Below are 48,056 nucleotides of genomic sequence, written 5' to 3'. Positions count from 1 at the left end.
TTTGGATAGCTGCAAGCGGAGAGAGATATTTTGATACGATGAAATAAAGGAGAATGACGCTAAATACTACCACAATAATGACAACAATAGCTTGAATAAATGCAGCTTTATGAATAGGTCCGTTTATAATATCAGCACTTTCAGTAATACAAGCTGTATAAGCAAGAACTTTAGTACAAGTTCCAAGTCTTTCTTTTCCATCAAGTTTATAAGTAAAAAAATTATTATCTCCATTAGCCTTATATGCATTTAAAACAGGAGAATGATCAATAGACGGATTTAATAATTCTTTATTGGTTGCAGCAAATATTTTATTTTTTTGATCAAATAAAAAAGTATTTCCAGGAGTTTTTGCAACTAAATTTTGTAAATTCTCTGATGGTATATCAACACCTAGCACTCCTATGATTTTACCATCTTTATAAATAGCTTTAGAATATGTTATTACATATTGTTTTAAATTTGTATCTAAATATGCTGGCGTAACAAAAATATCATTTGTTTTTAAAGCTTCTTTATACCAATCTTTTGTCTTTATATCTAAATCATCACGCAACTCAGGCATTTTTATGTCATTGGATCTTTGGCTGAGTAGAACTTTTCCATTTGTTAAACCTAAATAAATATTTAATGCGTTTATGCTATGACGATAGTGTTTTAATATAGGACCGACATTGTTAATAATATTTTCTTCAGTATTTAAAGATTGATAAGGTAAGCTTGTGATATCTTTTTCTAAGTTTTTAGTAAAAAATTGGTTTGTAGAACGGAAATTTTCAACTACAGATTGCGTGGCTTGAAGCAAGTTCATTTGATTTTTAAGAGTGGTTTCATGTAATGAGGTTTTTGTGAAATAAAAACTTACAATACCTAGAACAATTAAGGCAAAAATTGCAATTAAATTTGCAATGAGAGAAAGTTTGATTTTTATACTATTCATTTTTTTCCTTTTTTTGTATTTATTTTTAAATTTAAAATTAAATCTAGTATTATTTTATCAAAAAATATAAAATATTTTTTGACTTTTATCTTGAAAATTTAAAAATTTAATTATATTAATTGAAAATTATATGTATTTTTCTAAAAAGTAGCATTAATATAAAATAATAAAATATTTAGTTAAAAATTGAATTGTATGAAATTTATATTTATAAAGGATTAGAATGGCTTATACGATCATAGAGGTAGAAAGAAAAACAGGAGTTTCTAGTAGAACACTTAGGTTTTGGCTAGATAAAGGTTTATTTCCCTTTGTGGAAAAAGATAAAAATGGAGTGCGTTATTTTAGTGAAAAAGATTTAGAATGGGTGATTTGGGTGGATTGTTATAGACAAATTGGCATGAGTATCGAGGATCTTAAAAGATATATTTTTTATGTGCTAAGGGTAAAGATACGGCAAAAGAGAGATTAGAGATTATTTTCAAATTAAAAGAAAAAACACTAAAGGATATGAAAAAATTGGAGAATATTATAAAAAAACTTGATTTTAAAATAGATTATTATGAAAAAATGGTTATGGAAAATAAAGATGAGCTAAATCCTTTAAGTAAAGATTATATTAAACGAAAAAAACGAGTAAAAATTTAAAAATATTTAATTTTATTCTTGACTTACACTAGATGTTAGGTTTTATACTTTTAATTAACATGATAGAAAAATGTTTTTAATAATTAAGAATTATCAGTTTTTAATAAAAAATAAAAAAGGATAAAAATGCAAAAAAGAAAATTAAGAAATTTGGAAGTAAGTGTCTTAGGACTTGGTTGTATGGGAATGAGCTTTAGTTATGGAGAAGCTAAAGATGAAAAAGAGATGATAACACTCATTCATAGGGCAAAGGATCTTGGTATTGATTTTTTTGATACAGCCGAAGTTTATGGTCCTTTTATTAATGAAGAATTAGTAGGTAAAGCAATAAAACCTTTTAGAAATGAAGTGGTATTAGCAACAAAATTTGGTGTCAGGATTGAGGGTGCTAAGCAAATTGTCGATAGTACACTTAGTAAAATCAGACAAAGTTTAGAAGGTAGTTTGAAGCGTTTGCAAACAGATTGTATAGATCTTTATTATCAACATAGAGTCGATACAAATGTTCCAGTTGAAGAAGTTGCTAACTTAATGAGCGAGTTTTATAAGGAAGGAAAAATTAAAGCTTGGGGTATGAGTGAAGCAGGGGTGCAAAGTATTAAAAAAGCTCACGCAGTATTTCCGCTTAGTGCGGTTCAAAGTGAGTATTCTTTATGGTGGAGAGAGCCTGAAAAAGAACTTTTAAAAGTTTTGGAAGAATTAAATATAGGTTTTGTTCCTTTTTCTCCTTTAGGAAAAGGATTTTTAGCAGGTAAATTTGATGCAAATTCTACTTTTGAAAATAATGATTTTAGATCGCAAGTTCCACGTTTTAAAAGCGAGAATTTAAAAGCTAATTTAGATTTAGTTTATGCATTAGAAGATATAGCAAAAGCTAAAAATGCTACTTTGGCACAAATTGCTCTTGCTTGGGTTTTGGTGCAAAAAACATTTATTGTGCCTATTTTTGGAACAACAAATTTACGAAGGTTAGAAGAAAATATTAATGCTGTTAATATTGATTTTACTCAAGAAGAATTAAATCATTTAAAGAGTATTTTAGAAAAAATAATAATCAAAGGGGATCGGTATGCCGGTGAAGCAGCTCTTAGAGTTGGGAAATAAAAAGTTTGGTTTATTTCTTATTGTAATGGTTTTATGTAGTTTTGTTAAAGGAGTGTAAATGCAAGAACTTGAAAGTAAAGGAATTCATGGAAGTTTTAAAGGCGATAGTAAATTTTTTAGCAAAAATGTAAAAGTTTCTATGATGTTTAAATCAAATGAGTGGAGAAATTTTAGCGGGGCTTTGGTTGAATTTGAAGCCAGTGCTAGAAGTGCATGGCATACTCATCCTCAAGGACAAACCTTAATCGTAACAGAGGGTGAAATCATCACAAAAGTTCCAGGTCAAAAAGCCTTTATAGTCAAAAAAGGCGATGTGATAAGCTGTCCTATAGGAGTAAAGCATTTTCATGGTGCAACTAATACAAGTAGTGGAGCACACATAGCACTTACAGGTGAGAAAGAAGGTAAAAATGTAGAATGGCTTGAGCTTGTAAGCGATGAAGAATATGAAAATGCCTTAAAAGAAGCAAGAGAGTAAAGAAATTTGTAAATAAAACGCAAAAATTTTATAAAAACTTTTATGTTTTTGGAGTATCTTTAAATGCTCTTTTTTCACAAATTTTAAAAACCACAAAGGATAAAACCATGCAATTAAGACAAAAAGCAAGAGAAATTTTTGAAAAACTCTTAGGAGGAGCAAAAAAGGATCAACTTTTTGCAAGTGATAAAGAGTATTTTATCAATCACATAAATTTTACTTTTAGTGAGAGTTTTGTAAAAGCAAATTTGGATACACAAAAATATTTTTTAATCACCCTTGCTTCTACTTTAGCAGTAGGTGGAAAAATAGAGTTTAAAGCTTTACTTCAAGGTGCAATCAAGAACGATATAAGTCCTATTGTCATCAAAGAAGTGATTTATCAAGCCACGCCTTATGTGGGTTTTGCTAGAGTATGTGATTTTTTAAGTCTTTGTAATAAAGCATTTAAAAAACTAAATATTGCCTTATCTTTGACTTCACAAGACACCACTACGCAAGAAAATCGCAAAATAAAAGGCAGGGAAATACAAAATGCTATTTTTGGTGAAGCCAATATCACTAAAATGATAGAATCTACTCCAGAAGATAAAGCTTTTATAAATGATTTTTTGAGTGCGAATTGTTTTGGAGACTACTATACACGCACAGGACTTGATCTAAAAACTAGGGAGCTTTTAACCCTTGTGTATCTTATCTCACTTGGTGGGCTAGATAATCAAGTAAAAGCTCACATACAAGGCAATCTTAACATGGGACAAAGTAGAAAAGATTTGCTAAATATCATTGCAGCTCTTATTCCATATATTGGCTATCCAAGGGCTTTAAATGCAATTGCTGTGTTAGATAGCTTGACTTTATAATTTTTATGTTAAAAATTTATGTTGCATTTTTATTGAATGAAAGGATTAAAAAATGGAATTTAAAACTTTATTAAATATAAAAGAAAAAAGATTACAAGAATGTCAAGAATTGATAAAAAAACTTGAAAAGGAAAGAAGCAATTATAAAATTACAAATTGTAAAAATATAAAAGAAATAAATATAAAATTAGAAAAATTGATAAAAAAATAAATTTTATTTTTTGAAAATTTAGAATATGAAAAATTTAAAAATAATCCCCAAAAATTTGATGATTTAGAAGATGAAATTTATTTTTATTTTGATTTATATATGATAAATATTTCCAAACCAGAGTTAAAAGAGCTTGAGTTTAATTCTAAAGTTGAATTTAAAAAATATGAGGAACGTTATGAAATAAGAAAAGATAAAAAAGATTTTATTAAACTTTCAAAATCAATTTTGCAAACTTCAAAAGATTTATTTCAAGTTGCAATTTTGGCTGGATTTTCCATAATTATTTTTATACTCATTCTACATTCTTTGCAAACAAAAACCATTCCTTTTTTGGATAGCCAAAAGGGAACTGCTTTGGCGATTACAGGAGTTTTATTTGGAGGAATTTTTAGTTTTTTCTACATGGGAATATTTTCTTTTTCAAGAGAACTATATAAACAATATTTTAAAATACCAATAAGAGTCCCTTTTATAATTTATGTTGCTTCATCCATTATCACTTTTATCACATTACAGAAACCTAATATATTATTATTAATATCTATTGTTATTGTATTTATAGTTGCAAATGGTGCATTATATTTTTTTGGGAGAGAATATAGAATTTCATTAAATAAAATAGAAACTTTTATGCTACAAACCATATTAATATTTATTATGTATGTATCTATGATCATTGTTAGTATTTTTATCATCATCAAATCTCAAGAAGTTAATTGTATTTATCTGGGTATTGGTCATTTAATTATTTTTATATTTTTTAGTCTTCAATTGTGTTTTAAAGACTTTAAAAGTTTTAAATTTTTTGTTTTGATTAACACTATTATCTTATTTTTATCTATTATGTTTTTAAATGAAAATATTACTTCTTATTTGAAAATAGGCAATTTTAAGGTAGAAGAAATGACACTAAGTAAAAATAAAATTGTAAAAAATAAATTATTAGATAATAATATCAGCTTTATTGAAAATGAAGAAGGTTTAAAAGTAAAAGATTTATATATTCTTTCAGATGCAAAAGATGTATATTATATACAAAGCAAAAAAGAAGAAAATAAGAAACTAAAAAAGTCATTTCTAATAGATAAAAAATATGTTTTAGATAAAGATTTTTGATAAAAAAGGAAAGTTAAAGTGCAAAGTATAAGTTAAAATATTTTACTTTAGTATAAATTGCACTTATTTTTAAATATATCAGTTTAAAAAAACTTAAAGACTATAAAAATGCGAAATAAAAGTAGTTTTTATTAAAGAAGAATAAAATAACTTTACAATTTTCTTAAAATTTTGCAATATTTTTTTACATTTTTTCGATAAGAAAAAAGCTTAAAGTCATTCTTTTTTGCTACAAATTTGGTGTTTTTGTGAAATAAATTTTCAAGCTTTTTTCTTGTTTTTTCAATTTGTTCAAGTGAAGTAGTATTAAAAGAATTTAAGATAATTTTTATTTCTTTTTGCTTTAAAAAATTTAGAATATCAGTATTTTGTTTACCTAGCCAAATTTCAAAACCAAATTTAAGTCCGACTTTAAAACTAAGCATATCAAAAAGTGTTTCACGCATAGAATTTAACAAATAATTTGACATTATAAATTGTTTTCTTAAAAGAGCTTTTTCTAATTTTGTAAAAGTAAAATAAAACTCATTGCATATTTCATCAAAATCTTTTTCTGTTGGTTTCTTAATGCAAAAAACATTCTCATTTTGAGTTTTCTTAAATCTTTGATCTTTATCTATAAGCGCTTTGCTTAAAGGTTCAAATTTATAATAATGTTTCAATGATTTTAAGGGGATAAATTTAAAGTCTATTCTCACTCCATTTTTAAAAATTACCAAAAAACTCACCCAATTTTTAGGCAAATCAGCTTTATAGAATTCAAAGCTTTCAGGCGCTTGATAAAATAAAATTTTTCCAAAATTTTTAATAAATTTAGGTAATTTTGCTTTTTTGATATCTTTGCTTTTGTTTAGGTTTAATAATTTTCTCAAATTTTTAGATTTTAGAAAAAATGAAATATCATAATCTTGATATTTATCCTTTTTAGCTTTCTTATTTACTCTTGAACCTTCAAGTGTTATAAGACGAATTTGCTTATAAATAAAAGCAATATTTTTAATTTTTTCTAAAATTCTTTTTTCGCTTTGCATCTAAAAATTCCTTTTTAAAAAATCTTAAAAGTTTTATATTTATATAATAATGATTTTTATCCATTTTGATATATTTTAAAAATATTAAATTTTTATAAATTTTTAATATTTTATTAAAAATTCTATCCTTGTTTAAGGATAAAAAAATAAAATCTCTAAGAAATCTTCGCTATAAAAATTTGTTTTATTTTATATATTCCATTCATTTAAAATCGCCCCTTTATCACACAATTTCTTTATATTTAGAAGTAGCTTTGGTTGTATAAATTCTTTTATATTTTAAAATTTCTAAAGATTTTTAACATTATAAAAAAAATACGTTAAAAAATCAAAAAATTTTAACACATCAAGTATTTTTCTAATTTTTAAAAATTATTTTCTCTCTTGACTTATAGCTACTCTAATGTTTTATAATTATAAAAAATCAAAAAAGGAGCAAAAATGCAATACAAAATTTTAGAAAACAATCGCATTGCAAGTAAAGGCTATGCAATGCTTAGTAAAGATGCGAAATTTACACCCTTTGAATTTAGCCGCCACGCTATTGGCGATAATGATATTTTGATTAAAATCCTATATGCAGGCATTTGTCATAGCGATATTCACACCGCAAGAAGCGAGTGGGGAGAAGCTACTTATCCTTGCGTGCCTGGGCATGAGATAGCAGGAGAAGTTATCGCTGTGGGTAAAAATGTGAGTAAATTTAAAGTAGGAGATTACGCAGGGGTTGGTTGCATGGTAAATTCATGCGGTGAATGCGATGCTTGCAAACGCTCACAAGAGCAGTTTTGCGAAAATGGCAAAACCATCTTTACTTACAATAGTTGTGATGCATTTCACGGCAATGAAAACACTTATGGGGGCTACTCAAACAACATAGTTGTAAGTGAAAAATTTGCCATTTGTGTGCCAAAAAATGCACCGATGGATAAGGTTGCACCTTTGCTTTGTGCGGGCATTACCACTTACTCGCCTTTAAGATTTTCTAAGATAAAAGAAGGTTCAAGCGTTGCTATAGCAGGATTTGGCGGACTTGGTATGATGGCTGTAAAATACGCTGTTAAAATGGGTGCAAAGGTTAGCGTTTTTGCTAGAAATGAAAACAAAAAAGCCGATGCTTTGGCTATGGGTGTAAGCTCATTTTACACAAGCTGCGATAAAAACGCCGTAAAAGAACGCTTTGATTTAATCATCTCAACCATTCCAACGCCTTATAATCCTGCTGTTTATTTGGATTTACTTAAATTTGGTGGCGAAATGGCTATAGTTGGCTTACCTCCTGTGGAAGATAAGGTAAATATAGGCATAAATGAGCTTGTACATAAGGCAGGTAAGAAGGTTTATGGTTCGCTAATTGGCGGTATTGCTGAAACTCAAGAAATGCTTGATTTTTCTTTAAAACATGAAATTTATCCAGAAACCGAGCTTATCACACCGCAAGAAATCGATAAGGCTTATGAAAATCTAACCTCAGGTAAGGCTAAATTTCGCTATGTCATTGATATGACAAAAGAATAATTTAATACTTATTAAAAATCACATCGCTAATGTCAAATCCCCTTTGCTTAGCGATGTTTAAAAGCTCTTTTATACTTTTTTCATCTATTATATTTCTTGCTAAAATCCAAAGATATTTTTTATCAGGACTACCCACAATTGCAACTTTATACTCGCTATCAATAAAAATGATTTCATAATTTACCTTATTAAAAAGGTTCATAAAGATATTAAATCTCACTGCTAATTGTCTATTTGAAACGATTTTTGCCTTACCTTTTATGCTTGAAATTTCATTTTCTTTACTGCAAAAATTTTCAATTTCTACATAAGGAACGCCATTTTTATATTTAAGCTCGTATTTTGCCTTTGAATTTAGGCAAGATTTTTGAAAAAAGGCGGGTTTTCTAGCCATTTCAAGCCATTCTCCCATATAATTTTGTAAAGAAAGTTCGCCAATTAATTCAAGCATTTTTTTCCTTTTTGTCTTTCTCGCCCCATTTGCACATAGCTTGTAAAATGGGAATTAAACTTTGTCCGCGTTTGGATAAGCTATATTCTACCTTGGGTGGAATTTGAGCGTATTCTTTTCTGATAATTAAACCATCATTTTCTAGTTCTCTTAAGGTATTGGTTAAAGTTTTAAAAGATATGGAGCTTAAAAAGCGTTTGAGTTCATTATAACGCACGATTTCATAGCGAAATAAGCAGTATAAAATACTCATTTTATATTTTCCATTAATTAATGCTAGAGTATAGTTAAATCCACATTCTTCGAAATTGCACTGAGAATTCTCTTTAGTCATTTAACATTCCTTTAGTATAGTATCTTGCTTTATTTTCTGTATTGAAAATGATATTATGCTAAGTTATAATTGTATCATAAAATTTAAAAAAGGATAAAAATGAAAAATATACTCTTGCTTAATGGTGCTAAAGAATTTGGAAGTTCAAAAGGACAGCTTAATTTAACATTGCATAATCATGCTTTAGAAATTTTAAAAACATTAGGATACGAAGTAGATCAAACTCACATAGATCAAGGATATGATCCTAAAGAAGAGATACAAAAATTTATAAAAGCTGATGCTGTGATCTATCAAATGCCAGCTTGGTGGATGGGCGAGCCTTGGATAGTTAAAAAATATATCGATGAAGTGTTTGGTTTGGGTGCTGGAGTGCTTTTTAAAAATGATGGAAGAACTCATGAAAATCCTAGTAAAAACTACGGAAAAGGTGGTTTAGATCATGGTAAAAAATACATGTTTTCTCTCACTTGGAATGCACCTCTTGAAGCCTTTAATGATAAAAATGAATTTTTTGAAGGAAAGGGTGTAGATATGGTGTATTGGCATTTGCATAAGGCTCATGAATTTATAGGTATGAAAGCTTTACCAACTTTTATGTGTAATGATGTGGTAAAAAATCCTCAAGTGGAAAAATATCTAAATGAGTATGAACTACACTTGAAAAAAATTTTTAAAAAAATTTGACTTAAAAATTTCAAGGAAAGTATTTGTATATCTTGCTTGTTTTAGCTATGTTTTTATGGGGCTCATCTTGGCCTACTTCTAAGATTTTATCAGCTTATGCTGATACTTCTGTGATTACTTTTTGGCGTTTTTTCTTTGTTTTACTAGGCTCTTTGATGGTATTAGGCTTTTTAAGAATTCTTTTAAGGCTTGAAAAATCTATTTTAAAATGGGTGCTGATAGCAGGAATTTTAAATGGGCTTTATACTTTTGTATTTTTTATTGCCATTAAGCATGGTTTAGCTGGAAAAGGCGGTGTTTTGGTTACAACTATGATTCCTATTTTTTCTTATTTTATATTTATGACAGCGATATTATTTCAAAAAGATAAAAAATCAACTCACAAGATCACAAAGAGTGAAATTCTAGGCTTATTTTTAGGTTTATTATCTGGATTTTGTTTGCTAAATTTAGGGAGTTTAGAAGATTTATTTGGTAAATTTAATATTTTATTTTTATTTGGGCTTTAATAGCAGTGTTTAATCATAAAGCCAAAGGAGCTCACCCTTTGGCGATTAACTTTTATATTAATCTCATTTCTGTTTTAATGTTTTCTTGGGTATTGTTTGATGTAAAAAGTTATGAAATTTTTCATTTTGAATTTTATTTTGGATCAGTATGTTTGTCGTTGCTTTTTTATCAACTATTATAGGTACTAGTATTTATTATTATAGGATTCGCATTTTGGGAGTGTTAAGGCAAATTCTTTTGTTTTAATTACCCCTGCTAGTGCTTTAATTTGTAGTTATTTTATACTAGTTGAGGTGCCAAATGCACTTACTTTGTTAGGTTGTGCCTTGGCTATAGGTGCTATATATTTTATCAATATTTATGGTGAAAAAGCTTAGATCAAATTTTCAAAATCAAGATTGATTTTTTGATCCATAGCTTTAAATTCATTTCTCTTTGTTTATAAAGCTCAAAGGCTTCTTGCATGCTAATGCTTTGGAATTTAAACTAGAGTCTAGCTTAGCCTGTGCGAGTAAAGTTAAATCATTTTCTATAACCGTGGCTATTTTTGTATAACCTCCTGTGCTTTGTCTTGCTGCAATTAAAATGATAGGAATACCACTTTTTGGCACTTGTATGCTTCCAAAAACCGCAGGATCTGAGATGATATCTGCTGAGTTTTTATGCTCTATACTTTCACTAGATTCTGCGTAAATTGCCATTCTATCGCTTTTTGAACCTACTTTATAAGTAGTATTTAAAAAAGTATCTATCCTTTTTTGGTAAAAGCATCTTCATTTGTTCCTAAAATAACGCGTATGATAGGCTCTTTAGAACCTTTAAAAAGAGGATTTTCACATTCTCTAGCTTCTAAATTAAAAGGTATAAAAGTATCATGAGTTTTTAAAATACCATCTTTTTGCAAAGCTCTTCCTTCAAAAATTCCAACTCCCATTTTAGCATCATTGGATTTAGAGTTTAAAAAAACTTTTTACTTCAAAACCACCTGCTACGCATAAATATCAACGAAAACCTATTTTTGCTAAACCAAGTTCTAAAATATTGCCTTTGTTTGCTTTATATACCTTGTAAGTTTTGATTTTTTGATTATTAAGCTTTGCCTCAAATTCAGCCCCGCTTAAAACAAAATAATTCTCATCTAAAATTTATATTTCCCATCCTTTAAACAAAGTTCAATTCCTGCTTCATCTTGTTTGTTCCCAAGCAAGATATTTGCTATTCTTAAAGAATCTTCATCCATAGCCCCACTTCTTGCTATGCCAAATTTAGGAAATTTTTTTCTACCAAAATCTTGCAAACTCGAATTTATAAATGCTTCAATAATTTTTATACTCATAAATTTCCTTTTGATAGACTTTTTTAGCAACTTGTTCTTGGATCTCAAAAAAATTCATCTTTTGAAATGGCTTTAAATTTTAAAAATATATCTGCTTTTAAAAGAGTGGAATTTTTCATCTTCTTTATCAAAAAATTCCAAAGGTGTTCTAGCAATGTTTTCCAACCCTCTGGACTTGATATTAGGATAAACTCCTGTTTGTTTATTGGCTATACCTACACTTCCAGCTTCTATTTTTGCTCTAGGGCTTGAAAGGCGTGGGGTAAAAAGTTTTTTGTCCAAACCTCCAAGATAAGGAAAACCTGCCAAACCTAGCATAAAAACAAGATAGTAAGGCTTAGTGTGAAGAGATATAAGTTCTTCTTTTTAAATTTGATTGAAATTCTAAATCCAGCCCAAATTCTTCATCATAACAAAGTGGAACTTCTATGCAAAGACTTGAGTTTTGCTCCGTAAGTTTAATATCCTTTTTAATTTTTTCTAAAAAATCAAGCAAAGAATTTAAAGAAAGTATACAAGGATTAAAGTATATAAGCAAGCTTGCATAAGCACTTACTAACTCATCAATACCATAAATTTCACTTTTTTTGTATCCTTTGCTCTGTACTTAAAACATAAGCATTAATTTGAGATGAAATTTCTTGCTTAAAAAGCAAAAGCAAAACTTTACTTCCACTAAAATGCACACTAAACATTGCTAAAACCTATATAAAATTTTCCAAAGCACAAATTTAAATTTGTTCTTTTTCTAAATTTTCTTTGATTTTTTTAACAAATTCTAAAGCTTTTACATATCCCCATGAACACAAATACTATTAGCTTTTAAATCAATTTCTTTGCCATTTATGCTTGTAACTTTGCTTTCTTTTATCATTTTTATCACGCGTTTGATAGCTATTTTCATCAATAGCTGCCATATTATAAAGTGCACCATGGGCTTTAAAATGCTGTATTTTCATACCTTTTGCCTTGGCAAAGCCAAATAAAGCTCCTAGTTGATACAAGACATAGTTTTTAGCCTCTTCAAAGCTTATTTGCATATTGCGTCTTCCAAAACCCAAAAGATCAGGATAAGATGGGTGTGCTCCTATGCAAACACCATTTTGCTTGGCTAAATTTAAGGTTTTATCCATCACACAAGGATCACCCGCATGAAAGCCACAAGCGACATTTACTGAACTTACAAATTTTAAAATTTCTTCATCCATTCCCATTTTATAGGCGCCAAAACTTTCCCCTAAATCACTATTTAAATCCACTTTGAACATTATTTGACCTTGTATATTTAATTATTGATTTTATTATATCTAAAGAAGAAATTTAAATAAGCTAAAAGTATTGAAAAATAAATAAAAAAGTTACAATAAGTAAAAATAATATTTAAGCAGGCTAAAACCTGCTTAATTTTAATCCTTCCTTGTTTTTGCATCAACTACGAATAAAGGTTTATAGAGCAATTTAAATCCGCTAATAAAACTTAAAGTATCGTCACTTGTAAGCCAATTGATAAATTTTTTAGCTTCAGTATAATTGACATTTTTGCAATGCTTAGGATTTGTTGCTATAACAGAATAAAAATTTTTAAGGCTATCATCACCTTCATTTACAATGACTAAACTTGGATTTCCTTTTTCACTGGCTTCATATTTGATATAAGTGCCACGATCAGTTAAAATCACACCTTTTTTTTCTTCAGCGATTTTAATGCTTGCTAGCATACCTTGTCCACTTTGTTGATACCAGTTTTCTTTTTCAGGCACACCACCAAGATCTTTCCAAAGACTTTTTTCTTTATTATCAGTACCTGATTTATCGCCTCTTGAGATGAAAGTGAGTTTTTCATTTTTGATAAGTTCTAAACTTTCTTTTAAATTTTTGCCTTTAAATTTAGAAGCTATTGATTTATCCGCAATGATGATAAAATCATTATACATCACAGGGGTTCTATCCACGCCAAAACCTTTTTTTATAAATTCTTTTTCTGCTTTTGGAGAGTGTACAAAAAGTACATCAGCATTGCAATCTTCACCCATTTTTAAAGCCGCACCTGTTCCTACTGCAACCCATTTTAAGGTATTGCCGCTTTCTTGTTCATAAAGAGGCTTTAGAGCATCCAAAAGTCCTGTATTGTCAGTGCTTGTTGTGGTTGCCATTTTAAGTTCTGCTGCACTTGCACTTAAAGCTAAAGCAAGGGCTAAAGAAATGATTTTTTTCATTTTTTCTCCTTATAAATTTACATAAAAAAATATTTTAGCATAATTATGCTAAAATTACTTATTTTAAAAAGGATATTTTTGGATTATATTTTTGATGGTTTTAAACAAGCTTTATTTTTACTTTTTAATGCTGATGAAAGTGTAATTTCAGCTATAAAAACTACACTTTTAAGCTCAAGTATTTCTATAGTTTTAGCTTTGCTCATAGGTTTTCCTTTGGGATTTATCTTAGGCTTTTTTGATTTTAAATTTAAACGCTTTATAAAACTTATCATAGATACTAGCCTTTCTTTTCCAACAGTTGCAGTAGGACTTATACTTTATGCACTGATTTCAAGTCGAGGACCTTTGGGAGAATTTGGACTACTTTTTACTATAAAGGCTTTAATTTTAGGGCAGTTTATTTTAGCACTTCCTATAGTGATCGCACTTTTTTCAAATTTGATAGAAAATATGAATAAAAAACATTTTTTACTTATAAAATCTTTTCACCTAAGTCCTTTAAAACTTGTTTTAATGATGATTTATGAATTACGCTTTGCTTTGATTAGCGTCGTTGCACTAGCTTATGGACGCATTGTAGCAGAAGTAGGAGTAGCGATGATAGTGGGTGGAAATATTAAATACGACACTAGAACCATAACCACGGCTATTTCTCTTGAAACCAACAAAGGCGAATTTGCTAGTGGTATAGCTTTGGCTTTGGTTTTAATTCTCATTGCCTTTTGTTTAAATTTCATTACACACAAACTCAAAAGAACATAAAATGATAGAAATTTCTAATCTTTTTTTCAACTATCAAAACAAAGAAGTTTTAAAAATTAAAAATTTAAAACTTGATACTAGTAAAATTAGCATTTTAATGGGATCGAATGGAAGTGGAAAATCTACATTTTTAAGAGTATTAAAATTTTTAGAAGGAGATTTTTCAAAAAATATTTCTTATTTTGGAAATTTTAAACTTAATAATAAACAAAAGCGTGAAATTTATTTGCTTTTTCCAGAGCCTATTTTGTTAAATCGTAGCGTAAGGGCAAATTTTTTATTTACTTTAAAAACTTATGGGATTAAAGAAGATATCGAAGAACGTATAAAAGAAAGTTTGATGTTTTTAAATTTAGATGAAAGTCTTTTAAGTAAATATCCTAATGAACTTTCATCAGGACAAAGTCAAAAAATAGCTTTTGCTATAGCTTTAAGCGTAAGAGCGAAGTATTATTTACTTGATGAACCGAGTGCTTTTTTGGATAAAAATACTACGCTTTTATTTAAAAAAGCTATTCTTAAAATGCACGAAAATTTCAATACAGGTTTTTTAATCGCAAGTCATGATAAACATTTTTTAGATTCTTTGGCTCAAAAAAAACTTTATTTACACAGTGGAGAAATTTTAGAATTTGAAAATACTAATGTTTTTGAGCTAGAAAATCAAGGTGTGAAATTTTGTAATTTTATAGATTTTAGTAATTGTAAAAAATATAAAGATTTTAAAAAACCTCCAAGTAAAATTGCAATTGATCCTTATAAAATTTCTTTTTTTAATTCTAAAAATATCCCAAAAAATAATTATGAGTTTATTTTAGAAAAATGTTATATTATAGCACTTAGAAGTAGGAAAAGTGATGTTTTTATAAGGGTAAGTTGTAAAGATAAAATTTTAGAATTTGCCTTAGAAAAACAAGAATTTTTAAAATTCGATTTAAAATTATACGAAGAACTCAGCATTTATTTTTATGAAGATGCAATATGTTTCTTAAATTAACATACATTATAAAATTTAAATAAAATATTACAAATATTCTCATTTTTTATAAAATTTATCTTAATTATTTTTCAAATTTGTATTTAATACAAATAAACTCTTATATAATGTTTAAAAATAACCATAAAGGAGTTTTTATGCTTAATCAAAATAATCAAGAGCTTTTTAAGCCAAGTAAAGAATTTTCTCGTAATGCTCGTATAAAAAATTTATGTGAATACTATGATTTATGCGATGAAGCCAAGGAAGATTTTGAAGGTTTTTGGAAAAGACAAGCACTTGAGAAGATCGAGTGGTTTTCGCCTTTTTCAAGAGTACTAAATGAGGATAAAGCTCCATTTTATAAATGGTTTGAAGGTGGAACTTTAAATGTAAGCTATCAATGTCTTGATCGTCATATGAAAACAAGACGCAATAAAGCTGCTTTGATTTTTGAAGGCGAAATGGGGGATTATGAAGTTTATACTTATAGAAGATTATTGCATGAAACTTGCAAGGCAGCCAATTTGCTTAAAAAATTCGGAGTAAAAAAAGGCGATAGGGTTGTAATTTATATGCCTATGATTCCAGAAACAGCTATAGTAATGTTAGCTTGTGCAAGGATTGGGGCTATTCATAGTGTGGTATTTGGAGGGTTTTCTCCTGAAGCCTTAAGAGATAGAATTATAGATGCAGGAGCTAAACTTGTAGTAACGGCTGATGGTGCTTTTCGTCGTGGCAAACCTTATATGTTAAAACCTGCAGTAGATAAGGCTTTAAATGAAGGGTGTGAAAGTGTAGAAAAAGTACTTATAGTTATACGCAATAATGAGCCTATAGAATATATTAAAGGAAGGGACTATGTTTATAACGAACTTGTGAAAAATGAGTCTTATAAGTGTGAACCCGAAATCATGGATAGCGAGGATTTGTTGTTTTTGCTTTACACTTCAGGATCAACGGGCAAGCCAAAAGGAGTTATGCATGCAAGTGCAGGATATATACTTTGGGCGCAAATGACTATGGAATGGGTTTTTGATATTAAAGATTATGATAATTATTGGTGTAGTGCTGATGTGGGTTGGATTACAGGACATACTTATGTAGTTTATGGGCCTTTAGCATGTGGAGCAACGACTATAATGCATGAAGGAACTCCTACTTATCCAAATTCTGGGCGTTGGTGGAGAATGATAGAAGAGTATCAAATAAGCAAATTCTACACTTCGCCAACTGCCATAAGAATGCTTCATGCTGATGCGCCTGATGAGCCAAGAAAATATGATTTAAGTACGCTTGAAGTGCTTGGAACGGTTGGAGAGCCTATAAATCCTAGTGCTTGGAAGTGGTTTTATGATGAAATAGGGGGAGCTAAAAGTCCTATAGTTGATACTTGGTGGCAAACAGAAACAGGTGGACATATGATCACGCCTTTACCAGGCGCTATTCCTTTAAAACCAGGTTGTGCCACCTTGCCTTTACCAGGAATTTTTGCAGAAGTTATTGATGAAGAAGGCAATAAAAAAGATGAAGGTGAAGATGGATTGCTTTGTATAACTAAACCCTGGCCTTCGATGATTCGTGGAATTTGGGGTAATGATGAACGTTATATAGAAAGTTATTTTTCTCAAGCTAAAAAAGATGGAAAAGCTGTATATTTTAGTGGCGATGGTGCTTTTTACGATAAAAATGGTTATATTACCATCACAGGAAGAACAGATGATGTGGTTAATGTTGCAGGACATCGTATAGGAACGGCTGAAATTGAAAGCGCTATTGCTAAACATCCAAGTGTAGCAGAATCAGCTGTAGTGAGTATTTTGGATGCGATTAAGGGCGAGTCACTGTTTGCTTTTGTGGTTTTAAGTCCTGCATCCAGTTGTGATCTTGGCGGAGCTATAGAAACTTTAAAAGAACTTAATGACATTTTAAGAGTAGAGATAGGACCTATAGCTAAAATAGAAAAAATTCTTTATACTCCAGGTTTGCCAAAAACTAGAAGTGGTAAAATAATGAGAAGAATTTTAAGAACTATAGCAAGAGGTGAAGAAATCAAACAAGATATTTCAACACTTGAAGATTCTGGAGTAGTAGAAACCATTGTTAAATTGGCTAAGGCCGAGTTTGAATAACCAAGGTAAAAAGAACTTTGCCTTGTTTTGTTGCATAAAAATTCATAAAAATAAGCTATAATGATAAAAAAATAAAAGGAAATTTTTATGCTTCAAACTTGTATTTTCCCTGCGGCAGGTTATGGGACGAGATTTTTACCTGCAACAAAAACTTTACCTAAAGAGATGTTGCCTATCTTAACTAAACCTTTGATCCATTATGGGGTTGATGAAGCTTTGGAAGCAGGAATGGAAAATATGGGCTTTGTCACAGGGCGTGGAAAAAGAGCTTTAGAAGATTATTTTGATATTTCTTATGAACTTGAGCATCAAATTTCAGGTACAAAAAAAGAATACTTACTTGATGAAATTCGTTCTTTAATCAATCGTTGTACCTTTACTTTTACAAGACAAAATCAAATGAAAGGTTTAGGTGATGCGGTTTTAAAAGGTAAACCTTTAGTTGGCGATGAAGCTTTTGGCGTAATTTTAGCCGATGATTTGTGTGTTAATGAAGAAGGCTTAAATGTTATGGCTCAAATGGTAAAAATTTATGAAAAATATCGCTGCACCATCATAGCTGTGATGGAGGTACCAAAAGAACAAGTTTCAAATTATGGAGTAATTTCTGGAAATTTTGTAGAAGAAAATCTTATTATGGTTAATTCTATGATAGAAAAACCAAGTCCTGATGAAGCTCCAAGTAATCTTGCTATCATAGGAAGATATATTTTAACTCCTGATATTTTTGGAATTTTAGAAAATACTAAAGCAGGAAAAAATGGCGAAATTCAACTTACCGACGCGCTTTTAACTCAAGCAACCAATGGTATGGTTTTAGCTTATAAATTTCAAGGAAAACGCTTTGATTGTGGAAGTGTAGAAGGCTTTGTAGAGGCGACAAATTATTTTTACGAGAAAAGTAAATGTTAAACAATACACTTTTTTTTAAACAAAGTGAAATTCACACTATAAGCTCTTATGCAAATCGTATTAATGATGAGGTAAAAAGTGGAGATATAGGGTATTATCATCTTATTGACACGAGCTTAAGCCTGATTGATGAGAGTTTGGCTTTTATCAAAGACAAAGAACACATAAAAAATATTGTTTTAGTGGGAATGGGAGGTTCAAGTTGTGGTGTAAAAGCCTTGCGCGATATGCTTTTTAATGAAAAAAGTAACCAAAGAGAGCTTTTTATACTCGATAACACAAGCTCACATTCTTTTAATAAGACTTTGGAAAAAATCAAGCTTGAAGAAAGTTTGTTTTTAATCATCAGTAAAACAGGTAGCACTATAGAAGTCGTATCACTTTTTAAACTTCTTATTGAACATTTTAAACTTGATATGCAAGAATTAAAAAAATACTTTGTTTTTATTACTGATAAGGATTCAAAACTTCATAAAGAAGGTGAAAATTTAGCTATTAAATGCTTTTTTATCCCTGCAAATGTAGGAGGTCGTTTTAGCATACTTTCAGCCGTGGGTATAGTTCCGCTTTGTTTTTGTGGCTATAATGCCAAAGCTCTTTTAGAAGGAGCTAAAGCTTGTTTTGAAAATTTTTTTACTCGCAAAAAAGATGAAATTTTACAAAAAGCCTATCATTATTGTACACACAAAAATGCCAATATCAATGTGCTTTTTTCATATAGTGATGCTTTTAAAGGCTTTAATGAATGGTATATCCAGCTTATTGCTGAAAGTTTAGGTAAAAAGCAAGGCTATAAACGCATAGGTTTAACTCCTGTTGCACTTATTGGAGCAAGAGATCAGCATAGTTTTTTACAACTCATCATGGATGGACCTAAAAATAAAACTGTAACTTTTTTAAAAATCAAAGACGCTCAAAAAGCACCTATTATCCCTGATATTCATTTTAAATTTTTAGATTCTTTAAGTAATAAAGTCAATCTTCACGAACTTTTAAACGCTCAATGTGATGCAACTATGCATGCTTTAATCGCCGAAAATTTGAGTGTTGATGTGATAGAACTTGAAAAACTTGACGCTTGGCATGCGGGATATTTGATGTATTATTATGAACTTTTTACTTCAACTTGCGGTGTTATGCTAGGGATTAACACTTATGATCAACCTGGTGTGGAAGTTGGAAAGTTGATCTTAAAAAATATATTAAATTCTTAATCAAAATTCATTAAAAAAAGAGTATAATGATTTTAAGTTAAAATTATAATAAAAATTTTTAATTAATAATAATTATTATTTAAGAATTTTATGCTATAATTTTAAAAATCAAAAAAAAGGAGTCAATCATGTCAGTTACAAAACAATTATTACAAATGCAAGCAGATGCCCATCATCTATGGGTTAAATTTCATAATTATCACTGGAATGTAAAAGGTTTGCAATTTTTTTCTATACACGAGTACACAGAAAAAGCTTATGAAGAAATGGCAGAACTTTTTGATAGTTGTGCTGAAAGAGTTCTGCAACTTGGCGAAAAAGCTATCACTTGCCAAAAAGTTTTAATGGAAAATGCAAAAAGTCCAAAAGTTGCAAAAGATTGCTTTACTCCGCTTGAAGTCATAGAACTGATCAAACAAGATTATGAATATCTTTTAGCAGAATTTAAAAAACTCAATGAAGCAGCAGAAAAAGAAAGTGATACCACAACAGCTGCTTTTGCGCAAGAAAATATCGCAAAATATGAAAAAAGTCTTTGGATGATAGGCGCTACTTTACAAGGTGCTTGCAAAATGTAATTTAAGGGGCTTTATGCCCCAATTATACTAACTAGGTTATAATATCCTTTTTTTAAAGGATAAAATTGAAAGTACTTAATTTTTTTTATGAAAACCATCCTAAATTTGAAGCAAGTTATGAAAGAAAAATTCAAATTTCAAAACTAAATATTATCATAAAAGGCCCACGATTTTGTGGTAAAAAAACGCTTATTTTTAATTTTTTATCTCAATTTAAAGCAAGTGAAATTTTGTTTTTAGATTTATATGATACACGTTTTGAAAAACAAAGTTTAGAAAGACTTTCTGATTTTCTGAATGAAAATTTACAAATTAAAATTCTTTGCCTTTATAATTTGGATTTTATTCCTAATTTAGAAAAAATTAAAATTCCCATCATCTTAAGTACAAATATAAAAGATTTAAATGTAAATGGGTTTGAAGAACTTGAACTTGATTATTTTGATTTTGAAGAATTTATTAGTGTAAGTAAGAAAAATTTACCTATAAATAATTTAGTAGGTCTTTTTTTGCAAAGTGGACGGAGTAAATTTGGAGAAAAAAACATACTTTTAAGACAAAGCTTTACTCTTTTAGAATTAGAAATTTTAAAGTATTTAGCTTTAAATTTGGGTCAGCAAATCAGTATTTCTAAGATATTTATAGAACTCAAAAAAAGATTAAAAACTTCAAAAGATAGTGTTTATCAAGCTATAAAAAAATTAGAAAATACTTATGTGATTTATACTTTAAAACATGATGAAAAAAAACTTCAAAAGATTTATTTTAAAGATTTTGGCCTAAGAAATAATCTTTGTATTTCAAAGGATTTTTCACATTTATTTGAAAATTTAGTTTTAAGCGAGCTGTTTAAATTTAAAGAAGAATTTTTTTATAACAAATACTTTAACTTTTATAGCCAAATATCTAAAATTGCTTATATTTCAAGTCCAACTTTAGATATTGATTTGATCAAGCTACGTGCTAAGAAAATTTTACCAAAGGCTTTAGAACTTGGAATTTTTCATGTGATTTTTATTACTCTTTCAAGCGAGGATAGTTTTTTTGAGCAAGGGGTTAAATTTGAAATCATATCTTTTGATAAATTTTCACTTGGATTTTAGGCGTTGTTTGATTTTGTATCGTATTTTTCAAGGTTGTATCGTTTGATGATTTTTGTAATAAGATTGATATAATATCCCTTGTGTTCAGAATAAGAATCTAAAGTTTTAATAGCCTCTAGCCCTGTTATCTCTTTGCCTTCGCTTTCAAATTTAGCTCTTGCATCGCGAAACTTTTCATAAGCAAAATGACGATTTAAATTTAAAACATAAGAGTCAACACTATCTTGCAGACTATCAAAAATTTTAATTTTGTGTTTTTTATCTGGATGTCTTAAATCAGGAATTAAACCTTTCTCACCCCAAGTCCATTCTCCAAAAAGATTGTTTGCTTCTCTTGCGAAGCGACTGGTACCTGTAGCACTTTCAACTAAAGCTTGGGCTATACCCATGGATTTTGGAATTTTTTGAATACGTTTTTTATATTCTGCAAAATCATAAAGATTTCCAATGCGATATTTGTTTTTTATCGTGATAAGTTTTTCAAGATTTGTTTGGTTTGAAGTCCTAAAGCCTGTTTTGTAAGCATCTTTAAAAAAGGCTTCGATAAAGGATCTTTCTTGTTCAATTTTTTTAAAGCTTTGATCAAACATTTCATTCATTTTTATAAAAAAAATTTGTCTTTTTTGATCTATATCAAGTTTGTAATATTCTTCTCCAAATCCACTCTTTAGATCATCAGCAAAAAGTGGGATTAGAAAAAGACTAAGAAAAATTATAATTGGCTTCAAAACAATACTTTACCTTTCCTTCAAAAAACAATTCTTCATTTTTATATGTAAACCCCACTTCTTCACCACCTTTAGGAGTTATTTTAACTTTATTTTGTACTTTTTTATTTAAAAATGCCAGATAAAAACAAGCCCCCATTCCTGTGCCACAAGCTAAGGTTTCATCTTCAACTCCGCGTTCATAGGTGCGAACTTTTAAATGATTTTCATCTAAAATTTTTACAAAATTAACATTGGCATTATATTTTTGTCTCATTTTTTGACAAAGCATTGTATCAAATTCATCTAAATTTTGACAAAAATGTACTAGATGTGGAACTCCAGTGTCGCAAAGTTGCCAAGTTTTTCCTAATTCTTCAAAAGTATTTTGCACGCTTTTTATTTTGCCTAAAGATACTTCAACTTTATCTTGATTTACCTTTGCTTTTATTACTCCTGCACCGGTTAAAAAACTCATGTTACGATTTATTTTGTTAATATGATGTGCAAAATGTGCCGCAGCCCTTGAGCCATTGCCACACATAGCAGCCCTTGAGCCATCGTTATTATAAAATTCCCATTCAAAGTCGTATTTTTCATGAGGTAATATCACGATAAAGCCATCCGCACCTATACCCTCATAACGATTACAAAGTTCTTTAGCTAAAGCACTTCTATCTTCTTTTCTATCAGCATTTGTTATGACAAAATCATTCCCACTTGCACAATATTTATAAAATTTCACATTTTTCCTTTAGAAATTTCTTGTATTACTTTAACACATTCTTGCCTAAAATCGGCATAAGAATTAGTATTTTTAATGATAAAATCTGCTTTTTTAAGTTTTTCTTCAATATCTATTTGAGAATCAAGTCTTGCTTTTGCAGCTTCTAAGCTGAGCTTATCTCTTTGCATAATTCTTTTAAGGCTTAATTCTTTAGGTGTGTAAATTACAATGACTTTGCCTAAATTTTCATAAGCACCGCTTTCAAAAAAAAGAGGAATTTCTACAAAAAAAGCTTTATTTTCCTTATCTAGAATTTGCATTTGTTCTAAAATTTTAGCTCGAATTTTAGGATGAGTGAAATTTTCTAAGATTTTTTTAGCTTCTTTATTGTTAAAAACAATTTCTCCAAGGATTTTTCTATCGATTTTCTTTTCTTTTGTGAGCAAATTTTTTAAGCTAAAGGGAGAAAAAATCTTTTCAAGTTCTAAAGCATTTTCATCTAAAATTTTATGAGCGATTTTGTCTGCGCTAATGCTTTTAAAGCCTAAAGAATTCGCTATTTCTATAAAAGTGCTTTTACCACAAGCAATTGAAGCGGTTACAAAAAAAGCATTTTTCATCTTATGCCTTATTAAAACTTTTTTCGTTAAAATACCTTTTTAGTTCTTAAAGGAAAATAAATGAAAATTTCATATGAAGATGCGGGCGTAAGTATAGATAATGGAAATGCCTTTGTAGAGGCTATAAAACCTTTGGTTAAAGAAACTTTTAATGATAATGTTGTAGGTGGAATTGGTTCTTTTGCTGGTGCTTTTAGAATGCCAAGTGGTTTTAAAAAGCCTGTGATTTTAGGTGCAACAGATGGGGTTGGTACCAAGCTTCGCTTGGCAATTGATGCTAAAAAATATGATACTATAGGGCAAGATTTAGTAGCAATGTGTGTGAATGATTTGATTTGTAATTTTGCTACGCCTTTGTTTTTCCTAGATTATTATGCTACAGCCAAGCTTGAAGTAGAAGTAGCAAAGGCTGTTGTATCAGGCATTGCCAAGGGATGTAAGATGGCAAATTGTGCATTAATTGGCGGAGAAACTGCTGAAATGCCTGGAATGTATGCAAAAGATGATTTTGACCTTGCGGGTTTTGCTGTGGGTATGGCTGAAGAAGATGAGATCGATAGAAGTAAATTTGTTAAAAATGGTGATATTTTATTGGCACTTCCTAGTTCAGGACTTCATTCAAATGGTTATTCTTTAGCTAGAAAAGTACTTTTTGAAAGTTTAAAATTAAAATTTGATGACAAGATAGAGGGTAAAAATTTAATTGATATTTTGTTAGAACCTACAAGGATTTATGTGCGTGATTTTCTTACACTAAAGCCTTATATCAGTGCTTTAGCTCATATTACAGGGGGTGGTTTAGTAGAAAATTTACCACGCGTTTTACCTCGTGGTATGGGTGCAACTATACGCAAACATCATCTTAAAACTCCTGAAATTTTTTATACTATAGGACAGGCTGTAGAAGAAAGCGAAATGTATAGAAGCTTTAACATGGGAGTGGGTTTAGTAATGGTTGTAGATCCTTCTAATGTAAGTAAGGTTTTAGAAAATTCAGATGCCTTTATTATCGGCGAAATTTGCATTAATGAAGGTATTGTTTTAGAATGAAAATAAAGCGTTAATACGCTTTATTTGTGTATTTTAAATTCTATTTTTGTAGCGTTTTGCTCTTTTGGCAAAGGATTGGTTTGTGCTAGATAAAAGGCTACAAGTACATTTACAAGCATAGCGATAAGTAAAAGAGGAGTGGTTCGTTTTATAATATCCATTGGAGCTACTTTTGCAAATCCAGCTAAAGCTATGATTCCGCCTGCTATTGGTGAAGCTGCACGACCTAAACAAGATGCAATTTCTATAGGTAAAACTAGAGTAATAGGTGTAACGCCTAATTTTGTAGCTATATCAGGAGCTAGTTTTCCAAAAGCATTAAAAGCAGCAATTCCACTTCCCATAATCACTGTGGCAAAATAAACTAAAAAGCTTAAAATAGCTATACTCAAAAGAATTCCAAACCATGCAAAATTTCCTATTCCAAGATTTGAAACCGCGTTAGCAAGGATATTAACTCCACCAAGTGCTTTAATGCCTTCAGCAAATACTCCAGCAGCGATGATTATGCTTACGACTGAGATAAAAATTTCAGCCATAGCTTTTAAAATCACCATCATATCTTCGCCTAATTTTCTAGCATTTCTGTGTCTTGCAAATTCAACAAGAAAAACTAAAGAAATACTTACAAAATTTGCTGTCACAACATCGAGCTTGATAGTAAAAAAATACGCTGTAAATAAAAATACAACAGGTAACCAAGGAAAGAGTATGTAAAAAGTGGGACATTTAGGATCAATGATTTGCGGAATTTCAACTTCATCATTTAAAACACCTTTTTCTTTATCTCTTTTATCAATCCAAGCAAAATAAAAAGGAATCAAGATGGCAATAACTACAACATAGGCAATCACACTATAAATTTGGTAATTTAAAAAAAGCCCTACGACATTATCACTTTTCCTACCATATCTGCCATATTGATTGAATTTCCATCTTTTGGACCATAATCAAGTGCAATTAAAGAAAGCACGCATACAGCTGTAATAGGACGGATTTTAAGTGAGATTAAAACAGGATAAATACATGCTAACAAAAGCAAAAGCAATCCAGCATAGCTAGAAATGACAATTTTTAAAGCCATTCCAACAACAAAAGTTCCACTTAAAATCAAGTATTTATTTTTTTTCTAAGGGTTTATTTGCTAAAAAAGCAAGTTTTGCCGAAGCATTGATATGTTTCATATAAGCAGCAAAACCTGCCACACTCATGATAATAAGTCCTACTCCAGAAAGCTGGCTTTTAAAAGTTGCTGTGATAAAAGCATAGCTATCAAGTAAAACATTCAAAAAGCTTGCATATTCTCTGCTTGGGGCTTTTGGTATAGGTGTTCCTGTGATGTAAAAAGCAAAAATAAGCAAGATAATACCTGAAAGAAAAAATACAAAAATGGGATTGTATTTTTTGAGTATATAATAAGCAACGACAATTACCGCTAAAAGTGTAGAACATATCATAAAAATTGGCATGATTTCTCCTGAATTTACAGCTTATGAATTTAATTTTAGCTAAATTTTTAAATAAAAAATATTTTTTATTTAAAAATTACGTATTTTTTGTATTGCAAAATTAACATATGTATAGTTTGGTTACTGAAAAATTTATATTTGCATAAAAAATGATTTTTGTATTATAATTATAAATAAATCATAAATGTCACAAAGGATTTAGTATAGCAAGAATTTTGGCATTTGATATAGGTATAAGCTCTATTGGCTGGGCATTTAGCGAAAATGATGAGTTAAAAGAATGTGGAGCTAGGATTTTTAAAAAGCTGAAAATCCTAAAACAGGAGAATCCTTAGCCTTAGACGCCTTGCAAGAAGTGCTAGAAAACGCCTTGCTAGACGCAAAGCAAGGCTAAATTACTTAAACATTTAATCGCTAAATTACGAAGATTATCAAAGCTTTGATGAGAGTTTAGCTAAGGCTTATAAAGGCTCTTTAATTAGCCCTTATGAGTTAAGATTTAGAGCTTTAAACGAGCTTTTAAGTAAGCAAGATTTTGCACGAGTTATTTTGCATATTGTAAAAAGGCGTGGTTATGATAATATAAAAAATAGCGATAATGAAGAAAAATTAGTAAATTATCAAAGTGTAGGCGAGTATCTTTATAAAGAGTATTTTCAAAAAATCAAAGAAAATTCTAAAGAATTTATAAATGTTAGAAATAAAAAAGAAAGTTATGAACTCTGCATAGTGCAAAGTTTTTTAAAAGATGAATTAAAGCTTATTTTTCAAAAGCAAAGAGAATTTGGCCTTTCTTTTTCAAAAAAATTTGAAGAAGGGGTGCTTAGTGTAGTATTTTATAAAAGGGCTTTAAAGGATTTTTCTCATTTGGTGGAAAATTGTAGTTTTTTACTGATGAAAAAAGAGCGCCAAAAAATTCGCCCTTAGCCTTTATGTTTGTAGTACTTACAAGAATTATCAATCTTTTAAACAATCTTAAAAATACTGAAGGAATTTTATATACAAAAGATGATTTAAACACGCTTTTAAATGAAGTTTTAAAAAACGGCACTCTAACTTATAAACAAACAAAAAAGCTTTTAGTTTTAAGTGATGATTATGAATTTAAAGGAGAAAAAGGAACTTATTTTATTGAGTTTAAAAAATATAAAGAATTTGTAAAAGCCCTAGGTGAGTATAGTTTAAGCCAAGATGATTTAAATGAAATAGCAAAAGTATTACCCTTATAAAAGATGAGATTAAGCTAAAAAGGCTTTAGCAAAATATGATTTAAATCAAAATCAAATTGATAGCTTAAGCAAATTGGAATTTAAAAACCATTTAAATATAAGTTTTAAAGCCTTAAAACTTATCACTCCTTTAATACTTGAAGGTAAAAAATACGATGAAGCTTGCAGTGAACTTAATTTAAAAATAGCAATTAATGAAGATAAAAAAGACTTTTTGCCCGCATTTAATGAAACTTATTACAAAGATGAAGTAACTAATCCTGTGGTTTTAAGGGCGATTAAAGAATATAGAAAGGTTTTAAATGCTTTACTTAAAAAATATGGTAAAGTGCATTGAATTAGCAAGAGAAGTAGATAAAAATCACAACTAAAGAGCTAAAATAGAAAAAGAGCGAAACGAAAACTACAAGGCCAAAAAAGACGCCGAACTTGAATGTGAAAAACTAGGCTTAAAAAAATAGTAAAAATATTTTAAAATTAAGATTATTTAAAGAACAAAAAGAATTTTGTGTTTATAGTGGGGAAAAGATTAAAATTAGTGATTTGCAAGATAAAAAAATGCTTAAAATTGACCATATTTGCTCTTATTCTAGAAGTTTTGATGATTCTTACATGAATAAAGTTTTAGTTTTTACCAAGCAAAATCAAAAAAAACTTAATAAAACCCCCTTTGAAGCCTTTGGCAATGATAGTGCAAAATGGCAGAAAATTGAAGTTTTAGCAAAAAACCTATCTACTAAAAAGCAAAAAAGAATTTTAGATAAAAATTACAAAGACAAAGAGCAAAAAGGCTTTAAAGATAGAAATCTAAACGATACTCGCTACATCGCAAGGCTTGTTTTAAACTACACTAAAGATTATTTAGATTTTTTACCTTTAAGCGATGATGAAAATACAAAATTAAACGATACGCAAAAAAGTCTCAAAAGTACATGTAGAAGCAAAAAGCGGTATGCTAACATCGGCTTTAAGACACACTTGGGGCTTTAGCACTAAGAATAGAAACAATCATCTTCATCACGCCATCAATACAGCAATTATTGCTTATGTAAATAATTCTATCGTAAAGGATTTTTCAGATTTTAAAAAGAGCAAGAAAGCAACACTGCAGAGCTTTATGCAAAAAAATTAGTGAATTAGATTGCAAAAATAAAAGGAATTTTTTGAGCCTTTTAGTGGTTTTAGGCAAAGCTTTTAGATAAAATTGATAAAATTTTTATCTCAAAACCTGAGAGAAAAAAGCCAAGCGGAGCTTTACATGAAGAAACTTTTAGAAGAGAAGAAACATTTTATCAATCATACGACGGAAAAGAAGGAGTTTTAAAAAAGTCCTAGAACTTGGTAAAATCCGTAAAGTAAATGGTAAAATAGTTAAAAATGGTGATATGTTTAGAGTGGATATTTTTAAACACAAAAAGACAAATAAATTTTATGCTGTGTCAATTTATACCATGGATTTTGCTTTTCTTTGTACAAAGATAGTTTGATTTTAATTTAAATTAAAGATATGCAAGAGCCAGAACTTGTTTATTATGAAAGGCTAGATAACTCAAATGTTAGTCTAACTGTTTCAAAACACGATAATAAATTTGAAACGCTAAGCAAAAATGAAAAAATATTGTTTAAAAATGCAAATGAAAAAGAAGTCATTGCAAAAAGCATAAAAATTTAAAATCTAAAAGTATTTGAAAAATATATAGTTTCAGTGCTTGGAGAAGTGACAAAGGCTGAGTTTAGACAAAGAGAAGATTCTAAAAAATGAGTTACGATAAAACTCATAGTATAAATGGTATTTTTACTCCTTTTTTAGGGCATTTTCAAAGTACAAAAATCACAAAAGAGCAAATGAATGAGCTTATAAATTTGGCTAAAAAGCAAGCTTAAATGATAGTAAAATATTGAAGCTGTTGCGGCGGCGCTTTATTTTAAAACTTTATTTGGTGCTTCTTTTTCAAGAGATGAGCTTTGCTTTGAAAATTCTGCTTTAAATTATGGCTATGCAATCATTAGGGCTTGTATTATTAGAGCAATTTGATAAAATGGAGCTTTTGCTTGGTGGTATAGTTTTTAACGAAAAAGTTAATAACGAAACTAATTTAACGCTTTTTGATATAGATAGTCATGGAGAATTTAAATACAAAAATTCAAATAATGAAGAAATACAACTAAATAAAAAACAAGAAAAATACCATCAACAAAATTTATTTGAATTTTAAGCAGTTTTAGAGGATTATAACCTCGTAGAGTCCTGCAAGCTCTTTATTTTAGTCCCTTTTTAATTTCTTATGAGATTATAGCATAATTTTTGCTATTTTTATCAAAAAACCTTGAAATTTTCATTATCTGGTAAATGTGTATTTTACCATAAAGAAATTTAAAAAAGGGTCAAAAACACTAGTGGATTGAAACTCCGCTAGGGCTAATTACTCTACTAAAAGGAGGTTGCAAATTTGAAACTTATTGAAATTTAGGGTTGATTAAAATCGAAATAAAATTATTTAAATAATTTTAAGGCATAAAGATAATATCCACTAAACTTTCATTTTCTAAAATTTCACATTCTTTTGGTACCACCATAAGGGCAGCTTTATTGTTAAGATTGTTTATAATCGCACTAGAGCCTTCTTTCTTACCTTCAAGATTGGCTAAAATGCGTCCATTTTTAAACTCTATATTGCAAGCGACAAATTCCAAATAAGGTGTTTTTTTCTTATAGCTTCCTTGTAAAAAGGCTTTGCAAATATAGTCTTTAGGCTGAAGTAACCAAGAGTTTAAAATCTCTCTTGCATAAAGATTAAACATTACCATAGCCGAGTAAGGAAAACCTGGTAAGGCGATGATGAATTTTTCATTAGCTTTGGCTATTTTGATATGTCTACCTGGTTTTATGTCGGCTTTATCGATGATGATTTCATATTCTTTTACAGCTTTTTTTAAAAAGTCAAAATCCCCCATAGAAACCCCGCCTGTTGTAATCAAAATATCACAACTTTGCAAAGCACTTTCAAGGGTCGAAAAAGTAGCCTTTTCATCATCTTTTAAAAGAGGAAAAACCCTTGTATCGCAATTTAAATTTTTAGCTAAATTAGCTATAGCAATATGATTTGAAGAGCGGATTTGAGCGGGATTTTCTAAGACTTCTCCTAGATCTTTGATCTCACTTCCACTACTTAAAACCCCTACAATAGGCTTTATAAACACACTAATGTGAAAAAATCCAAGTTCAGCCAAAAGAGCTATCTCGCTATAATTTAACCTTGTGCCTTTTTTGAGTAAAATTTCATCTTTTTTATAGTTTTCTCCTACCGCACGCACGGCAAAAGCTTGAGGAACTTTTTTTTCTATAAAAAGAGTATCATTTTCTACGCGTACATTTTCAACAGGGACTAAAGTATCGCTTCCTTCGCTCATGAGTGAGCCTGTAAAGGTTTTTACACAAGTGCCATTTTGCACGCTAAATTGTGGCATAGTGCCCGCAGGTGTGAGGCCTAAAATTTTTAAAGGCTTATCTTGATCTTCAAATTTGATCGCATAACCATCCATAGCCGAAGTTGGAAATTCAGGCTGATTTTTAAGGGCTTTTATGTCTTGAGCTAAAATGCGTCCTAAACACTCTGTAAGAGCTATTTTTTCAATCTTTTCATAAGTTTTAATATGAGAGTGTAAAATTTTTAAACTTTCTTCATAAGACATTAGCATTTTTTATCCTTTTAAAAGTCCTGCACCGCAAAGTTTGGTTGATCTTTCTTTAGCATAAATTCTTTCTTTGTTTATCACATCATACTTCCAAATAGGTGCGCTTGCTTTAAAATCTTCAACAAATTCATTAAGGAGTTTAAGTCCTAATTTTCTTTGTTTGCTTAAAATTCCTGCAAAATAAGAGCTTTCATGAACCGCCACATCGCCTATAGAGTGAGCAAAAAGCAAGCTAATACCATCAAAATCTACTCTTTTTTGCCACTCATTAAACCATTTTTTTAAAAGCGGTTCATAAATATCAAAACTAAGTGCCTCAATGCCTCCTTCTTCACGCACAATACCACAAAAAGTCAGCAAAGCACCGCAGTTTTTATCCTTGGCAAATTCATACCATTGGCTATAAATTTTAGGAATATCTAAAGAACCTTGATAAAGTGTAAAATGTTCCATTTAACCCCCACAAACTGGCGGTAAAAGTGCTATTTTATCACCTTCTTTTAACTTAGTGTTTTCATCAAAAATGATTTCATCGTTTAAAGATACGGCACAAAGTTCTAGCCATTCTTTTAAACTCTCATCTTTTTGCAAAATTTCTTTTAATTCTTTTAAATTTTTTACCTCAAACTCTAAATTGTCTTTATTTATGGGGCCTAAAAATTCCACTTTTACCATTTTATTCCTTTACTTCTAAATTTCCCATCATTCCTAAATCTTCATGTTCTAAAATATGGCAATGATACATTCTAAGTCCTTTAAAATCTTGTTTCATTCTAAGTCTTAACTCTTCATTAGGACGCACATTTATAGTATCTCTTAAGGCTCTAAATTCAGCTTTTTGAACTTTTCCATTGAGTTTTGATGAGATGAGTTCAAATTGCGTGCCGTGTATGTGGAAAGGATGATCCATGTGAGATTTGTTTATCACTATCCAGTCTTCAACTACTCCAAGCTTGGAGCTTAAATCAATGCGTTTTAAATCATAGCTTTTGCCATTGATTAAAAACATAGACGCAAGAGCGATTTTTAATTCGCTTTCACTTTTTCCCATCATACCATGCATTTGCATATGATCTTCACTCATGATTATTTCTTTAAATTCCTTAGGTTCTTCTGAAGGTTTGAAAATTTTTAAATTTTTTGGAAGTTCTACATTTTCTTTTTTTAGGTTAATATTGGCTAGAAATAGGGTATTAGGTTCTTCTTTTACCATCATTTTATCCCTATCATAATAAGCACTTTCTAGCTTAAAATTCCCATCTTTTGGAGCGTCGATTAAAACTTCTATGCGAGAAGCAGGACTTAAGAAAAGTTCTTCTTTATAAATAGCTTTTTCTATAAGTCCACCATCAGTACCAACAAGTATAAACTTAGCTCCTTGTATGCGTAAATTTAAATATCTTGCTGCAGTAGCATTATAAATGCGTATGCGTTCGTTTGTGGCGAGTTTGATTTTAGGTTTAAATTGTCCATTGATGAGTACAAATTCTCCTTCTCTACCATTTAGCCAATCATTTAGGTTATTGTTTGGAATTTGAGCGTTTTCATCAAGACGCAAATCGCTAATCATCAAATCTTTTTCTTTTAAATGACTTAAAGCATCTTTTTTTGCTTTGATCACAAAAGCCCCTGCTAAACCCATAAAAACTTGTTTAGAAGCGGTATAATGAGGATGCGGATGATACCAGTAAGTTCCTGCGCTATCTTGAGGAATTTCAAAACGATATATTCTTTCTTCTCCTGCTAAGATAGGATCATGTGGGCTTCCATCTTGATCAGGTGGCACAGGAATGCCATGCCAATGTATAGTTGTAGCTTCTTTGAGTTTGTTTTTGACTAAAATTTCAAGTTTATCTCCTTCAAAAACTTCTATTTTTGGAGCAGGCACGAGGCCATTGTAAGTATAAAATAAGGTTTTTTTACCTTTGATAAGCTCTATATGATTTTCTTTGATTTCTAGGGTAGCACGAAAAATATTTTTTTCTTTACTTTCATTTTTGAGTAAAGGCAAGGCTTTTAAAATTTCTCCTTGGGGGAATTGTTTTGGATCTAAAAGCTTTAAATTTTTTGGAGCAAAGTTTATAAAAGAAGTATCTAAGTCATGATTTATAGAATGATTTTTATGCATGGAGTGCATATCGTGCATAGGATTTGCATAGGCTACACCCATACTTGCTAGAGTAAGTGCATTAAATTTTAAAAAATTTCTTCTATTCATTAGTTTTTCCTTTTGCTTGATTTTTTGTATTATAGTCATTATTTTTTTAACTTTAGTAAATATTTATTTTGAAAATTTGGTTTAATTTTGTTATGATTTTAGCAATTTAATCAAGGAAAAATAATGTTTTATGAAAAAATTCAAACTCCAGCTTATATTTTAGAAGAAGATAAATTAAGAAAAAATTGTGAGCTTTTAGCAAGTGTTGGCGAAAAAAGTGGTGCTAAAGTGCTTTTAGCTTTAAAAGGTTTTGCTTTTTCAGGAGCGATGAAAATTGTCGGAGAATATCTAAAAGGTTGTACTTGTAGCGGACTTTGGGAAGCAAAATTTGCTAAAGAATACATGGATAAAGAAATTCATACTTATTCTCCTGCTTTTAAAGAAGATGAAATCGATGAAATAGCCAGTTTATCTCATCATATAGTGTTTAACTCTTTAGCTCAATTTCATAAATTTCAAAGCAAAACACAAAAAAATTCCTTAGGCCTTCGTTGTAATATTGAATTTTCTCTAGCTCCAAAAGAACTTTACAATCCTTGTGGAAGATACTCAAGACTTGGAATTCGTGCTAAAGATTTTGAAAATGTGGATTTAAGTACCATAGAAGGACTTCATTTTCACGCACTTTGCGAAGAAAGTGCTGATGCTTTAGAAGCTGTTTTAAAGGTTTTTGAAGAGAAATTTGGCAAATGGATAGGGCAAATGAAATGGGTGAATTTTGGAGGAGGACATCACATCACTAAAAAAGGCTATGATGTTGAAAAACTTATTGCTTTGTGTAAAAATTTCAGTGATAAATATGGTGTACAAGTTTATCTTGAACCAGGTGAAGCGGTGGGTTGGCAAACAGGAAATTTGGTTGCTAGTGTAGTAGATATCATAGAAAATGAAAAGCAAATTGCTATTTTAGATACTTCAAGCGAAGCACATATGCCAGATACTATCATCATGCCTTATACAAGTGAAGTTTTAAATGCTAGAATTTTAGCCACAAGAGAAAATGAAAAAATTTCAGACTTAAAAGAAAACGAATTTGCCTATTTACTTACTGGAAATACTTGTTTAGCGGGTGATGTAATGGGAGAATACGCCTTTGACAAAAAGCTTAAAATCGGCGATAAAATTGTTTTTTTAGATCAAATTCATTACACCATTGTGAAAAACACAACTTTTAATGGTATAAGACTTCCAAATCTCATGCTTTTAAATGCAAAAAATGAACTTCAAATGATAAGAGAATTTTCTTATAAGGATTATTCTTTAAGAAATTAGTATTATTTATAATTTGCATAAAATATTAATTTTACTCGGAAGAGAATCAAAGGTATAAATTTTATGCAAAGTATTTTATTTTTTCAAATATAAAATCAACTCAAATATCTAATTTTCAATACTTTTGTATGATTTTTTAAGATTTTAAATCCTTGTGGAATTTTATTGAAATTCAGTGATTTTTAAATCAAATAGTATTAAGATAAATCGATTTAAAAATCGACTTTAAAATGAATATTAGGTATATTTTGCATAATATTCATTCAAGCAAAATTTAAAGCTATTTTTGAAAATTTTGAATGCATGGGGGCTTTAATGGATTTGGAAAAATTAAGATTAGCTAGAAGTCTTTATTATCAATGTCTAGGAGAGCTTTTTGTTTTTTCATTTTCTGAAGAAAGATTGTCAAAATTACAAGAGTATTTAAAGACAATGCAAGAATGTTTATTTGATGAAAATTTAAAATCAAATTTTGATATCTTGCTTAAGCATTTAGATGATGAAAATTCTATACAAGCATTTTTTAAAGAATATGATTTGCTTTTTTTAAGTCTTAAAAATAGCATTCCAACGACTTTTTCTTACATAGAAGAAGGTTTTGAAAATTCAAATCCTTTACTTTGCGTGCGTCAAATTTTAGTCAGAAGTAAAATAAGACGCAATGAAAAATTTTTTAAAGAAAGTGAAGATAGTGTTGGATTTTGTTTATTGTTGATGAGTGAATTTTTAAGGCAAAATGAAGATGATTTAGCCAAAGAGCTTTTTGAAAAAGTGATCAATAAAAGCATTGATGAGTTTTTAGGCGATGTTTTCATGAATAAAAATGCGAATTTATATAAGGAAATTGCAAGTATTGCATCGGCTTTTATGGAATTTGAAAGACTTTGCTTTGAAATGGAAAAACCTGCAAAAATAAATTCTAAAAAAGTGCAAAACGATCTATCGCGTTCAGAATTTTTAAGAAGAGAAGCAAATAAACAAAGGAGGACTCGTGAAAAATCGCAGGGAATTTCTTAAAAAATCCGCTTTTGCCTTAGGGGCTGCTGGAGTGCTTGGTAGCACAACTTTAGCTCTAGCTAAAGATGAAGAAAGAAAAGATTTGGTTAAAGGTAAAAGTAAGAAAAAAGAAGTGCTTTTTCAAAGAAGTGCTAATTGGGAAAATTATTATATAAAGGCTGAGTAATGTCAAGTGTAGGTGAAAATATCAAGCTTACGCGTCGTTCTTTTCTTAAAATGGCAGCACTTTCAAGCCTAGCAACACCGTTGCTTGCTAGAAGTGAAACTTTAAGAGAAGCGAGTGCTGATGAGCTTAAAGAAGCTTATGAAGGTAGTAAAAAAGTAAAAACAGTTTGTACAGCCTGTTCTGTAGGCTGTGGGATTATTGCAGAAGTGCAAAATGGTGTTTGGGTGCGTCAAGAAATCGCTCAAGATCATCCTGTGAGTTCAGGTGGACATTGCTGCAAGGGATCTGATATGATCGATATGGTGCGTTCACATGTGCGTTTAAAATATCCTATGAAAAAAGAAAATGGAGAATGGAAACGCATAAGTTATGAGCAAGCTTTAAGTGAGATCGGAGAAAAACTAGCTGCTTATCGTAAAGAAAATCCTGAAAGTGTTATGTTTTTAGGTTCTGCAAAACTTAATAATGAACAAGCTTATTATATAAGAAAATTTGCAGCATTTTTTGGAACGAACAATGTAGATCATCAAGCTAGAATTTGACACAGCGCAACAGTCGCCGGTGTGGCGAATACATTTGGTTATGGCGCTATGACAAACCATCTTGGAGACATCCAAAGAAGTAAATGTATCATTATCATTGGAGCAAATCCAGCGGTAAATCACCCTGTGGGTTTTAGACATTTCTTAAAAGCAAAAGAAAAAGGTGCAAAGCTTATCGTTGTAGATCCTAGATTTACAAAAAGTGCAGCAAAAGCGGATATTTATGCAAGAATTCGTCCAGGAACTGACATTGCTTTCATGTATGGAATGCTAAAAATCATCTTTGATGAAGGTTTAGAAGATACAAAATATCTTGATGAAAGAGTTTTTGGAATTGATAAAATTCGCGAAGAAGCAGCAAAATGGACAGCCGAAGAAGTAGAAAATGTTACGGGAATTTCTAAAGAACTTTTGGTGCAAATCACTCACGAAGTAGCTAAAAACAAACCAACTACGCTTATTTGGGCTATGGGTTTAACTCAACATACTGTAGGAACTTCAAATACGCGTTTAGCACCTATTGTGCAAATGGTACTTGGAAATATAGGTAAATTTGGTGGCGGAGTTAATATCTTACGCGGACACGATAATGTTCAAGGTGCTTCGGATATGGCTTGTTTGAGTGAAAATTTACCTGGTTATTATCCTTTAAATGAAGCGACTTGGAGATACTATGCCAAAATTTGGGGTGTGGATTATGAATGGCTTTTAGGAAATTTTGTAAGTAAAGATTGGATGCATAAAACCGGACTTTCACTTGCTAGATGGTGGGCAGCAGCTTTAAATGGAAAAGATGGAAATGATGCTATCGATAATGCAGGAACGCCTTTAAAAGCTTTAGTAGTTATGGGAAATGGTATCACTTCAACCGCACAACAAGTAAAAGTTAAAGAAGGTTTGGAAGCTTTAGAGCTTTTAGTTTTGGCTGATCCTTTTGTAAATGAAGCAGGGATTATCGCAGAAAGAAAAGATGGGATTTATCTTTTACCTGCAGCAACACAGTTTGAAACAAGCGGAAGTGTAACAGCTACAAATCGTAGTGGACAATGGAGATTTAAGGTTGTAGATCCACTTTATGAAAGCATGGAAGATCAAGAAATTTTATTTGAGCTTTCTAAAAAATTAGGTTTTTATGAAGACTTTACCAAGACTTTACGCGATGAAAAAGGTGAGATCGTTTGGCCTGAAAATGCAACAAGAGAAATTGCAAAAGCAGTTAGAAGTATAGGGCTTAATGGTTGGAGTCCTGAAAGGCTTAAAAAACATACTTTATACTGGGATAAATTTGATGAGGTAACTTTAGAAGGAAAAGACGAAGTTGCTGGCGAGTATTACGGGCTTCCTTGGCCTTGTTGGAGTGATAAGCATCCAGGTTCTCCTGTGCTTTATAATACCGACATTGAAGTAGCAAAAGGTGGTATGGGCTTTAGAAACAATTTTGGACTTGAGTATGAAGGAGAGAGTTTACTTGCTAAAAATGCACCTTTAAATTCGCCTATTGATACAGGTTATCCACAAATTACTAAAGATAATATAGAAAAAGTTTTAGGCATTACTTTAAGTGCCCAAGAAAAAGAAAAAATGGGATCAACTTGGTCTTATGATGATAGCAATATCATAGCAACTAAATGTATAGAAAAAGGCATAGTTCCTTATGGAAATGCTAAAGCTAGAGCTGTAGTTTGGACTTTTAAAGATAAAATTCCACTCCACCGTGAGCCTTTACATTCTCCAAGAAACGATTTGGTGCAAAAATATCCAAGTTTTGAAGATCAAAAAGCACTTTATCGCGTGGATACTAAATTTGTTTCTGTACAACAAGCTAAGGATTATTCTAAAGAATTCCCGCTTAATCTTGTTACCGCAAGACTTGTGAATTTAAATGGTGCAGGTATGGAAAATAGAGCATCTATGTATCTAACGCGTTTAACACCTGAAATGTTTTGTGAGATCAATCCTGAATTAGCAAAAGAGCAAGACATTAAAGCAGGAGATATGATTTGGGTACATTCTCCAGAAGGCACTAAAATTCATGTAAGAGTGAAGGTTAATCCAGGTGTAGCAAAAGATATGATTTTCTTGCCTTTCCATTTTACAGGAGTTATGCAAGGCGTGGATTTAACGCACAATTTCCCAGAAGGAACTAAGCCTTATGCAAGCGGAGAAAGTGCTAATACGGTAACAAATTATGGTTATGATATCATGTGTCAGATTCCAGAGACTAAAGGTGGGCTTTGTAGAATCAGTAAGGATGGAAAATGAGTAAGGTAAATTTTGCAAATTTAGAAAAAGAACGCTTGAAATTCTTTTGTGATAATGAGCGTTGTATTGATTGTAATGGTTGTGCGGTAGCTTGTGATGAAGCACATGAGCTTCCTATTCATATTCGCCGCCGCCGTGTGATTACTTTAAATGAAGGAATTCAAGGAAAAGAAGTTTCAACTTCTATTTCTTGTATGCATTGTGATGATGCTCCTTGTTCTATCGTTTGTCCTGTGGATTGTTTTTACATCCGTGCTGATGGTATTGTTTTGCACGATAAAGAAATTTGCATAGGTTGTGGATATTGTCTTTATGCTTGTCCTTTTGGTGCACCACAATTTCCAAAAGATAGTGTTTTTGGAAATAAAGGCATTATGGATAAATGTACTATGTGTGCAGGTGGCCCTGAAGCAACGAATTCAGAAAAAGAAAGAGAACTTTATGGTCAAAATCGTATCGCAGAAGGAAAAGTTCCTGTATGTGCTGCGATGTGTTCGACAAAAGCACTTTTAGTAGGTGAAAGTTCTAAAATAGAAGAGATTTATCATAATAGACTTATGAATAGAAATTATGGCATTCCAAATCCTTCAGAAAGTTTGGAGTGGAAGATTGCTTACACAGGAAAGGAACGCTTATGAGAAAAGTATTTGTAACGCTTTTGTTAAGCGTGGTAAGTTTATTTGCTTATGGTAGCGAGAGAATGGGACAAGATACCCAAATTTGGGATTTTCATCGTATTACAAATATCCCAAATTATGATACTTTTGGCAAACTTTGGACAACTTTGCAAGGTGAATATATAGCTACTATAGCTTTAATCGCTATTATTGCGGTATTGTCTGCATTTGCTTTGCATTATATGGTTATAGGACCTAAGCAATTTTCACACGATGGAAAGAAAATTTATGCTTTTACATTATTTGAAAGACTTTTTCATTTTATCGCGGCAATTTCTTGGGTGATTTTAGTGCCAACTGGTTTTGTGGTGATGTTTGGGGCGACTTTTGGAGGTGGACTTTTTGTAAGAGTTTGTAAAAATTTACATGCTTTTGCAACGGTTTTATTTATCATCTCTATAATCCCTATGTTTTTATGGTGGATTAAAAGAATGCTTCCTGCAAGTTATGATATCAGATGGATGATGATAGTAGGTGGTTATTTAAGCAAAGTAAAACGTCCTGTACCTGCAGGTAAGTTTAATTTTGGTCAAAAATCTTGGTATTATATTGCTGTTTTTGGTGGATTTTTGATGATAATTACAGGTGGATTTATGTATTTTCTTGATTTTAATTCCACGGCAATTCAAGGTCTTTTTGGTTTAACTCAAATTGAACTTTTAAGAATTTCAGCTATAGTGCATAATTTCTTGGGTATAGTGTGTGCAGTGTTTTTTGGTGTGCATATTTATATGGCAGTATTTGCAATCAAAGGCAGTATCCATTCTATGATTAGTGGTTATAAGGAAGAAGAGGAGGTTTATATTTTACATTCTTATTGGTATAAAGAATTAAGCAATAAAAAGCAAATTGAACCTAGTTTTTCTTATGATCCTAATGTAAAAATTTAATCTTTAACCGCTATGTTATTGCATAGCGGTAGTTTTAAGCTTTTTTGAAATAAATAGAACGAATTTTATTTTATAAGTTGAATCTAAAATCTATTTTTCCATATATAAATTTGTTATTTATGTTTTTTTGATATAATATTATTTAAAGATATTTAAAGGATAAGGTATGGATCCATTATTTACAACTCAGATTTTAAAATATAAAGGTGATGAATCTTTTACATGCGATGATACTTTAGTGCGTGAAATTAAGCTTGAAATTTTTATTAATGATGAAAGAGTAGGCGCTTTAATGGCAACTCCTGTAGATGAACAGGCATTAGCAATAGGGTATTTAATGAGCGAAAATATCATTGCAAAAGTAAGCGATATTGAGAACATAGAAACAAAAGATGATGGTATGAGTGTGCATATCAAAGCAAAGATTGATAAAGAAAATTTAGCAAAGCTTAATGCTGAAGGCGTAGTTATAAGTGGTTGTGGTAGAGCACATACTGCAAATATCGATTTAGAAGCCATTGAAGCGAGTAAAATTAGTTCTGATATAAAATTTAGCAAAGATGAAATTTTAAAACAAATGAGTACTTTTTATACTCAATGTGAGCTTTATGAGAAAACAGGCTGTGTGCATACGGCTAAGCTTTTTGTAAATGAGAAAACTTTTTTTATAGGTGAAGATATAGCCCAGCATAATACCATAGATAAAGCTTTAGGAAAGGCGCGTTTAGCTGGGGTTGATTTAAGTCAATGTTTTTTAATGGTTAGTGGAAGGCTAAGTTCTGAAATGGTAGCTAAAGCAGTTATGCATAAAATTCCAGTGCTTGTTTCACGCACGGCTCCTACTTGTTTAGGAGTTATGATAGCAAGAAAATTTGATTTAACGCTTTGTGGTTTTGCTAGAGAAAATAAGATCAATATTTATAGTGGAGAATTTAGAATTCATGGATAAAAACCAAGAAAAAGAAATCATCTCATACATGAGAGAATTGTTAAATAGTAATGAAAAATTAGATTGTGGTACGGCTTTTAAAATTGCAAAGAAATTTAATGTAAATATAGAAAAAATCGGACAATTAGCCGATGAAAATCACATGAGAATTGATAATTGCGAGTTGGGGCAATTTGGACATTTAGATTTTGAAAAAGCAAAGATTGAAGTGCTTAAAAAAATAGAACCTAGTTTAGATGAAAAGCGTAGAATTTTTTGTAAAGATGCAAGAGATATTGCTAAAGAAGGTTGTGGACTTAAAAGTATGCGTTCAGCTTTAAAAGCTTATAAGGTTGATGTAAAGTATTGTCAACTTGGTTGTTTTAAAGAAAAAAAAGGTAAGCAATTTATAGTAAGAACAAAAACTTGGATTGAAAATGCGGATGGAGATTTGCTTTTTGGACGAGGAAAAACAGAACTTTTAGAGCTTATCGGACAAACAGGTAGTTTATTGCATGCTTCTAAACTTATGGGGATTAATTATAAAAAAGCTTGGATGCATTTACAAACCTTACAAAAAAATTCTCAAGAAATTTTAGTTAGCACACGACAAGGACGCTCTAAAGAATCAGGAACAAAACTTACTCCTAGAGCTTTAGAATTAATGGAAAATTACTCTATTTTGCAAAAGGACATAGAAGAATACGCTAATAAACGCTTTAAAGAATTGTTTTTAAAAGGAAAAAAATAAATCTTCTATCAAAAAATACTAATACATAATATTTTTATAATTAATTAATATTATTTTTTAAAAAAATATGTTAAAATATAAAATCCAAAATTTTATTTTTAGGAGTTATTAAGATGTTTAAATCTTTAAATATAGGTTTAAAACTTATTTTTTCTGTAGCAACTGTTGTTGTTATTGGGCTTATTATTTTAATCTCATTAATCACAAAACAAGTAAGTCAAAATATTACCAAAAATACAGAAGATATTCTAGCTTCTATCACGAAAGAATATGCTACCCAAACTCAAGGAATTTTTGGGGAAATGATTGCTTTAAATAAAAGTATTTCAGGTACTTTAACAGAAATGTTTAGATCAACTTCAAAAGAAAATTTAGATATAGACAGTATAACAAATATTATAACCAATACTTTTGATAATAGTGCTTATTCTAATTTTACTTATTTGTATCTTATTGATCCGCCAGAATATTTTAAAGAGGAGAGTAAATTTTTCAATACTCAAAGTGGAAAATTTGTTATGCTTTATGTTGATGAAGAAAAGGATAATAAAGGCGGGATAAAAGCAATACAAGCTAGTGATGAAATAGCTAATTTACAAGTTGTGCAAGATATATTAAAAAAAGCAAAATATGGGGAAAATAAAGTATATATAGGACGTCCTATTAGGATGAATTTAGAAGGTCAAGATTTTGATGCTGTAAATATTGCTATGCCTATATTTGACCGAAAGAATCAAGTTGTAGGTGTTATCGGTATGACTTTGAATTTTTCGGCTATTGCTACTTATCTTTTAGATCCCAAGAGTCAAAAATATGATGGAGAGTTAAGAGTTCTTTTAAATTCAGATGGTCTTGTTGCAATTCATCCTAATAAAAATTTGGTTTTAAAAAATTTAAAAGATGTCAATCCTAACAAAGGCGCACAAGAGACTTATAAGGCTATGAGCGAAGGAAAAAATGGAGTTTTTAACTATATAGCTTTTGATGGTGATGATTCTTATGCCGCGATTAATAGTTTTAAAGTGCAAGATAGCTCTTGGACAGTTTTGGTAACTGCCCCTAAATATTCAGTTTTTGAACCTTTGAAAAAATTACAATTAATTATTATTAGCGCATCTTTTATTTTTATTTTTGTTGTTTTGGGAGTGGTTTATTATTGCGTAAGAAAAATTGTTGCAACAAGATTACCAATTATTCTTAACTCTTTAGAATCTTTTTTCCGTTTCTTAAATCATGAAAAAATTGAGCTAAAATTAATTAAAATTCGAGCCAATGATGAATTAGGGGCAATGGGAAGAATCATAAATGAAAATATTGAAAAGATTCAAATATCTTTAGAGCAAGATCAAAATGCTGTAGATGAATCGGTGCAAACTGCTAAAGAAATCGAAAAAGGTAATTTAACTGCAAGAATTACTAAAAATCCTATAAACCCTCAATTAGTAGAACTTAAAAATGTTCTTAATAGAATGCTTGATGTTTTGCAAAGTAAAATTGGTTCTAATATGAATGAAATTAATAGAGTTTTTGATAGTTATAAAGCGCTTGATTTTAGCACAGAGGTGCTTGATGCTAAAGGCGAAGTTGAGATTACAACTAATATTTTAGGTAAAGAAATTAAAAAGATGCTTGTAGCTTCTTCAAATTTTGCTAAAGATTTAGCCAATCAGTCAGAAGAGTTAAAAAATTCTATGCAAAAACTTGCTGATGGCTCTAATGCACAAGCGAGTTCTTTAGAACAATCGGCTGCAGCTGTAGAGGAGATTAATTCTTCTATGCAAAATGTAAGTGGAAAAACAGTTGAGGTTGCTTCGCAAGCTGATGATATAAAAAATATTGTCAATGTGATTAAAGATATCGCTGAGCAAACGAATCTTCTTGCTTTAAATGCAGCTATTGAAGCTGCACGTGCTGGAGAACATGGGCGTGGTTTTGCAGTTGTTGCAGATGAGGTAAGACAGCTTGCGGAAAGAACAGGAAAATCCTTATCTGAAATCGAGGCAAATATTAATATACTTGTTCAAAGCGTAAATGAAGTAGCAGAATCTGTAAAAGAACAAACAGCAGGAATCACACAGATTAACGATGCTATAGCACAACTTGAAACTGTAACTAAGGAAAATGTCGAAGTTGCAAATGTTACCAATAATATAACAAATGAAGTCAATCAAATTGCTGCAGCAATTCTTGAAGATGTGAATAAAAAAAGATTTTAAAAAAGCTCATTTTTGAGCTTTTGAATTTTTTCTATATTATTTAAAATTTTTAAACACAAAACAAGTAATAAAATAATATTATTTTTCAAAGCTAATATTAAGGAAAAATAATGAAAATTGATTGTCGCAATCTTTCTTGTCCTCAGCCTATAGTTGAAACAAAAAACGCTCTTGAAAAACTTCAAGAAAATGAAATTTTAGAAATTGTTTTAAATTCTATTATTTCAAAAAATAATGTTGTAAAATTTCTTAACTCTTTAAATTTAAATCCTATTATAGATGAAAATGCACAAGAGTTTTGCATCAAAGTACAAAAAAAGAATTTTAATTCTAGTGAAATAAATGTTCACGATTATAATGTTTTATTTTTAAAAACCGACAAAGTGGGTGAGGGTGAATTGGGACAAAATTTACTTGTAGGATTTTTAAGTACCTTAAAAAATTTAGATCATGCTCCAAGTAAAATTCTTTGCGTAAATGAAAGTGTTTTAATCAATGTTGATGAAAATCATAAAGCACATTTAGCTATGAAAGAACTTGAAAATTTAGGTATTGAGATCATAAGTTGTGGAGCTTGTCTAGAATTTTTTAATAAAAGCAAAGAACTTAAAATAGGAAATATAGGCAATGCTTATGAAATTTTAAACGAGCTTTTTGGTAAAGCAAAAATCATTACTCTATAAGGAAAAACACTGCAATATAAAAATCAAAATTTAACGCATTTTGTTAAAGCAGCAGGCTGAGCAGCGAAATTAAGCCCGGGTGGTCTTAAAACAATTTTAAATTTCATGCAAAAAACTCCTGCTTTACTTAGTGATATCGGAAATAATGAAGATGCAAGCGTATATCAAATCAGCCCCGATTTAGCTTTGGTGCAAACGCTTGATTTTATCACTCCTATAGTAGATAGTGCTTATCATTTTGGTGCTATTGCTGCAGCAAATGCTTTAAGCGATGTTTTTGCTATGGGTGCAGAGGTAATTAATGCCTTAAATATAGTAGGTTTTGATACTTGCAATCATGATTTAAACATCTTAAAAGAGCTTTTAGAAGGTGCAAATGATAAAGTTAAAGAATGTAATGCTTTAGTCGTGGGTGGCCATACTATAGAAAGCACCGAGCTTTTTTTTGGACTTAGTGTTACAGGAAAAGTACATCCTAGTAAATTTATTGCTAATAATACTTCTAAAGTTGGAGATTGTATCATTTTAACCAAGCCTTTAGGAACAGGAATTTTAAGTACAGCTTTAAAGGCGCAAATGTTAAATCAAAAACATTTAGATATAATGCTTAAAAACATGATGGAGTTAAATTATAAAGCCAGTCAAATTGCTCTTAAATTTCATCCAAGCGCCATGAGTGATGTTACAGGTTTTGGACTTTTAGGACATTTAAAAGAAATGCTAAATAAAAATATTTCTTTTGAAATTTTTGAAAGTGAACTTCCTTTTTTAGATGGAGTAAAAGAGTATTTTAATATGGGTTTAATTCCTGCTGGAGCTTATAAAAATTTAGAATTTATAAAAGAACTTACCCCTGATTTAAATGAAGAAAAATTATTACTTTGTGATCCACAAACTTCAGGAGGACTTTTAATTTCTATAAGTGAAAAAGATTCCTTAGAATGTTTAAAAAAACTAGAAGATGAAAATATTCAAGCTAAAATTATTGCTAAGGTTGTAAATAAGCAAGAAAATGATATTATCATTTCTTAATTTTTGTTACTTATATACCCATTAAAATTTTTTTTATCATTTTTTATACATTTTCTATGATTTAAAATATTATTTTTATCTTATTTATATATTATTTATTAAAATTTATTTTATCTTAGGAGATACGAAATGATACAAAAAGCTTTAGCCTTAGCTGAAGAATTACAAGGACAAATAGAAGCCAATATTTCAAATTCTGAAAAAGAATTTCATGCTAAAATGCAAAAACTTCTTAATAATCCCAAAAATAAAGTTATGCTTATAGAGCTTTTAGATCGTTCTTTTAGATGTAAAGATAAAAATGCAAGTTTTGAGCTTATAGAATATACTTTGAGTAAATATGGCATAGCGGATTTTTTTAGCACTTTTGAAAAATTCCTACTTTTTAGCTTTTTAAATTTTGGCAAATTTGCTCCTAATTTAAGTGTACCTTTTTTTGTCAAACATTTAAGAGAAGATACTAAAGCTATGGTTCTAGATGCAAATCTTAGTGTTTTAGAACCACATATTAAGAAAAGAAAAGAGCAAGATAAAATTACCTTAAATGTGAATTTAATCGGCGAAGAGGTTTTAGGTGAAGCTGAGAGTAAATATCGTATGCAAAAATACGAAGAAGCCTTAAAATCAAGCTATATCACTTATATTTCCATAAAAATTACTACTATTTTTTCACAAATTAATATTATAGATTTTAATTATTCCAAAGAAGAGGTCGTAAAAAGACTAGATTATCTTTATGCTTTAGCCTTAGAAGAAGAAAAAAAACAAGGTGTATCTAAATTTATCAATCTTGATATGGAAGAATTTAGGGATTTAGAGCTCACCGTTGCAGCTTTTATGGAAAGTGTGGCTAAATTTGATATTAAAGCAGGGATTGTTTTGCAAGCTTATATTCCTGATTCTTATAAGTATCTTAAAAAACTTTTTGCTTTTTCAAAAGAGAGGGTTTTAAAAGGTATGAAGCCTATTAAGATCCGTTTTGTTAAGGGTGCTAATATGGAAAGTGAAGAAACCATTGCGTCTCAAAGGGGTTGGGAGCTTCCTACTTTTTACAAAAAAATAGATACTGATAGTAATTATAATAAAATGCTTGATTTTATTCTTGAAGGAGATAATTATAAATACATCAACATAGGAATTGCAAGTCATAATATCTTTGAGATTGCTTATGCTTATACACGCATAAGTGAAGTGGGTGCTTTGGATTCTTTTACTTTTGAAATGCTTGAAGGTATGAGTTTGCAATGTTCTTATGAATTATCTAAAATGCATGATCTAATCCTTTATGCCCCAGTTTGCGATGAAGCACATTTTAACAATGCTATTGCTTATCTTGTAAGACGCCTTGATGAAAATACAAGTGAAGATAATTTTATGCGTTATTTTTTCAATCTTAAAGTAGGAGATAAGAACTGGAATATCCAAAAAGAACTTTTTTTAAAATCTTTAGAAGGCATAAAAACTCTTGATAATACTACACATCGTAAGCAAGATAGAAATAAAGAATCAAATATCATAAGTTCTTATGAAAGTAAAAAATTTAGCAATGAAAGCGATACGGATTTTATTTTAGCACAAAATAGAGCGTGGGCTAAAGAAATTAAAACTAAATATGAAAATTTAAAAGATTATGATGTTTATCCTGTTATAGGCGAACTTGATTTTAAAGCAGAAAATTTAAATGTTTTAGAAGTTAAAGATAAGATCGAAGATAGAGTTATAGGAAAGGCTTATTTAGCAGGGGAAAAAGAAATTAAACAAGCTTTAGAAGTAGCTAAAAATTCCAAATATACACAAAAAAGTCATGATGAAATTTATCAAATTTTAGCTAAAAGTGCAAAACTTATGAGAGAAAGAAGGGGAGATTTGATAGGTTTGGCAGCTTTAGAGGTGGGCAAAACCTTTTTAGAGATCGATCCTGAAGTAAGTGAGGCTATCGATTTTATAGAGTTTTATCCGCACTCTTTAGAAGAGCTTAAAAAACAAAATCCAAAAGTTAAATTCACGCCTAAGGGCATAGGGGTTACCATAGCTCCTTGGAATTTTCCTATAGGGATTTCAGTGGGTACCATAGCTGCACCACTAGCTGCAGGTAATGTGGTGATTTACAAACCTTCTTCACTTTCAACCCTAACAGGTTATATGCTTTGTAAGTGTTTTTGGGATGCAGGTATTCCAAAAGATGCTTTGATTTTCTTACCTTCAAAAGGAAGCGATATTTCTAAATATTTACTTGTTGATGAAGCGATTAAATTTTCAATTCTTACAGGAGGAGAGGATACTGCTTATGCTATGTTAAAAGCTAATCCAACCTTGCTTTTAAGTGCTGAAACGGGAGGAAAGAATGCGACTATAGTTTCTAAATTTGCTGATCGTGATAGTGCGATTAAAAATATCATTCATTCTGCGTTTAGCAATAGCGGTCAAAAATGCTCAGCTACTTCTTTGCTAGTCTTAGAAGAAGAGGTTTATCATGATGAAGAATTTAAAAAGACTTTAGTGGATGCTGCAAGTTCTATGGCAGTGGGCAGTCCTTTTGAATTTAAAAATAAATTAGGTGCTTTAGCTGATAAGCCAAGTTCTAAAGTTCAAAAGGCTTTGGATGAATTACAACCTTATGAAGAATGGGCATTAAAACCTAAGTTTTTAGAGGATAATCCTTATTTAATGACTCCAGGCATAAAATACGGCACTAAAAAGGGTGATTTTACCCATATGAATGAACTTTTTGTGCCGATTTTAAGTGTAATGAAAGCTAAAGACTTAAAAGAAGCTATT

General features: G+C 30.1%; 43 protein-coding genes and 8 pseudogenes (1 of these 51 only partly in view). 33 read left to right on the top strand and 18 right to left on the bottom strand.

The annotated features are described in order from the left end of the window. Positions 1 to 940: cache domain-containing protein (locus tag AJN60_RS06395; RefSeq protein ID WP_186820461.1), on the bottom strand; the 940-nt coding region annotated here is incomplete at its 3' end. 223 nt (positions 941 to 1,163) lie between these two features. On the opposite strand from AJN60_RS06395, the gene AJN60_RS10160 reads away from it, so the two are divergent. The 7 genes from AJN60_RS10160 (at position 1,164) to AJN60_RS06370 (ending at position 5,363) form a co-directional block, all read left to right on the top strand. Continuing rightward, the gene (locus AJN60_RS10160; protein WP_251820536.1) at positions 1,164 to 1,412 is read left to right on the top strand and encodes a MerR family transcriptional regulator; all 249 of its coding nucleotides are present in this window, start codon (positions 1,164 to 1,166) and stop codon (positions 1,410 to 1,412) included. A gap of 38 nt (positions 1,413 to 1,450) precedes the next feature. Continuing rightward, positions 1,451 to 1,588 (top strand): hypothetical protein, encoded by a 138-nt coding sequence (locus AJN60_RS10155; protein WP_251821000.1) that lies wholly within the window; start codon positions 1,451 to 1,453, stop codon positions 1,586 to 1,588. 126 nt (positions 1,589 to 1,714) lie between these two features. Next, a complete protein-coding gene (locus tag AJN60_RS06385) occupies positions 1,715 to 2,692 on the top strand; it encodes an aldo/keto reductase (protein ID WP_070286120.1) in 978 nt (325 codons plus the stop codon). A gap of 58 nt (positions 2,693 to 2,750) precedes the next feature. Then, positions 2,751 to 3,170 (top strand): cupin domain-containing protein, encoded by a 420-nt coding sequence (locus AJN60_RS06380; protein WP_070286119.1) that lies wholly within the window; start codon positions 2,751 to 2,753, stop codon positions 3,168 to 3,170. Positions 3,171 to 3,277: 107 nt separating this feature from the next. Beyond that, positions 3,278 to 4,033: a carboxymuconolactone decarboxylase family protein gene (locus tag AJN60_RS06375; RefSeq protein WP_070286118.1), complete on the top strand. Its 756-nt coding sequence runs from the start codon at positions 3,278 to 3,280 to the stop codon at positions 4,031 to 4,033. A gap of 52 nt (positions 4,034 to 4,085) precedes the next feature. Next, entirely contained in the window at positions 4,086 to 4,244 is a 159-nt protein-coding gene (locus tag AJN60_RS09975; protein WP_237766492.1) for a hypothetical protein, read from the top strand. Positions 4,245 to 4,343: 99 nt separating this feature from the next. Then, positions 4,344 to 5,363 (top strand): hypothetical protein, encoded by a 1,020-nt coding sequence (locus AJN60_RS06370; protein WP_237766493.1) that lies wholly within the window; start codon positions 4,344 to 4,346, stop codon positions 5,361 to 5,363. 152 nt (positions 5,364 to 5,515) lie between these two features. Here AJN60_RS06370 and AJN60_RS06365 read toward each other — a convergent pair whose 3' ends face one another. Further along, positions 5,516 to 6,394 (bottom strand): aminoglycoside 6-adenylyltransferase, encoded by an 879-nt coding sequence (locus AJN60_RS06365; protein WP_044780632.1) that lies wholly within the window; start codon positions 6,392 to 6,394, stop codon positions 5,516 to 5,518. Between the two features lie 441 nt (positions 6,395 to 6,835). Between AJN60_RS06365 and AJN60_RS06360 the strand changes: the two genes are divergently transcribed. Beyond that, positions 6,836 to 7,912 (top strand): NAD(P)-dependent alcohol dehydrogenase, encoded by a 1,077-nt coding sequence (locus AJN60_RS06360; RefSeq protein ID WP_070240647.1) that lies wholly within the window; start codon positions 6,836 to 6,838, stop codon positions 7,910 to 7,912. Between the two features lies 1 nt (position 7,913). Here the strand turns inward: AJN60_RS06360 and AJN60_RS06355 are convergent, their stop codons facing one another. Both AJN60_RS06355 and rrpA read right to left on the bottom strand, forming a co-directional pair. Continuing rightward, positions 7,914 to 8,363, bottom strand: a complete 450-nt coding sequence (locus tag AJN60_RS06355) for a lipocalin family protein (protein WP_070240646.1) — start codon at positions 8,361 to 8,363, stop codon at positions 7,914 to 7,916. Continuing rightward, positions 8,351 to 8,697: pseudogene (gene rrpA, locus AJN60_RS06350) on the bottom strand (MarR family transcription factor RrpA). The gene AJN60_RS06355 and the pseudogene rrpA overlap by 13 nt, the downstream one beginning before the upstream one ends. 99 nt (positions 8,698 to 8,796) lie before the next feature. Between rrpA and AJN60_RS06345 the strand changes: the two are divergent. After that, positions 8,797 to 9,384, top strand: a complete 588-nt coding sequence (locus tag AJN60_RS06345) for an NAD(P)H-dependent oxidoreductase (protein ID WP_070274647.1) — start codon at positions 8,797 to 8,799, stop codon at positions 9,382 to 9,384. A gap of 47 nt (positions 9,385 to 9,431) precedes the next feature. After that, positions 9,432 to 10,271: pseudogene (locus tag AJN60_RS06340) on the top strand (DMT family transporter). 48 nt (positions 10,272 to 10,319) lie between these two features. Here the strand turns inward: AJN60_RS06340 and AJN60_RS09575 are convergent. The 6 genes and pseudogenes from AJN60_RS09575 to tupA form a co-directional block, all read right to left on the bottom strand. After that, positions 10,320 to 10,828 (bottom strand): annotated as a pseudogene (locus AJN60_RS09575) (hypothetical protein). A gap of 67 nt (positions 10,829 to 10,895) precedes the next feature. Next, positions 10,896 to 10,973 carry a hypothetical protein gene (locus AJN60_RS10150; protein ID WP_342365290.1) on the bottom strand — a complete coding sequence of 26 codons (78 nt, stop codon included), beginning with the start codon at positions 10,971 to 10,973 and terminating at the stop codon, positions 10,896 to 10,898. A gap of 59 nt (positions 10,974 to 11,032) precedes the next feature. Beyond that, on the bottom strand, positions 11,033 to 11,230 hold the full coding sequence (locus AJN60_RS09570) for a hypothetical protein (protein ID WP_070286117.1): 198 nt from the start codon (positions 11,228 to 11,230) through the stop codon (positions 11,033 to 11,035). Beyond that, a pseudogene (locus tag AJN60_RS06325) lies at positions 11,211 to 11,925 on the bottom strand (5-oxoprolinase subunit B family protein). The gene AJN60_RS09570 and the pseudogene AJN60_RS06325 overlap by 20 nt, the downstream one beginning before the upstream one ends. Before the next feature lie 36 nt (positions 11,926 to 11,961). Next, positions 11,962 to 12,498: pseudogene (locus AJN60_RS06320) on the bottom strand (LamB/YcsF family protein). A 138-nt stretch (positions 12,499 to 12,636) separates the two neighbouring features. Next, on the bottom strand, positions 12,637 to 13,446 hold the full coding sequence (gene tupA, locus AJN60_RS06315; RefSeq protein WP_044778915.1) for a tungstate ABC transporter substrate-binding protein TupA: 810 nt from the start codon (positions 13,444 to 13,446) through the stop codon (positions 12,637 to 12,639). Positions 13,447 to 13,524: 78 nt separating this feature from the next. On the opposite strand from tupA, the gene tupB reads away from it, so the two are divergent. From tupB to AJN60_RS06280, 7 genes are all read left to right on the top strand, one after another. Then, positions 13,525 to 14,211 (top strand): tungstate ABC transporter permease TupB, encoded by a 687-nt coding sequence (gene tupB, locus AJN60_RS06310; protein WP_002871132.1) that lies wholly within the window; start codon positions 13,525 to 13,527, stop codon positions 14,209 to 14,211. Between the two features lies 1 nt (position 14,212). Continuing rightward, positions 14,213 to 15,208 (top strand): tungstate ABC transporter ATP-binding protein TupC, encoded by a 996-nt coding sequence (gene tupC, locus AJN60_RS06305; protein ID WP_070286116.1) that lies wholly within the window; start codon positions 14,213 to 14,215, stop codon positions 15,206 to 15,208. A 137-nt stretch (positions 15,209 to 15,345) separates the two neighbouring features. Further along, positions 15,346 to 17,319 carry an acetate--CoA ligase gene (acs, locus tag AJN60_RS06300; RefSeq protein ID WP_070286115.1) on the top strand — a complete coding sequence of 658 codons (1,974 nt, stop codon included), beginning with the start codon at positions 15,346 to 15,348 and terminating at the stop codon, positions 17,317 to 17,319. An 87-nt stretch (positions 17,320 to 17,406) separates the two neighbouring features. Further along, positions 17,407 to 18,231, top strand: a complete 825-nt coding sequence (gene galU / locus AJN60_RS06295) for a UTP--glucose-1-phosphate uridylyltransferase GalU (protein WP_002871129.1) — start codon at positions 17,407 to 17,409, stop codon at positions 18,229 to 18,231. Further along, on the top strand, positions 18,225 to 19,445 hold the full coding sequence (locus AJN60_RS06290; protein WP_070286114.1) for a glucose-6-phosphate isomerase: 1,221 nt from the start codon (positions 18,225 to 18,227) through the stop codon (positions 19,443 to 19,445). The genes galU and AJN60_RS06290 overlap by 7 nt, the downstream gene beginning before the upstream one ends. Positions 19,446 to 19,573: 128 nt before the next feature. Then, on the top strand, positions 19,574 to 20,023 hold the full coding sequence (locus AJN60_RS06285) for a Dps family protein (RefSeq protein WP_002851546.1): 450 nt from the start codon (positions 19,574 to 19,576) through the stop codon (positions 20,021 to 20,023). 65 nt (positions 20,024 to 20,088) lie between these two features. Further along, positions 20,089 to 21,126, top strand: a complete 1,038-nt coding sequence (locus AJN60_RS06280; RefSeq protein ID WP_070286113.1) for a DUF4143 domain-containing protein — start codon at positions 20,089 to 20,091, stop codon at positions 21,124 to 21,126. Here the strand turns inward: AJN60_RS06280 and AJN60_RS06275 are convergent. Genes AJN60_RS06275 through coaE form a run of 3 tightly spaced genes read right to left on the bottom strand, consistent with a single transcriptional unit; the run spans position 21,123 to position 23,180 of the window. Next, positions 21,123 to 21,854 (bottom strand): glucosaminidase domain-containing protein, encoded by a 732-nt coding sequence (locus AJN60_RS06275; protein WP_070286112.1) that lies wholly within the window; start codon positions 21,852 to 21,854, stop codon positions 21,123 to 21,125. The genes AJN60_RS06280 and AJN60_RS06275 overlap by 4 nt on opposite strands. Then, positions 21,829 to 22,578 carry a diaminopimelate epimerase gene (dapF, locus tag AJN60_RS06270; protein WP_070286111.1) on the bottom strand — a complete coding sequence of 250 codons (750 nt, stop codon included), beginning with the start codon at positions 22,576 to 22,578 and terminating at the stop codon, positions 21,829 to 21,831. Before dapF ends, AJN60_RS06275 begins: the two co-directional genes overlap by 26 nt. Next, positions 22,575 to 23,180 (bottom strand): dephospho-CoA kinase, encoded by a 606-nt coding sequence (gene coaE / locus AJN60_RS06265; RefSeq protein WP_002826882.1) that lies wholly within the window; start codon positions 23,178 to 23,180, stop codon positions 22,575 to 22,577. The genes dapF and coaE overlap by 4 nt, the downstream gene beginning before the upstream one ends. Positions 23,181 to 23,240: 60 nt before the next feature. Here coaE and purM point away from each other — a divergent pair, with 60 nt between their 5' ends. Then, a complete protein-coding gene (gene purM / locus AJN60_RS06260) occupies positions 23,241 to 24,230 on the top strand; it encodes a phosphoribosylformylglycinamidine cyclo-ligase (protein WP_002855427.1) in 990 nt (329 codons plus the stop codon). Positions 24,231 to 24,250: 20 nt separating this feature from the next. On the opposite strand, the pseudogene dcuC reads toward purM, so the two are convergent. Next, positions 24,251 to 25,699: pseudogene (gene dcuC / locus AJN60_RS06255) on the bottom strand (C4-dicarboxylate transporter DcuC). 203 nt (positions 25,700 to 25,902) lie between these two features. Between dcuC and cas9 the strand changes: the two are divergent. The 3 genes and pseudogenes from cas9 to AJN60_RS06245 all read left to right on the top strand — a co-directional run bounded on the left by cas9 (position 25,903) and on the right by AJN60_RS06245 (position 29,144). After that, positions 25,903 to 28,690 (top strand): annotated as a pseudogene (cas9, locus tag AJN60_RS06250) (type II CRISPR RNA-guided endonuclease Cas9). Further along, positions 28,687 to 28,960, top strand: a pseudogene (locus AJN60_RS09395) (type II CRISPR-associated endonuclease Cas1); the annotation flags it as partial. The pseudogenes cas9 and AJN60_RS09395, both read left to right, overlap by 4 nt. Then, positions 28,920 to 29,144 (top strand): hypothetical protein, encoded by a 225-nt coding sequence (locus AJN60_RS06245; RefSeq protein WP_186820467.1) that lies wholly within the window; start codon positions 28,920 to 28,922, stop codon positions 29,142 to 29,144. The pseudogene AJN60_RS09395 and the gene AJN60_RS06245, both read left to right, overlap by 41 nt. Before the next feature lie 292 nt (positions 29,145 to 29,436). On the opposite strand, the gene AJN60_RS06240 is transcribed toward AJN60_RS06245, so the two are convergent. From AJN60_RS06240 to cueO, 4 genes are read right to left on the bottom strand one after another with little or no spacing between them, the layout of a single operon-like run. Next, the gene (locus tag AJN60_RS06240) at positions 29,437 to 30,627 is read right to left on the bottom strand and encodes a molybdopterin molybdotransferase MoeA (RefSeq protein ID WP_070286110.1); all 1,191 of its coding nucleotides are present in this window, start codon (positions 30,625 to 30,627) and stop codon (positions 29,437 to 29,439) included. A gap of 3 nt (positions 30,628 to 30,630) precedes the next feature. Beyond that, positions 30,631 to 31,077 carry a molybdopterin synthase catalytic subunit gene (locus tag AJN60_RS06235; protein ID WP_052950185.1) on the bottom strand — a complete coding sequence of 149 codons (447 nt, stop codon included), beginning with the start codon at positions 31,075 to 31,077 and terminating at the stop codon, positions 30,631 to 30,633. Then, positions 31,078 to 31,299: a MoaD/ThiS family protein gene (locus AJN60_RS06230; RefSeq protein WP_070286109.1), complete on the bottom strand. Its 222-nt coding sequence runs from the start codon at positions 31,297 to 31,299 to the stop codon at positions 31,078 to 31,080. A 1-nt stretch (position 31,300) separates the two neighbouring features. Beyond that, positions 31,301 to 32,842 (bottom strand): multicopper oxidase CueO, encoded by a 1,542-nt coding sequence (cueO, locus tag AJN60_RS06225; RefSeq protein ID WP_070286108.1) that lies wholly within the window; start codon positions 32,840 to 32,842, stop codon positions 31,301 to 31,303. 123 nt (positions 32,843 to 32,965) lie between these two features. Here cueO and nspC point away from each other — a divergent pair, with 123 nt between their 5' ends. The 12 genes from nspC to AJN60_RS06160 form a co-directional block, all read left to right on the top strand. Further along, complete coding sequence (gene nspC / locus AJN60_RS06220) at positions 32,966 to 34,114, top strand: carboxynorspermidine decarboxylase (RefSeq protein WP_070286107.1); 1,149 nt, start codon at positions 32,966 to 32,968, stop codon at positions 34,112 to 34,114. A gap of 303 nt (positions 34,115 to 34,417) precedes the next feature. Beyond that, positions 34,418 to 35,131, top strand: a complete 714-nt coding sequence (locus AJN60_RS06215; protein ID WP_079861556.1) for a TorD/DmsD family molecular chaperone — start codon at positions 34,418 to 34,420, stop codon at positions 35,129 to 35,131. Continuing rightward, on the top strand, positions 35,106 to 35,297 hold the full coding sequence (locus tag AJN60_RS06210; RefSeq protein ID WP_002851537.1) for a twin-arginine translocation signal domain-containing protein: 192 nt from the start codon (positions 35,106 to 35,108) through the stop codon (positions 35,295 to 35,297). Before AJN60_RS06215 ends, AJN60_RS06210 begins: the two co-directional genes overlap by 26 nt. After that, a complete protein-coding gene (locus tag AJN60_RS06200) occupies positions 35,297 to 38,101 on the top strand; it encodes a formate dehydrogenase subunit alpha (RefSeq protein ID WP_079264430.1) in 2,805 nt (934 codons plus the stop codon). The genes AJN60_RS06210 and AJN60_RS06200 overlap by 1 nt, the downstream gene beginning before the upstream one ends. Next, the gene (fdh3B, locus tag AJN60_RS06195) at positions 38,098 to 38,739 is read left to right on the top strand and encodes a formate dehydrogenase FDH3 subunit beta (RefSeq protein WP_002851264.1); all 642 of its coding nucleotides are present in this window, start codon (positions 38,098 to 38,100) and stop codon (positions 38,737 to 38,739) included. Before AJN60_RS06200 ends, fdh3B begins: the two co-directional genes overlap by 4 nt. Further along, positions 38,736 to 39,668 carry a formate dehydrogenase subunit gamma gene (locus AJN60_RS06190; protein ID WP_070286106.1) on the top strand — a complete coding sequence of 311 codons (933 nt, stop codon included), beginning with the start codon at positions 38,736 to 38,738 and terminating at the stop codon, positions 39,666 to 39,668. The genes fdh3B and AJN60_RS06190 overlap by 4 nt, the downstream gene beginning before the upstream one ends. Positions 39,669 to 39,834: 166 nt before the next feature. Further along, complete coding sequence (gene fdhD / locus AJN60_RS06185; protein WP_070286105.1) at positions 39,835 to 40,617, top strand: formate dehydrogenase accessory sulfurtransferase FdhD; 783 nt, start codon at positions 39,835 to 39,837, stop codon at positions 40,615 to 40,617. Further along, the gene (locus AJN60_RS06180) at positions 40,610 to 41,347 is read left to right on the top strand and encodes a winged helix-turn-helix domain-containing protein (RefSeq protein WP_002855349.1); all 738 of its coding nucleotides are present in this window, start codon (positions 40,610 to 40,612) and stop codon (positions 41,345 to 41,347) included. Before fdhD ends, AJN60_RS06180 begins: the two co-directional genes overlap by 8 nt. Positions 41,348 to 41,460: 113 nt before the next feature. Continuing rightward, complete coding sequence (ccaA, locus tag AJN60_RS06175; RefSeq protein ID WP_070286104.1) at positions 41,461 to 43,563, top strand: aspartate chemotaxis receptor CcaA; 2,103 nt, start codon at positions 41,461 to 41,463, stop codon at positions 43,561 to 43,563. A gap of 110 nt (positions 43,564 to 43,673) precedes the next feature. Further along, positions 43,674 to 44,246: a sulfurtransferase-like selenium metabolism protein YedF gene (gene yedF / locus AJN60_RS06170; protein ID WP_002862157.1), complete on the top strand. Its 573-nt coding sequence runs from the start codon at positions 43,674 to 43,676 to the stop codon at positions 44,244 to 44,246. A gap of 9 nt (positions 44,247 to 44,255) precedes the next feature. Then, positions 44,256 to 45,278: a selenide, water dikinase SelD gene (gene selD, locus AJN60_RS06165; protein WP_079860645.1), complete on the top strand. Its 1,023-nt coding sequence runs from the start codon at positions 44,256 to 44,258 to the stop codon at positions 45,276 to 45,278. A gap of 129 nt (positions 45,279 to 45,407) precedes the next feature. Further along, positions 45,408 to 48,056 carry the 5' portion of a proline dehydrogenase family protein gene (locus AJN60_RS06160; RefSeq protein ID WP_070286103.1) on the top strand. The gene runs 840 nt beyond the window's last position, so only the first 2,649 of its 3,489 coding nucleotides appear in the window; the start codon lies at positions 45,408 to 45,410; its stop codon lies off the right edge, out of view.

Source organism: Campylobacter sp. BCW_4323 (genome assembly GCF_001763115.1).
Classification (GTDB): Bacteria; Campylobacterota; Campylobacteria; order Campylobacterales; family Campylobacteraceae; genus Campylobacter_D; species Campylobacter_D jejuni.
The sequence above is the reverse complement of the archived record's forward strand: the minus strand, read 5'-3'. Positions and strand labels throughout refer to the sequence as shown.

Coding starts and splice junctions, on each gene's coding strand:
- AJN60_RS10160 (WP_251820536.1), top strand. CDS start 1,164: ATGGCTTATACGATCATAGAGGTAGAAAGAAAAACAGGAGTTTCTAGT.
- AJN60_RS10155 (WP_251821000.1), top strand. CDS start 1,451: ATGAAAAAATTGGAGAATATTATAAAAAAACTTGATTTTAAAATAGAT.
- AJN60_RS06385 (WP_070286120.1), top strand. CDS start 1,715: ATGCAAAAAAGAAAATTAAGAAATTTGGAAGTAAGTGTCTTAGGACTT.
- AJN60_RS06380 (WP_070286119.1), top strand. CDS start 2,751: ATGCAAGAACTTGAAAGTAAAGGAATTCATGGAAGTTTTAAAGGCGAT.
- AJN60_RS06375 (WP_070286118.1), top strand. CDS start 3,278: ATGCAATTAAGACAAAAAGCAAGAGAAATTTTTGAAAAACTCTTAGGA.
- AJN60_RS09975 (WP_237766492.1), top strand. CDS start 4,086: ATGGAATTTAAAACTTTATTAAATATAAAAGAAAAAAGATTACAAGAA.
- AJN60_RS06370 (WP_237766493.1), top strand. CDS start 4,344: ATGATAAATATTTCCAAACCAGAGTTAAAAGAGCTTGAGTTTAATTCT.
- AJN60_RS06365 (WP_044780632.1), bottom strand. CDS start 6,394: ATGCAAAGCGAAAAAAGAATTTTAGAAAAAATTAAAAATATTGCTTTT.
- AJN60_RS06360 (WP_070240647.1), top strand. CDS start 6,836: ATGCAATACAAAATTTTAGAAAACAATCGCATTGCAAGTAAAGGCTAT.
- AJN60_RS06355 (WP_070240646.1), bottom strand. CDS start 8,363: ATGCTTGAATTAATTGGCGAACTTTCTTTACAAAATTATATGGGAGAA.
- AJN60_RS06345 (WP_070274647.1), top strand. CDS start 8,797: ATGAAAAATATACTCTTGCTTAATGGTGCTAAAGAATTTGGAAGTTCA.
- AJN60_RS09570 (WP_070286117.1), bottom strand. CDS start 11,230: ATGAGTATAAAAATTATTGAAGCATTTATAAATTCGAGTTTGCAAGAT.
- tupA (WP_044778915.1), bottom strand. CDS start 13,446: ATGAAAAAAATCATTTCTTTAGCCCTTGCTTTAGCTTTAAGTGCAAGT.
- tupC (WP_070286116.1), top strand. CDS start 14,213: ATGATAGAAATTTCTAATCTTTTTTTCAACTATCAAAACAAAGAAGTT.
- acs (WP_070286115.1), top strand. CDS start 15,346: ATGCTTAATCAAAATAATCAAGAGCTTTTTAAGCCAAGTAAAGAATTT.
- galU (WP_002871129.1), top strand. CDS start 17,407: ATGCTTCAAACTTGTATTTTCCCTGCGGCAGGTTATGGGACGAGATTT.
- AJN60_RS06290 (WP_070286114.1), top strand. CDS start 18,225: ATGTTAAACAATACACTTTTTTTTAAACAAAGTGAAATTCACACTATA.
- AJN60_RS06285 (WP_002851546.1), top strand. CDS start 19,574: ATGTCAGTTACAAAACAATTATTACAAATGCAAGCAGATGCCCATCAT.
- coaE (WP_002826882.1), bottom strand. CDS start 23,180: ATGAAAAATGCTTTTTTTGTAACCGCTTCAATTGCTTGTGGTAAAAGC.
- purM (WP_002855427.1), top strand. CDS start 23,241: ATGAAAATTTCATATGAAGATGCGGGCGTAAGTATAGATAATGGAAAT.
- AJN60_RS06245 (WP_186820467.1), top strand. CDS start 28,920: ATGGCTATGCAATCATTAGGGCTTGTATTATTAGAGCAATTTGATAAA.
- AJN60_RS06240 (WP_070286110.1), bottom strand. CDS start 30,627: ATGCTAATGTCTTATGAAGAAAGTTTAAAAATTTTACACTCTCATATT.
- AJN60_RS06235 (WP_052950185.1), bottom strand. CDS start 31,077: ATGGAACATTTTACACTTTATCAAGGTTCTTTAGATATTCCTAAAATT.
- AJN60_RS06230 (WP_070286109.1), bottom strand. CDS start 31,299: ATGGTAAAAGTGGAATTTTTAGGCCCCATAAATAAAGACAATTTAGAG.
- cueO (WP_070286108.1), bottom strand. CDS start 32,842: ATGAATAGAAGAAATTTTTTAAAATTTAATGCACTTACTCTAGCAAGT.
- nspC (WP_070286107.1), top strand. CDS start 32,966: ATGTTTTATGAAAAAATTCAAACTCCAGCTTATATTTTAGAAGAAGAT.
- AJN60_RS06215 (WP_079861556.1), top strand. CDS start 34,418: ATGGGGGCTTTAATGGATTTGGAAAAATTAAGATTAGCTAGAAGTCTT.
- fdh3B (WP_002851264.1), top strand. CDS start 38,098: ATGAGTAAGGTAAATTTTGCAAATTTAGAAAAAGAACGCTTGAAATTC.
- AJN60_RS06190 (WP_070286106.1), top strand. CDS start 38,736: ATGAGAAAAGTATTTGTAACGCTTTTGTTAAGCGTGGTAAGTTTATTT.
- fdhD (WP_070286105.1), top strand. CDS start 39,835: ATGGATCCATTATTTACAACTCAGATTTTAAAATATAAAGGTGATGAA.
- AJN60_RS06180 (WP_002855349.1), top strand. CDS start 40,610: ATGGATAAAAACCAAGAAAAAGAAATCATCTCATACATGAGAGAATTG.
- ccaA (WP_070286104.1), top strand. CDS start 41,461: ATGTTTAAATCTTTAAATATAGGTTTAAAACTTATTTTTTCTGTAGCA.
- yedF (WP_002862157.1), top strand. CDS start 43,674: ATGAAAATTGATTGTCGCAATCTTTCTTGTCCTCAGCCTATAGTTGAA.